The organism is Kitasatospora sp. NPDC088783 (assembly GCF_044750705.1).
GTDB classification, from domain to species: domain Bacteria; phylum Actinomycetota; class Actinomycetes; order Streptomycetales; family Streptomycetaceae; genus Kitasatospora; species Kitasatospora fiedleri.
On record NZ_JBIVKJ010000004.1, the window covers coordinates 1 to 57,671 of the forward strand.

The window sequence follows — 57,671 nt, forward strand, 5'->3', positions numbered from 1 at the left end:
CGACCCAGCATCGCTGGCCTCCACCATCACAGCAAGGGCATTACCTACCGCCGGAGATCGGGACGAAGGTGATCATTTGTCAGACACGTCCTAGGGGGCCTCCGCGGAGCGCAGGTCGGCGGAGCCGGTGTACCCGGGCAGGGTCAGCTCGCCGCTCTCCTGGACCTTCCAGCCCAGCCCGTAGGCGGTCACGTAGCCCAGATAGTTGCGGATGGTGGGGTCGGCGTCCACCGCGGCGCGCAGCGCCTCCGTCCGGCCCACCGCGCGGATCACGTACGGCGGCGAGTAGACCCGGCCCTGGAGCAGCAGGGTGTTGCCGACGCAGCGCACCGCGCTGGTGGAGATCAGCCGCTGGTCCATCACCTGGATGCCCTCCGCGCCGCCCCGCCACAGGGCGTTCACCACGGCCTGGATGTCCTGCTGGTGGATCACCAGGTCGTTGACGCCGGGCTCGGGGACGCCCGGGATGCGGGCGGTGGCGTTCGGCGGGGCGTCGTCCAGGGTGACGGTCAGCCCGGGTCCGCGCAGCGGGTCCAGCCCGGCGGCCCGCTGCAGTTCGGCCAGCCGGGCCGCGTCGTCCGGGCTCTGCCCCTGCTCCCGGGCCAGCCGGTCGGCCCGGTCCCGGTCGGCGGAGACCTGCTCCGACAGCTGCTGGTTCTGGGTGGAGCGCTGCTGTATGACGTCGCTGAGCTTCAGCAGCGAGTTGTCGGTGCGCAGGTCGGTGCCGTGCGCGGTCCGCGCGCTGACGTAGAACAGCAGCCCGGCGAGCGCGAAGACGGTGCAGGTCAGGGCACGTCCGACAATTCGCCCACGACGGGGGCCCGAAGCCGGGGAGGGCGAAGAAATCGTGGAATCAGGCACCGTACCCTTATCTCCTTACGACCCGGCGAGCCACTACGCTAACGGACGCCGGTGGCATGTGCGGAGGATCAACCGTACGGACCGGCCCGCCATTTGCCGCCCGCCCACGCTGACCCACCCGCGCGGTCACAGCGCATCGACAGGAGAGCCCCTCGTGCCGAAGTCTCGACTCCGCAAGAAGGCCGACTACACGCCGCCCCCGAGCACCGCGACGGCCGTGAAGATCAGTTCCGGCCGGAGCTGGGTGGCACCACTGATGCTGGTGTTCTTCCTGGTCGGCCTGGTCTGGATCGTCACGTACTACGTGACCAGCGGCAACTGGCCGATCAGCAGCTGGGGCAACTGGAACATCCTGGCCGGCTTCGGCTTCATCGCGGCGGGCTTCGGCGTCTCCACCCAGTGGAAGTGACGCCGGCTCCGCCCGCCCGGCGGATCCCGGCCTGATCCACCCGCACCGCCCCGGACAGCGCGCCGGGGCGGTCTCCGGGCTGTCCGCGCCCCGGACGGGCCGGGTCCCGCCGGGAGCGTCCGAACGTTTATCCACAGGGTTGTCCACACTGGGGAAAACTCCGCCCAGCCTGTGGATAACTCGCAACGCAGCAGCATAACGCGCGTAGAGCCGGGAAATCCAATCGGTGGGCCCGCCCCGGCGCCCACCGACTGTGCACAGCCTCACCCCGGCAGGCGCGCCGTCCCGACCAGCAGCATCAGCAGGATCGCCGCCACCGCCCCGGCCAGCGCCAGCCCCTGCACCAGGTTCCGGCGCTCCCGCGGGGCGGACATCATCCCGGCCCCGATGGCGACCCCGGCCACCAGGCCGCCGAGGTGGGCCCGCCAGTCGATGTTGTGCAGCGTGAAGGTGAGCACCAGGTTGACCACCAGCAGCGCGATCACCGGCTGCATCGGCACCCGGTTCGCCCGGAACAGCACCGCGGTCGCGCCCAGCAGGCCGAAGATCGCCCCGGAGGCGCCGACCGAGAACATGTCCGCCCCGTCCAGCAGGTAGCCGAACGCGTTGCCCGCCACCCCCGACAGCAGGTAGAGGGCGAGGAAGCGCCACCGGCCCAGCACCCGCTCCAACTGGGGGCCGAGCACCCAGAGCGAGAACATGTTCATCAGGATGTGCATCACCCCGGCGTGCACGAACATCCCGCTGACCAGCCGGTACCACTGGCCAGGGCCCTCGGCCACGCCGATCCGCGTCCCGAACGCGTCCGCCCCGCTGCCCATCCCCAGCCGGAACTGCCAGACCCGGTCGACGTACTCGGTGAGCAGGAACACCAGCAGGTTGACGCCGATCAGCACCTTGGTGACCAGCGCCCCGTCGCCGAGCGTCAGCAGCGCGCCGGCCGTGGTCCGGGGCTGCTGCCGGGTCTGCTGCCCGGCCTCGCCCCGCACGCAGTCCGGGCACTGGAAGCCCACCGAGGCGGGCACCATGCACTCCGGGCAGACCGGCTGCCCGCACCTGGCGCAGCTCACCCCCGTCTCCCGCTCGGGGTGCCGGCGGCACCGGGGCAACCCGCTCCCCCGGCCGTCCGCCGACGTCGGCCGCACGGGCTCCTCCGGATGCATCGCCGCTGTCCCTCCTCAACGAAACGGTCCCGGCGCCGCCCCCCGCCGTACGGAACGGGGCACCGCCGGGACCGCCCAGGCTACTGCGCGCACGGGCGCGCGGGGGCCGCCCCGCGGGGCGGCCGGGCGCGGATCAGCCGCGCGAGACGACGACCTGCTCGATCACCACGTCCTCGACCGGGCGGTCGTACGGCTTGGTGGTGGCGGTGGTGGCGATCGCGTCCACGACCTTCCGGCTGGCCTCGTCCACGACCTCGCCGAAGATGCTGTGCTTGCGGTTCAGCCAGCTGGTCGCGCCGACCGTGATGAAGAACTGCGAGCCGTTGGTGCCCGGGCCGGCGTTGGCCATCGCCAGCAGGTACGGGCGGTCGAACGAGAGGTCGGGGTGGAACTCGTCGCCGAACTTGTAGCCCGGGCCGCCGGTGCCGTTGCCCAGCGGGTCGCCGCCCTGGATCATGAAGCCCTCGATGACCCGGTGGAAGACCGTGCCGTCGTACAGCGGCTTGGCGGCCAGCTCGCCGGTCTCCGGGTTCTTCCACTCGCGGGTGCCCTCGGCCAGCTCCACGAAGTTGGCGACGGTCTTCGGCGCGTGGTTCGGGAAGAGCTTGACCACGATGTCACCGCGGTTGGTCTTCAGGGTGGCGGTGAGTTCCTCGGCCACGGCAGTACCTTCCTCTCTCTTGCCTGACTATCCGAGGAATCATCCCACGCGGCTCGCGGACGGCTCAGCCGGAGGTGCCCGGTGGGCAAGCCCGATGCATGATCTCCTAGCAGGTGGAAAGGTGCGTACCGGACGCCGGACACCCGCCGAGAAGGAGAAGCCCGTGAGCCGTACGGACACCGCGCGCGAGACCGCCGGACGGGCGAAGGACGCCGTGGCGCCCTACGCCGTTTCCGCCAAGGAGGCCGCGCTGCACTACGCGGAGGAGGCCAAGCAGCTGCTCGGCCCCAAGCTGGAGGCGTTCGGCCCCAAGGCCGCCGCCGCCGGAGCCCAGGCCAAGGTCGGAGCCGGCCAGGCCGCGCAGACCGCCCGGGTGCAGTACGCCAAGTACGTCGCACCGCACCTGGAGCACGCCTTCACCAGCCTCCCCCCGGAGACCCAGAAGGCCGCGCTCCGGGCCGCACACCGGGCCCAGGAGGCCGCTCTGGCCGCCAAGCTGTCGGCCGGTCAGGCCGCCGGACAGGCCCGGGCCACCGTGGTGCCCAAGGTCACCGAGACCTTCCAGGCCGCCAAGGAGAACATCACTCCGATCGCCCTGGAGGCGCAGACCCGCGGCGCCGCCGCGGTCACCGCCCTGCAGGGCCACGTCAGCTCCGCCGAGATCAGCAAGCTGGCCGCCAAGAACGCCAAGAAGCAGCGCCGCAACGGCTGGGCCACCGCCCTCGCGGTGGCCGGCACCCTGGCCATCGGCACCGGCGTGCTGGCCTGGCAGTGGTACCGCAAGCAGAACAACCCCGAGTGGCTGACCGAGCCCCCGGCCCCGGCCGCCGCGCCCACCCTCTCCCCCGTCCCCTCCGGCACGGCCGCCACCGACACCACGGCCGCCGCGGACTCCACGGCGCCCACCGCTCCCGGCAGCGCGGCCGGCGGCCCGGTGGGCGGCACGGTCGGCGGCGCGGTGCTCAACGGCTCCGTCCCGCTCGACGAGCCCGGCGCACCGGCCGACCCGGAGGTTGCCCCCCGGTCGGAGGACGAGCACGCCGACGACGACCACCCCAAGCCGCACGACCCGCGCAAGCCGCACTGACCCCGTCCCGGAAGCCCCCGGGCACGCGAACGGCCCCCGACCTGTTCACCAGGTCGGGGGCCGTTCGTCGACTGTGGAGCCTAGGGGAGTCGAACCCCTGACATCTGCCATGCAAAGACAGCGCTCTACCAACTGAGCTAAGGCCCCGAGCAACGGGGACAGCCTACCCGCTCCCGGGCGGCCGCCCGCGCGGGTTTCGGACCGGCCGCGGCCCGTGCTCCGCGGGCCGGCCCGAGAGAGACTTCGTCAGTCGGCGCTCAGCGGCCGGCGGGGACCGGGTCGGTCGCCTCGGTCCACAGGTCCTGCTCGGCACGGTCCGCCTGGACCTGACGGTAGACAAAGAAGCCGCCGAGGGCGACCAGGGCGACCAGGAGAAGCTTCTTCACCGCGGGACCTCGTCCTTCTTGCTTACTTGGATGTAGGAGCACGAACCAGCGGCCAGGGTGCAGACCGCCCTGGGGCCGATGATACACACCGGTAACCCCTTCAAGAGCGGCCCCCGCCACCGCCAACCGACCGATCCGCCACCGGCTTTGACCCACCGGCATCAGTACGATCGTCCGACCGCGAACGCTCGGCCCGGATCACCGCGACCCCGCCGTCCAGGTCCACCGTCGAACGCGGCGGAGCGGCATCGCCCTCCTCGTCCCGGAGCATCAGCGTGGTCCTCCGCTGCTCCAGCTCGGCCTGCTTACCGGCCGCGAACTGGGCGTGCAGCTGCTCGAACCCGGTCGCCGAGACCTGGCCCTCCCGCCCCGTCCCGCGCCAGGGCACCCAGCGGCTCCGGCGCGCCCGCAGCGCGAGCTGGTCCACGAAGGCCAGCGCCACCAGCGCGCAGACCAGGCCCGGCAGGCTCATCGCCCAGAAGAACCCCATGCCCCCGACAACGCGCCCGGGCGCGCCGCCGTTCCCGCCCGACGGCGCGCCCGCGCACTCCTGCGACCGGCTACCGGTTCCCCCGGCTACCGGCTACCGGCTACCGCTTGCGCCGCCGCAGCCGGGCCAGCTCGCGCCGGACCGCCCGCACGTCCGCGAACAGGACGTCCAGCCGGGTGTCCAGCCCGTCCAGGCGGGTCTCCTGCCGGGAGGTCCGCTCACCGAGCGCGGTGGTCAGCAGCCCCTGCGCGTCGAGCCGCCGCTCGATCGACCCGGCCGAGACCACCAGCCCCGGGACCACGGCCGGCAGGTCCTCCGCCGTGAACGCGAACTCCGGCTCCTCGGCGTGCCGCGGCGCCACCGGCTCGAACTCCCCCGGCCGGTGCGACTCGAACGGCTCCAGCCCGTCGATCCGCCGCCGCCGGTCCTCCACCGCCGGGTCCCGCCGCCCCGCCTCGTACTCGTCCCACCGCAGCTCGCTCCACCGCCGCCACGGCCGCGCCCGGAACGCGTGCACCACCGGCGGCACCACCACCGGCCGCGCCGCCGCCTCCACCGCGTCCAGCAGCCGCCCGCGCACCCGCCGGGCCACCTCGCTGTCGCGCAGCAGCATCGCGACGTTCAGGACGGCCCGCCGCGAGTAGAGGGCGACGCCGTTGCCGCCGCCCTGGGGACGGCCGTAGGGGCTGTCCACGGGCGGGGACCACCGGGGGGCCTGTGCGCGGGGGCTCTCCTCACCTCCTTCGGTACCGCTGACCTGCCAGAAGTACTTCTTGTAACTCTGGTCCTCGGGGTCGTCCACAGGCTTGAGCACGGTGAATCCGTTGCTCTCCAGCTCCTGCCGGTGGCGTCGAACCACCGCTCGGATGATGTTCTCGCCGACCTCGAAGTAGTCCGCCACCATCCGCGTGGTGACGTACAGCCCGTCGGGCAGCAGGACGAGGGCCTTGACCTCGTCGAGGACTTCGGTGCGCTCGCACAGGCCGCTTCGGAGCGTCCTGGATTCGAGCAGCGCGGCTTCCATGGACATGGGAGTGCCTCACAGGGTGAAAGAAGACACGACGGGGGAACCGCCCGATCGCCCGGGGCGGGCGGGGCCGGATCATCCGCCGGCCGGAGCAGAGGTCGCGTTACGTCCCACGTCACCCGATGGCCGGTTCTGTCGCCCGGCTATCCCCGACTTCACATCAGTTTCGAGTCAGCTCACCCTGTGTCGCCTCTGCGCACCGGGCCCAACGAGCCGGCGGGCGGGGGGTTACGGGGGTGGAACACGTCGAAGGCCCCGATCACCAGGTGATCGGGGCCTTCGCGCCGGTGGGCCTAACAGGACTTGAACCTGTGGCCTCTTCCTTATCAGGGAAGCGCTCTAACCGTCTGAGCTATAGGCCCTTGCCGCACTGAAAGATTAGCGGACCGACGGCCGATCTCCCAAATCCGTATCCCGGGCCTCCTCCGGACGGTGCTGCTCAGCGGGCTCGGCGGACTCGGCGAGCCACTCGGGGCGGGTCGGGGGGAGGCCGGAGCCGCCGACGGGGGTGGGGCGGACGGCGAGGACCTGGTTGACGCCGATGTGGTTCTGCTCGAAGGAGACGGCGGAGGCGGCCATGTAGAGGCGCCAGACCCGGGCCCGGCCGCGGCCGGCCAGGGCGACGGCCTCGGGCCAGTGCGCCTCCAGGTTGGCGACCCACTCGCGCAGGGTGCGGCCGTAGTGCTCGCGCAGGGCCTCGACGTCGCGGACCTCGAAGCCGGCCTGCTCCAGCCGGGAGACCGTGGTGCCGACCGGGGAGAGCTCGCCGTCGGGGAAGACGTAGCGGTCGATGAAGGGGGAGAGCCGGTACGCCTCGCCGGGCGGCAGCGGGCGGCGGGCGATCTGGTGGTTGAGCAGGCGTCCACCGGGGGCGAGCAGGCCGTACAGGTGGCGGGCGTAGACCAGGTACTGGGCGGAGCCGACGTGCTCGGCCATGCCGACGCTGGAGATGGCGTCGAAGGGGCCGTCGGGGATCTCCCGGTAGTCCTGGAGCCGGATCTCGATCCGGTCGGCGAGACCGGCCTCCGCGACCCGCTGCCGGGCCAGCGCGACCTGCTCGGTGGAGATGGAGACCCCGACCGCCTCGACGCCGTAGTGGCGGGCGGCGTGCAGGACCAGCGAGCCCCAGCCGCAGCCGACGTCCAGCAGGCGCGTGCCGGGGCGCAGGCCGAGCTTGCGGCAGATCAGGTCGAGCTTGGCGGTCTGGGCGTCCTCCAGGCTCTTGGCGGCGGGCTCCCAGTAGGCGCAGGAGTAGACCATGGTGGGACCGAGGACGAGCCGGTAGAAGTTGTTGCCGACGTCGTAGTGGTGGCTGATCGCGGCGCGGTCCCGGTGGCGGCTGTGCAGCCGGCCGCGGCGGCGCCCGACCTCCTCGGCCGGGGGTGCCGGGTTCGGCCCGAGGATGCCCTGCCGCAGGGCCGTGCCGAGCAGCCGGCGGCCGGGGGCGCCGAGGTACTGGCGCGGGCCGACCTGCGGGCGGGGGGCGTCCCGGTCCTCGGCGAAGGAGGAGACGGCGGCCAGCACCTCGTACAGGTCGGTGTCGGGGGCGACTTCGAGGTCCCCGGAGACGTAGGCGCGGGCCAGGCCGAGCTCGCCCGGGGACCAGAGCAGCCGGCGCAGGGCGCGGCGGTTGCGCAGGACGATGGTGGGGGCTCCGGACGGGCCGGCCTCGGAGCCGTCCCGGGCGCGGATCCGCAGCGGGATCGGACGGCCGATCAGTCCCTCCACCGCGTCGACCAGTTGCTGTGCGTGCTGCGCCATGACGGCCCCTCCGACCAGTCGTTCCCGTCCGGGACGCCCGGTGACCGCCGGAGGCGGCCGGGCGGCCCGCTGACCGTTCCCGTTCTTCCACCTGTCTCTGCACTGCGGGCCGGAACGCGGCCCCGGCACGCCGGGCGGTCACCCGATTGCACCGGGGACGACGAAGGGCCCCGGAGGCTTCAACAGCCTCCGGGGCCCCGGGAATTCCGCCCGGCTGACGCGGAATCAGTCTTCTTCGGCGAGGGTCAGTTCGATGCCGCCGGTGAAGCCCGCCGCCGAGTTGTAGATGAACGCGGCGAGGGTGGCCAGCGCGGTCATCAGGACGATGTCGACCAGCGCGATCAGCACGGTGAAGAGCATGACCTTGCCGAACCCGATGTAGTCCATCAGGTCGAAGGCGCCGGAGCTGTCGCCGCCGCTGCCGGTGACGTCCTTCAGGGTGCTGCTCAGCGAGGAGAAGACGCCGAGGCCGTCCAGGGTCATCCAGAGCACCGCGGCGGCCACGATGATGATCACGCCGAGGGCCAGCGAGAGCAGGAAGCTGACCTTCATCACCGACCACGGGTCGGCCTTGGTGACCCGCAGCCGGGCCTTGCGGGTCCGGCCGGTGCCGCCGCCGGACGGGCCGGGGCGGCGGGGCTGGCCGCCGCTCTGCCCGGGGGTGCCGGGGGTGCCGGGAGCGCCCGGGACGCGGGTGCCGCGCGGCGGGGTGGGCTGGCCCTTGGCGTAGGTGGTGGGCTGGGAGAAGCCGCCCGCGGGCGGCGCGCTCGGTGGGGGAGGCGGGGTCTGGCCCCCGTAGGACTGCTGGGCGGTTCCGCCCGGCCCGCCCGCCAGGCCGCCCGTGGCACCTCCAGCACCCGTGGCTCCGCTCACCGTGGTCCTCCCGAACCGTCCGCCAGGGCGATCGCACCGCCCTGGTCCGTGTTGTGCTCGTGCTCCGCGTACCCCGGTGGCCCGCGGTCAGACCGTGGTGCCCGCCCCGCCACCGGCGGGGCGGGCACCACGGTGCGCGTCCGTGCGTCAGCCCTGGGCGGGCGCGCCGTCCGCGTCCTGCTCGGTGGCCGCGGACTCCGCCTCGTCGACGGCCTCGTCCGCGCCCTCCTCCTCGTCCGCCTCCGCGTTGCGGGCCATGCCCACCACCGCGTCGCGCTTTCCGAGGTTGATCAGTTGGACGCCCATGGTGTCACGTCCGGTTTCACGCACCTCGGAAACCCTGGTCCGGATCACGCCGCCGGACAGCGTGATGGCCATGATCTCGTCGGTCTCCTCGACGACCAGGGCGCCGACCAGCGAGCCCCGGCCCTCGACGATCTTCGCCGCCTTGATACCGAAACCGCCGCGTCCCTGGACACGGTACTCGTCAACCGTGGTCCGCTTCGCGTACCCGCCGTCGGTGGCGGTGAAGACGAAGGTGCCGGGCCGCACCACGTTCATCGAGAGCAGTTCGTCGTCCTCGCGGAAGGACATGCCCTTCACCCCGGAGGTGGCCCGGCTCATCGGGCGCAGCGCCTCGTCGGTCGCCTTGAAGCGGATCGACTGGGCCTTCCGGGAGATCAGCAGCAGGTCGTCCTCGGCGGAGACCAGCTCGGCGCCGATCAGCTCGTCGTCCCGGCCCTCCTCGTCCTGGCGCAGGTTGATCGCGATCAGGCCGCCGGAGCGCGGGGAGTCGTAGTCCTTGAGCGGGGTCTTCTTGACCAGGCCGCCGCGGGTGGCGAGGACCAGGTACGGCTTGTCCTCGTAGGTGCGCACGGCCATCACCTGGGTGATGTGCTCCTCCGGCTGGAAGGCCAGCAGGTTGGCGACGTGCTGGCCGCGGGCGTCGCGGCCGGCGTCGGGCAGCTCGTAGCCCTTGGCGCGGTAGACCCGGCCCTTGTTGGTGAAGAACAGGATCCAGTTGTGGGTGGTGGTCACGAAGAAGTGGTCGACGAGGTCGTCCTGCTTCAGCTGCGCGCCGCGCACGCCCTTGCCGCCGCGCTTCTGCGAGCGGTAGAGGTCGGAGCGGGTGCGCTTGACGTAGCCGCCGCGGGTGATGGTGACCACGATGTCCTCCTCGGCGATGAGGTCCTCGATCGAGAGGTCGCCGTCGGAGGGGATCAGGGTGGAGCGCCGCTCGTCGCCGTACTTCTCGACGATCGCGGTGAGCTCCTCGGAGACGATCTCGCGCTGCCGGGAGGGCGAGGCGAGGATCGCGTTGTACTCGTTGATCTTGGCCTGGAGCTCGTCGTGCTCGCTGAGGATGCGGGCGCTCTCCAGGGCGGCGAGCCGGCGCAGCTGCATCTCCAGGATGGCGTTGGCCTGGAGCTCGTCGATGGCGAGCAGCCGCATCAGGCCGGTGCGGGCGGCCTCGGCGCTCTCCGAGGCGCGGATCAGCGCGATCACCGCGTCGATCTGGTCGAGCGCCTTGAGCAGGGCGCGCAGGATGTGCGCGCGCTCCTCGGCCTTGCGCAGCCGGAAGGTGGTCCGGCGGACGATGACCTCGATCTGGTGGGCGACCCAGTGCCGGATGAAGGCGTCCAGCGAGAGGGTGCGTGGCACGCCGTCGACCAGGGCCAGCATGTTGGCGCCGAAGTTGGTCTGCAGGTCGGTGTGCTTGTACAGGTTGTTGAGCACGACCTTGGCGACCGCGTCCCGCTTGAGCACGATGACCAGGCGCTGGCCGGTGCGCGAGGAGGACTCGTCGCGGACGTCGGCGATGCCGGCGATCCGGCCGTCCTTGACCAGGTCGGCGATCTTCAGCGCGAGGTTGTCCGGGTTGACCTGGAACGGCAGCTCGGTGATCACCAGGCACTGGCGGCCCTGGATCTCCTCGACCTCGACCACCGCGCGCATGGTGATCGAGCCGCGGCCGGTGCGGTAGGCCTCCTCGATGCCGCGGCGGCCGACGATCAGCGCGCCGGTCGGGAAGTCGGGGGCCTTGATCCGCTCGATCAGGGCCTCCAGCAGCTCCTCGTTGCTGGCCTCGGGGTGCTCCAGCGCCCAGAGCGCGCCGGAGGCGACCTCGCGCAGGTTGTGCGGCGGGATGTTGGTGGCCATGCCGACCGCGATGCCGGTGGCGCCGTTGACCAGCAGGTTGGGGATGCGCGAGGGCAGGACGGTCGGCTCCTGCTGCCGGCCGTCGTAGTTGGCGGCGAAGTCGACGGTCTCCTCGTCGATGTCGCGCATCATCTCCATCGCCAGCGGCATCATCTTGCACTCGGTGTAGCGCATCGCCGCGGCCGGGTCGTTGCCCGGGGAGCCGAAGTTGCCGTTGCCGTCGACCAGCGGCATCCGCATCGACCAGGTCTGGGCGAGGCGGACCAGGGTGTCGTAGATCGAGGTGTCGCCGTGCGGGTGGTAGTTGCCCATCACGTCGCCGACCACGCGGGCGCACTTGTAGTAGCCCTTCTCGGGCCGGTAGCCGCCGTCGTACATCGCGTAGAGCACCCGGCGGTGCACCGGCTTGAGGCCGTCGCGGACCTCGGGCAGGGCGCGCGAGACGATGACGCTCATCGCGTAGTCGAGGTAGGAGCGCTGCATCTCGGTCTCGAGCTCGATGAGCTCGACCCGGTTGCCGCTCTGGGCGGGGAGGAGGGTGCTGTCCGCGGGCTGCTCGCCGCCGTCCGGACGGTTGTCGTCGACCACTGGTGGTCAGTTTCCTTTCAACGATCCTGGGCGGACGTCAGACGTCCAGGAAGCGGACGTCCTTCGCGTTGCGCTGGATGAAGGAGCGGCGGGCCTCGACGTCCTCGCCCATCAGGACGGAGAACAGGTCGTCGGCGCGGGCGGCGTCCTCCAGGGTGACCTGGAGCAGCAGGCGGTGCGCGGCGTCCATGGTGGTGACGCGCAGCTCCTCGGCGTTCATCTCGCCGAGGCCCTTGAAGCGCTGGATCGCGTCGTCCTTCGGGAGCCGGCGGCCGGCCTCGACGCCGGCCGCGATCAGCGCGTCGCGCTCGCGGTCGGAGTAGGCGTACTCGAACTCGTCCCGGCCCCACTTGATCTTGTACAGCGGGGGCATCGCCAGGTAGACGTACCCGGACTCGACCAGCGGGCGCATGAAGCGGAACAGCAGGGTCAGCAGCAGGGTGCGGATGTGCTGTCCGTCGACGTCGGCGTCGGCCATCAGCACGATCTTGTGGTACCGCAGCTTCTCGGCGTCGTAGTCCTCCTGGATGCCGCAGCCGAAGGCCGAGATCAGCGCCTGGACCTCGGTGTTCTGCAGCACCTTGTCGATCCGGGCCTTCTCGACGTTCAGGATCTTGCCGCGGATCGGGAGGATCGCCTGGGTACGCGGGTCGCGGCCCTGCTTGGCGGAGCCGCCGGCCGAGTCGCCCTCGACGATGAAGATCTCGCACTCGGCCGGGTCCTTGGACTGGCAGTCCGAGAGCTTGCCGGGCAGCGAGGCCGACTCCAGCAGGCCCTTGCGCCGGGTCAGGTCGCGGGCCTTGCGGGCGGCGACCCGGGCGCTGGCGGCCTGGATCGACTTGCGGACGATGTCCGCCGCCTCGTTGGGGTTGCGGTCCAGCCAGTCGGCCAGGTGCTCGTTGACCACCTTCTGGACGAAGGTCTTGGCCTCGGTGTTGCCGAGCTTGTCCTTGGTCTGGCCCTCGAACTGCGGCTCGCCGAGCTTGACCGAGATGATCGCGGTCAGGCCCTCGCGGATGTCCTCGCCGGAGAGGTTGTCGTCCTTCTCGCGCAGCAGCTTCTTGTCGCGCGCGTACCGGTTCATCAGACCGGTGAGCGCGGACCGGAAGCCCTCCTCGTGGGTGCCGCCGCCGTGGGTGTGGATGGTGTTGGCGAACGAGTACACGCCCTCGGTGTAGGACGAGTTCCACTGCATGGCGATCTCGGCCGAGATCGTCTTGTCCTTGTCCTCGGCCTCGAAGTCGATCACCGAGGGGTGGACCGGCTCGCCCTTGCGGGAGTTGAGGTGGGCCACGAAGTCCGCGATGCCGCCGTCGTACCGGTAGGTGACGGAGAGCGGGTTGCCCTCCTCGTCCAGGTGCTCGGGGCGCTCGTCGGTCAGCACGATCGTCAGGCCCTTGTTGAGGAAGGCCATCTCCTGGAAGCGCCGGGAGAGCGTCTCGAAGGAGTAGACGGTCGTCTCGAAGATGTCCGGGTCGGCCCAGAAGGTGACCGTGGTGCCGGTCTCCGAGGTCTCCTCGTGCCGGACCAGCGGGGCGGTCGGGGCACCGGACTTGTACTCCTGCGTCCAGCGCGCGCCGTCGGTGCTGATGTCCACCGCAAGGCGGGTGGAGAGCGCGTTCACCACCGAGATGCCGACGCCGTGCAGACCGCCGGAGACCGCGTAGCCGCCGCCGCCGAACTTGCCGCCCGCGTGCAGCACGGTCAGCACGACCTCGACGGCGGGCTTGTCCTGGCCCGGCATGATGCCGACCGGGATGCCGCGGCCGTTGTCCACCACCCGCACGCCGCCGTCGGCCAGGATCGTGACGCCGATGGTGTCGGCGTGGCCCGCCAGCGCCTCGTCGACGGAGTTGTCGACGATCTCGTACACGAGGTGGTGCAGGCCGCGCTCACCGGTCGAGCCGATGTACATGCCCGGGCGCTTGCGGACGGCGTCGAGGCCCTCCAGCACCTGGATCGCGCTGGCGTCGTAGGCCTTCTGGTCGGACGGGTCTGGGGTCTGGCTGGGGTTGCCGGAATCGGCCACGAAGCGCCCTCTCTGGCACAGCGCGGGCCGCGCCCCTCCCCGCTTGCCCGGGCAGGTGTGCGACCACGGCGTTTCGACTCTGTTGCTCCACGCAACGGTGTTTACGCTTCAGTCTACCGGTACGACCGACAGAGAGGGGCGTTTGGCAGCCTCTGAGGGCAGATGTGCCGCCCTGAATCCCCTCGGGACGTGTCCCGATACTCGACAGGGGGGCTCAGAGCGCCTGGACGGGCCGCCAGCGATTCCGGAAGATCCCGGTCCGCCGCACCGGGGTCAGCCCCAGGTGTCACCCGGGCCCTTGCTGCCGGGCGCCCGCAACCGCCCGTAACCGCGCACCGGGGCATCCGGCCCCAGCACCTTGATCACCCGGACCGTGCCGTGCCCCAGCTCGTGATTCAGCCGGGCCACCAACTGCCGCGCCAGCAGCCGTAGTTGAGTCGCCCAGGCGGTGGAGTCGCACTGCACGGTGAGCACCGCCTCGGCCTCCGCGTACGACTTGGGCTCACAGTGCGCGGCGATGTCCGGCCCGACGATCTGCGACCAGCGGCCCATCACCCCGCCCACCGCGGCGGGCGCCTCCCAGCCCCGCTCGGTGATCAGCCGGTTCAGCGCGGCCCCCAGCGGCACCGGGTCCCGGCCGTCCGCGCGGGCACCGCTGCGCAGCCCGGTCCGCTTGGCCTCCCGCCGCTCGCGCACCTGCTCCCCGCGCTGCCGGGCCTGCTCCTTGGCGGCGCGCAGCGCCACCCGGGCCAGGTCCACCCCCGAAAGCTCCGGCCCCTCCGCCATCACGCTCCATCTCCAGGCTGTGGACGACTCCTCCGACGAGCCGCCCAGGGTACGTGGTTCCCGGGGCTCACGGGGTCAGCCGGTCCACTGTGCCGCCCGAGACGCCGTACCGGGCCCCGTTCAGCGCCTTCGGCACGTCCTCGGCCACCGCGGCGGTGACCAGCACCTGCTCGCCGCCGGCCACCAGCTCGGCCAGCCGGTCCCGGCGGCGGGCGTCCAGCTCGGCGAACACGTCGTCCAGCACCAGCACCGGCTCGCCGCCCTCGGCCCGCAGCAGCTCGTACGAGGCCAGCCGCAGCGCCAGCGCGTAGGACCAGGACTCGCCGTGGCTGGCGTAGCCCTTGGCGGGCAGCGGGCCCAGCCGCAGCAGCAGCTCGTCGCGGTGCGGGCCGACCAGGGTCAGGCCGCGCTCGATCTCCTGCCGGCGCATCCCGCGCAGGGCCTCCAGCAGCTGCTGCTCGGCCTGTTCGCGGCTGGTGGGCAGCTCGCCCTCGAAGGAGGAGCGGTACTCCAGCACGGTGTCGCCGGCGCCGGGGGCGAGCTGGCGGTACGCCTCGGCGACCAGCGGCTGCAGGGCGGCCACCAGTTGGATCCGGAAGGCGGTCAACTCGGCGCCGGACCGGGCCAGGTGGCCGTCCCAGACCTCCAGGGTGGCCAGGTCGGCGGCCTTGCCGCCGCCGGCCCGGCGGGCCGCCGCGGCGGTCCGCAGCAGGGCGTTGCGCTGCTTGAGCACCCGCTCGTAGTCGGAGCGCACCCCGGCCAGCCGGGGGGCCCGGGCGGTCAGCAGCTCGTCCAGGAAGCGCCGGCGCTCGGCCGGGTCGCCCTTCACCAGGGCGAGGTCCTCGGGGGCGAACAGCACGGTGCGCAGCACGCCCAGCACGTCGCGCGGGCGGACGCTGTCGGAGCGGTTCAGCCGGGCCCGGTTGGCCTTGCCGGCGGTGAGCTCCAGCTCGACCAGGGTGGAGCGGCCGCCCTGGGAGACCACGTTCGCCCGGATCACCGCCCGCTCGGCGCCGAGCCGGATCAGCGGGGCGTCGGTGGCCACCCGGTGGCTGCCCAGGGTCGCGACGTAGCCGACCGCCTCGACCAGGTTGGTCTTGCCCTGCCCGTTGGGGCCGACGAACGCGGTGACGCCCGGGTCGAGCGGGACCTCGACCCGGGCGTAGGAACGGAAGTCGGCGAGCGACAGGTGCGCGACGTGCATGACGGTGGACTGCGCTCGCCTTCTGTCCGGGGGTGCTTACTTGGACTCGACCGCGTGGCCGCCGAACTGGTTGCGCAGCGCGGCGATCATCTTCATCTGCGGGGAGTCGTCCTGCCGGGAGGCGAACCGGGCGAACAGCGAGGCGGTGATCGCGGGCAGCGGCACCGCGTGGTCGATCGCGGCCTCGACCGTCCAGCGGCCCTCGCCGGAGTCGGCGGCCCAGCCCTTGAGCTTGGCCAGGTGCTCGTCGTCGTCCAGCGCCCGGACCGCCAGGTCGAGCAGCCAGGAGCGGATGACGGTGCCCTCCTGCCAGCTGCGGAACACCTCGCGCACGTCGGTGACCTCGGGGGCGGCCTCCAGCAGCTCCCAGCCCTCGGCGAAGGCCTGCATCATCGCGTACTCGATGCCGTTGTGGACCATCTTGGCGAAGTGGCCGGCGCCGACCTTGCCGGCGTGCACCGAGCCGAAGTCGCCCTCGGGCTTGAGCGCGTCGAAGACCGACTGCACCTTGGCCACGTCGGCGGCCTCGCCGCCGTACATCAGCGCGTAGCCGTTCTCCAGGCCCCAGACGCCGCCGGAGACGCCGCAGTCGACGAAGCCGATGCCCTTCTCGGCCAGCAGCTCGGCGTGCTTGACGTCGTCGGTCCAGCGCGAGTTGCCGCCGTCGACCACCACGTCGCCGGGGGAGAGCAGGTCGGCCAGGCGCTCGACGGTCTCCTGGGTCGGGCCGCCGGCCGGGACCATCACCCACACCACGCGGGGCGCCTCCAGCTTGGCGACCAGCTGCTCGATGCTGTCGACGTCGGCGAGGTCCGGGTTGCGGTCGTAGCCGGTGACGGTGTGGCCGGCGCGGCGGATGCGCTCGCGCATGTTGCCGCCCATCTTGCCGAGACCGATGAGGCCGAGCTCCATGACAAGTCCTTCACTGTGGTGTCGTGCCTGATGGCGGCGCCGTTGCCGCACCCACTGAGCCTACGCCGACGGGGAGGGAGCGCCGGGCAGCCACAGGGGCGCGGGGGCGGTCGCCCCTCGCGCCCCTGGTGGACGGGTGGCCGGTCAGCCGGAGAGGCGGACCGGCATGATCAGGTACTGGTAGGCCTCGTCCGGCTCCGCGTCGACCGCGGCCTTGCCGGTGAGCAGGGCCGGCTTGGTCGGGGTGGTGAAGCTCAGCTGCGCGTAGCCGGCGTCGATCGCCTTGAGCCCCTCCTCCAGGTAGCCGGGGTTGAAGGCGATCGAGATGTCGTCGCCCTCCAGGTCGGCGTCGATCCGCTCGGTGGCCTGCGCGTCGTCGCCCGAGCCGGCCTCCAGGGTGAGCACGCCCTGCTCGAAGTTCAGCCGGACCGGGGTGTTGCGCTCGGCCACCAGCGAGACGCGCTTGAGCGCCTCCAGGAAGGGCTGGGTCTGCACCGCGGCGACCGCCGAGAACTCGGTCGGGAAGATCGACCGGAACTTGGGGAACTCGCCCTCCAGCAGGCGGGTGGTGGTGCGCCGGCCGGCGCCCTCGAAGCCGATCAGACCCTCGCCCGCGCCGCCGGCGGACAGCGCGATGGTGACCTGGTCGCCGCTGCCCAGCGACTTGGCGATGTCCTGCAGGGTCTTGGCGGGGACGAGCGCGACCGCGTTGATGTCGTCCTGCTCGGGCTTCCAGAGCAGCTCGCGGACGGCGAAGCGGTACCGGTCGGTGGCGGCCAGGGTGATCCCGCTGCCGTTGATCTCGACCCGGACGCCGGTGAGCACCGGCAGGGTGTCGTCGCGGCCGGCGGCGACCGCGGCCTGGCTGACCGCCGAGGCGAACACGTCGCCCGGGACGGTGCCGGTGGCGGTCGGCATCTGGGGCAGCGCCGGGTACTCGTCGACCGGCAGGGTCGGCAGCGTGAAGCGCGAGCTGCCGCAGACCACGCTGACCCGGGCGCCGTCGGTGGAGATCTCCACCGGGCGGTTCGGCAGGTTGCGCGAGATGTCGTTCAGCAGGCGACCGGAGACCAGGACGGTGCCGGCCTCCTCGACGTCCGCCTCCAGCTCGACCCGGGCGGAGACCTCGTAGTCGAAACCGGAGAGCGCCAGGGTGCCCTCCTGCGCGGTCAGCAGCAGGCCGGCCAGCACCGGCACCGGCGGCCGCGCGGGGAGGCTGCGGGCAGCCCAGGCCACCGCCTCCGCGAGGACATCACGCTCCACCCGGAACTTCACCGGTAACCGCCTCCTGGCTGCATCTCGCCGCACGGCCGGCCGGTACCGCCGGCCCGTGCTGTCGATCGTCTGATCCCGTTCGGCGACCGGTCGGGCGGATCAGCTCCGCCCCGTCCTGCTCCCGGTTGCCGAAGGACAGTCTGACGTACTCGGCTGACAGCCGGGGCAGATGGGCACAAGCGAGCCGAACAAATGTCGGGGCCCGGTTGTCCACAGATTCGGGCCACCCCCACTGTTGATCAAGTTCCGAGCTCTCTATGTGTAGCAGTAGTAGTAGGGCCTGTGGATACCGTGGATAACCCCGTTTTCGCAGGTCAGCGGCCAGATTTTGTCCACAGGTCCTGTGGATGGCGGCTGTGGACAACCAGGCCCTCCTGTGGACAGCGGAGAGTAATCCACAGGGCACGCTGAGTATCCACAGGTTATCCACAGCTGTTTCCACAGAAAACGGGAGAGTTATCCACCGGCCCGGATCAACATCACGTGACGCCTTTCACACGCAGGGGTGACGGACGCGTTGATGTTGCCGAACTGTGGACAGAGCTGTGGAAAACCTGGGGATAACTCGGCCATTCCTGTGGACAGCCGGTGGATAACTCCGTGGACCGGCTGACGCCCCCTCAGTTCTCCACAGGCTGTGGATAACTGTTGTGCACAAGCCCCCAGGGGGTTGACCTGCGCGGAAGAGCGTAGCCCGGTCGGGGCTGTGGAGGAACCTCGGGATAACCGGCCGCTGTGCACCCTGTGGACGGGGAAAACCCACCCGTTCCTGTGGACAACCGGGGGTGCGCACCCGAACCGTTCGATTTGCCGCGCAAACGTTCGCCGGTGCGAAGGGCCCGCGCAAGGGGCCGTTCCGGGTGTTTCTGCCCCGCCGGAAGCCCTTCCACACCCCCGTTCGGCCCAGGGCCGGCCCCGACCGAACGGATCCGGCCGGCCGGGCGGGCACCGCCGCGTTCGATCGGCCGCCCGCGGCCCGCCCCTACTACAGGGCCCCCGCCGCGGTCCGCCGAAGGGCGGCCCGGCCACCCGGACGAGTGCTCCCCGCCGCACGCGCACCACTCGTCCGGGTAACGCTCAGGTCGTCCGGGCAACGCTCCGGGCAGCCGAAAGGGGAGCCGGGCCGCCTCGGCCCGACTCCCCTTCGATACGTCAACTACCGCTCTGCTCAAGGCTTTTGAGCCTTCGAGCCGACCGCGGTCCGGTCGGTCCCCGCGGTGCCCCGGTTTTGTTAGCTAGCTCTTGATGCGGTTGGTCAACTCGGTGACCTGGTTGTAGATGGACCGGCGCTCGGCCATCAGCGAGCGGATCTTGCGGTCCGCGTGCATCACCGTGGTGTGGTCCCGGCCGCCGAACTGGGCACCGATCTTCGGCAGCGACAGGTCGGTCAGCTCCCGGCACAGGTACATCGCGATCTGCCGGGCGGTCACCAGCACCCGGCTGCGGGAGGAGCCGCACAGGTCCTCCACGCCCAGCCCGAAGTACGCGGCGGTCTGCTGCATGATCACCTGCGCGGTGATCTCCGGCCCCGCGTCCTCGTCCCCGCCCGGGATCAGGTCCTTCAGGACGATGCCGGCCAGCTCCAGGTCCACCGGGGCCCGGTTCAGGTTGGCGAAGGCGGTGACCCGGATCAGCGCGCCCTCCAGCTCCCGGATGTTCCGGGTGATCCGGGAGGCGATGAACTCCAGCACGTCGGCCGGGGCGTTCAGCTGCTCCTGGATCGCCTTCTTGCGCAGGATCGCGATCCGGGTCTCCAGCTCCGGCGGGGTGACGTCGGTGATCAGCCCCCACTCGAAGCGGTTGCGGAGCCGGTCCTCCAGGGTGATCAGCTGCTTGGGCGGCCGGTCCGACGAGAGGACGATCTGCTTGTTGGCGTTGTGCAGGGTGTTGAAGGTGTGGAAGAACTCCTCCTGCGTCGACTCCTTGCTGGCCAGGAACTGGATGTCGTCGACCAGCAGGATGTCGATGTCCCGGTAGCGCTTGCGGAACGCGTCCGCCTTGCCGTCCCGGATCGAGTTGATGAACTCGTTGGTGAACTCCTCCGAGCTCACGTACCGCACCCGGGTGCCCGGGAACAGGCTGCGCGAGTAGTGCCCGATGGCGTGCAGCAGGTGGGTCTTGCCGAGCCCGGACTCGCCGTAGACGAAGAGCGGGTTGTACGCCTTGGCGGGCGCCTCGGCGACCGCCACCGCCGCGGCGTGCGCGAAGCGGTTGGAGGCGCCGATCACGAAGGTGTCGAACAGGTACTTGGGGTTCAGCCGGGCGTTCGGCTCGTCCTTGCGCGGGCCGCCGGCCGGGGGAGCGCCGGGCGGGGCCGGGACGCCGGGGGTCCGTTCGACCTGGGCGTGCTGCTGCGCGGCGGGGCGGGCGCCGCGCCGGGAGCCGCCCTGGCGCGGCCGGTCCTCGTCCGGGGAGCCGAGCGCCCCGCCGAACAGGTCGCCCTGCGCCGAGTCCGGGCCCGGCCGGTGCGAGCGCCGCGGGGCCGGGTCGGGCCGCCGCTCGGGCAGCGGGGCCGGCTCCCCCCAGCCGCCGGCCTCCGCGCCGGGCTGGTGGTCGCGGTACGGGGCCTGCGCGGGCGTCCGGTAGGGCTCGGCCGCCGGGTAGCCGGGGGGCGGGTACGCCGAGCGCTGGTAGTCGTCCCCGCCCCGGCCCGGCCAGCTCCCGGGCGGCGGCCCGGGCTGCTGGTAGCCGGGCCCGCCGCCCGGGTAGGGCTGCTCGGTCCGGACCGGGTAGGGCTGCTCGGCGTGCGCCGAATAGGGCTGCTCGGCGTGCGCCGGGTACGACGGCTCGGGGCGCGGGTGCGGCCACTCCGGGACGGGCTCGTGGTCGAGGTCCGACTCCGGGTCGGGCTCGCCTGCCGGGGCGGCGGTGGCGTCCACCATCACCGCGATCCGGACCTGGCGGCCGAACTCCTGCGAGATGGCCTCGGTCAGCTGCGGCAGCAGCCGGCCCTCCAGCACCTGCTTGGCGAACTCGTTGGGCGCCGCGAGCAGGGCGGTGTCGTGCATCATCCACATCGGCTGGGTGCGCCGCACCCAGTTCTTGTCCTTCTCCACGACATCGCTGTCGCTGACCAGTCGCTCGACGACCCTCGACCACATCAGGACGAGATCGCTGTTGACATCAGCCACTGGTACACGCTTTCTCGTTCCCCGAGCAGGGGGAGCCAGGCAGGTCAGGACGGGAGGTCCGGGTGCCGCCTCACCGGGGCGGCCACGGGCGGAGAACAAAAGAGACAAGTCCTGCAACGGTAGTCAGCGCGCAGAGCTGATTCAAGTTTCTGTCCACAGGCTGTGGGTAACGGCGTGGCGGCCACCTGGTTTGACCCTCGGACCCGCTCCCGCGTACCGTAACCAGGTCGAGTTGTCGATGGCCGCTGCCGCATGTCCGCGGGTCCGCCCGCTTCCATGACGCGCGCAGCACGGGCGCCGTGGTGGTCCCAGCCCAGCAGATCTGGGTGTCGGGGTCCGGATTTCCCAGTGCAAGGGGAGATCGCGCGGACGCACGGTGACGGCCAAGCGATTCCCCGTCATCCTACGATTCACCCCAGGAGCCCCCGAGTGAGCAAGCGCACCTTCCAGCCGAACAACCGTCGTCGCGCCAAGACCCACGGCTTCCGGCTGCGTATGCGTACCCGCGCCGGCCGCGCCATCCTGGCGTCGCGTCGCGCCAAGGGCCGCAGCGCCCTGTCCGCCTGATCCGCGCAGAGGGTCTGCAGTGCTGCCCACCGAGAATCGGCTGCGGCGGCGCCAGGACTTCACGACCGCGGTGAAACGCGGTCGTCGCGCCGGTCGGCCCCTGCTGGTGGTCCACCTCCACAGAGAGGTGGCGCCCGACACGGGGGCCGACCGGAACAGCGACTTCCACCCGCACGTCGCCGAAGGGCCCCCTTCGGCGCGTGCGGGTTTCGTCGTGAGCAAGGCCGTGGGGCCGGCCGTGGTCCGCAACGCGGTCAAGCGTCGCCTGCGTCACTTGGTCCGAGAGCGCCTGTCCCGGTTCCCCGCAGGTAGCCTGATAGTGGTAAGGGCGCTGCCGGCTGCGGCGACGGCTCCCTACCAGGATCTCGAACACGACCTGGACGCGGCACTGCGCCGCCTGCTCAGGTCCGAACCGACCGGCAGTGCCCCGACGGGAACAGGGCGATGAAGTACCTGCTGATGGGCCTGATCAGGCTCTACCAGTGGACCATCAGTCCGCTGCTCGGTCCGGTGTGCCGTTATTACCCCTCGTGCTCGCGCTACGGGTACGAGGCGGTTCGCGTCCACGGCGCGATCAAGGGCGGTTGGCTGACCGTCTGGCGCATCCTGCGCTGCAATCCTTGGTCTCCCGGTGGGGTCGACCATGTTCCGCCGCGAAAGCACCCGGTGTGGCACCGCCGGCTGCGCAATCTGCTGAACCCCACGAGCGGGACCGCCGAGCCGGAGCCGGTGGCGAAGCCCGATGTCCAAGGAGTCTGACCGGTGATCCTCGGCTTTCTGAGTCCCCTCTACACAGCGGTGTCCTGGATCATCGTCCAGTTCCACTCGCTGTTCAGCCACGTCTTCGATCCGGACGGCGGCCTGGCGTGGGGCCTGTCCATCGTGATGATGGTGGTCGTCATCCGGATCTGCCTGATCCCGCTCTTCGTGAAGCAGATCAAGGCGACCCGGGCCATGCAGGCGATCCAGCCGAAGATGAAGGCCATCCAGGAGCGCTACAAGAACGACAAGCAGCGCCAGTCCGAAGAGATGATGAAGCTGTACAAGGAGGCGGGCACCAACCCGTTCTCCTCGTGCCTTCCGATCCTCGTGCAGGCGCCGTTCTTCACCGCCCTCTACGGCGTGCTCCACTCGATCGCCATCGACAAGACGATCGGCGTCATCAACACGCCGCTGCTGGAGAGCGCCCAGCGGGCGCGCATCTTCGGCGCCCCGCTGTCGGCCAAGTTCGTCGGCGCGGACAGCGTCCAGATCCAGATCGTCTGCGCGGTCATGATCGTGCTGATGTCGCTGTCCCAGTTCGTCACCCAGCGCCAGCTGATGACCAAGAACGTCGACCTGTCGGTCAAGACGCCGTTCATGCAGCAGCAGAAGATGCTGATGTACGTCTTCCCGGTGATGTTCGCCGTGATGGGCATCAACTTCCCGGTCGGTGTGCTGGTCTACTGGCTGACCACCAACGTCTGGTCGATGGGCCAGCAGCTGGTCGTGATCCGCAACAACCCGACGCCGGGCAGCAAGGCGTGGGACGAGCGCCAGGCCCGGCTGAAGAAGCAGGGCCGGATCAACCCGGACGGCTCGATCCAGAAGGCCGGCCTGGCGGCGATGCTCAAGGGCGGTTCCAAGGGCGGCGCGGCGGCCGACGCCCAGGCGGCGGTCGAGGAGAGCGTGCAGGTGCGCCGGCAGCAGCCGCGCAAGCAGAGCAAGGCGCAGCGGCAGGCGTCCGCGACCCACCAGGCGCAGACCGGGGAGCACCCGGACGCGCAGGACGCGCAGGACACGGCGGCTGACGAGGCGCGGGCCACCCCGGCCGGGGCCGCGTCGGCCGGGAAGTCCGGTACGAAGGCGGGCGGGCCGAAGCCGGGGGCCCAGCCGGGCCAGGGCCAGCGCCAGCAGCCGCGGCGCGGTGGCCAGGGCGGCCAGCGGCCGAAGAAGAAGTAGTCACCCACCCTCGTTCCCGGCCCCACCCGAGGGCCTCGTTTCCGAAGGAGTCCACCTGTGACGGATGGCACCACCTCCGCCGTCGACACCGCCCCGGCCGGTGAGAGCGTCCTCTCGCGTCTGGAGCACGAGGGTGACATCGCCGCCGACTACCTGGAGGGTCTGCTGGACATCGCGGACCTGGACGGCGACATCGACATGGACGTCGAGGGGGACCGGGCGCTGGTCTCCATCGTCGGCGAGGGCGACGACCGGACGCTGCAGCGGCTGGTGGGCCAGGACGGCGAGGTGCTGGAGGCGCTCCAGGAGCTGACCCGGCTGGCCGTGCACCGGGAGACCGGTGAGCGCAGCCGCCTGATGCTGGACGTCGCGGGCTTCCGGGCGCGCAAGCGGGCCGAGCTCGCGGAGCTGGGCGCGGAGGCCGCCGAGCGGGTCAAGGGCACCGGCGAGCAGGTCAAGCTGCGGCCGATGACCCCGTTCGAGCGCAAGGTGGTGCACGACGCGGTGGCCGCCGCGGGGCTGCGCAGCGAGTCGGAGGGCGAGGAGCCCCAGCGCTGCGTGGTCGTGCTGCCGGCCTGACGCCGGTGGTGTTGCCGTTCCGGCGTCCGACCCCGCCCGCCTCGCGCGGGCGGGGTCGTCGGCTCTGCGGCGGAGTGGTGTTTCACGTGGAACAGTGCTGGTAGGGCGGGTGGATTCGACGGTGAGCGGAGAGGCAGAGATGGACAGGGACGGCACGGAGTCCGAGGCGCCGCTGGAGGGGCCGGGTCAGGCACCGGAGGCGGCGGGACGGATCTTCGGCGATCGGCTGCCGCTGGCCGTGCGCTACACCGAGCTGCTGGCGACCGCAGGGGTGCAGCGCGGGCTGATCGGCCCGCGCGAGGTGCCCCGGCTGTGGGACCGGCACGTGCTCAACTGCGCGGTGCTGGCCGAGCTGCTGCCCGCCGGGGTCTCGCTGTGCGACGTCGGTTCGGGCGCCGGGCTGCCGGGCATCCCGGTGGCGCTGGCCCGGCCGGACGTGTCGGTGACCCTGCTGGAGCCGCTGCTGCGGCGCACCACCTTCCTGGAGGAGGTGGTGCGCGAGCTCGGTCTGGAGAACGTCACGGTGCTGCGCGGCCGGGCCGAGGAGACGATCGGCAAGCTGGCGGTGGACGTGGTGACCGCCCGCGCGGTCGCGCCGCTGGACCGGCTGGCCGGCTGGGGCATGCCGCTGCTGCGGCCCTACGGCCAGATGCTGGCGCTGAAGGGCGACACCGCCGAGCAGGAGCTGGCGGAGTCGCGGGCGGCGCTGGCCCGGCTCGGCGCGGTGAAGTGGTCGGTGATCGGGGTCGGCGAGGGCGTGCTGGTGACCCCGACCCGGGTGGTCCGGGTGGAGGCGGGGGAGAGCCCCGGCGGCGTCAAGGCGGCCACCCGGCGGGCCAGGGCGGCCCGGGCCGGACGCGGTGGCAAGGGTGGCGAGGGCGCCGGGCGGCGCGGCGGGAGCCGCGGGCGGCGCTGAGCCGGAGCGGATGACGCCGAGCCGGAGCGGGTGGCGGCGGGGTCGAGCCGGAGCGGGTGGCGGCGGGGTCGAGCCGGAGCGGGTGCGGCGGGTCCGTCGGGCCCGGCTGGCACTGGTGTTCGGGGCGGGTGGCCGAGGGGCCGCCCGCCCCGTTTCGGTTCGGGCGGGCTCGGAGTGTCGGCCCGGCGGATCATGACATTCCGGGCATCGTGTTTCACGTGAAACGTCGCTTCCTGCTCTCCGGCGTACTGGATCAAGACCGCAACCGGACCCGGGACAGTCATCCGGAGGTGACTGTCGCGGCCCCGGTTTCACGTGAAACACTGACCCCCATGCAGGAGTCGGAGATCGTCGATCAGGTGGATGACACCCCCGTCGCACGGGCCGCGTCCGCCGCCGTCCCGGTTGCCGGGCACACCGGGGAGGCGCTGCCCCGGCCCGCCGCGACCCGGGTGATGGTGGTCGCCAACCAGAAGGGCGGGGTGGGCAAGACCACCACCACCGTCAACCTGGCCGCCGGGCTGGCCATGCACGGGCTGCGGGTGCTGGTCATCGACCTCGACCCGCAGGGCAACGCCTCGACCGCGCTCGGCATCGACCACCACGCCGAGGTGCCGTCGATCTACGACGTGCTGGTCGAGGGCAAGCCGCTGGCCGACGTGGTGCAGCCGGTGGTCGACGTGGAGGGGCTGTTCTGCTGCCCGGCCACCATCGACCTGGCGGGCGCCGAGATCGAGCTGGTCTCGCTGGTCGCCCGGGAGAGCCGGCTGCAGCGTGCCATCGCCGCGTACGAGCAGCCGCTCGACTACGTCCTGATCGACTGCCCGCCCTCGCTGGGCCTGCTCACCGTCAACGCGATGGTGGCCGGCCAGGAGGTGCTGATCCCGATCCAGTGCGAGTACTACGCGCTGGAGGGCCTGGGCCAGCTGCTGCGCAACGTGGAGCTGGTGCGGGCGCACCTGAACCCGTCGCTGCACGTGTCGACCATCCTGCTCACCATGTACGACGCCCGGACCAGGCTGGCCGCGCAGGTCGCCGAGGAGGTGCGGGCGCACTTCGAGAAGGAGGTGCTGGCCACCGCGATCCCGCGGTCGGTGCGCATCTCCGAGGCCCCCAGCTACGGGCAGACCGTCCTGTCCTACGACCCCGGCTCCACCGGCGCGCTCTCCTACCTGGAGGCGGCCCGCGAGCTGGCGCTGCGGGCCGAGGTCGCCAAGCCGACGGTCGGTCGGCACCGGGCGAACGCGGCGGTCGTTCCGCCGCAGAGCGGCGGGGAGACGTCCGCGCCGACGGCACAGCACAGTTCGATGGAGGGCAACCGGTGAGTGGCACGCGCAGGGGTCTGGGCAGGGGTCTGGGGGCGCTGATCCCGGCGACCCAGCCGGCCGCCGGGGGAGCTCCGGCCGAGCCGGCCGAGGCCGCGCCCGTCGCGGCGGCGCCGGTGGTGCCGACCGACCGCGGCACGGTGGCGGCCAAGGCCGCCGCGGAGAGCCTGCGGGAGCTGGCCGGCGACCAGCGCCGCAGCGTCCTGGAGGCGGCGCTGGCCCCGGTGAACGGCGCCCGGTTCGCCGAGCTGCCGCTGGAGTCGATCAGCCCCAACCCGCGCCAGCCGCGCGAGGTGTTCGACGAGGAGAAGCTCGCCGAACTGGTCGCCTCGATCAAGGAGGTCGGCCTGCTCCAGCCCGTGGTGGTCCGTCAGACCGGACCGGAGCGCTACGAGCTGATCATGGGTGAGCGCCGCTGGCGGGCCTCCCGGATCGCCGGGCTGGACGTCATCCCGGCGATCGTCCGGGCCACCGAGGACGACAAGCTGCTGCTGGACGCGCTGCTGGAGAACCTGCACCGCGCCGAGCTGAACTCGCTGGAGGAGGCCGCCGCCTACGACCAGCTGCTGCGCGACTTCGCCTGCACCCACGACCAGTTGGCGAGCCGGGTCGGCAAGTCCCGTTCGCACGTCTCCAACACGCTGCGGCTGATGAAGCTGCCGGTCTCGGTACAGCTGAAGGTGGCGGCCGGGGTGATCACCGCGGGGCACGCCAAGGCGATCCTGATGGTGCCGGACGCCGAGCGGCAGGAGAAGCTGGCCGAGCGGGTGGTGGCCGAGGAGCTGTCGGTGCGCAGCACCGAGGAGGTGGCCCAGCTGCTGGCGGGCACCGAGCCGAAGCCGAAGAAGGCCCCGTCGCGCGGGGCCCAGCTGCCCTCCCCGGCCTTCGACGAGCTGGCCGGGCGGCTCTCGGACCGCTTCGAGACCCGGGTCAAGGTCGAGGTCGCGCAGCGCGACGGCAAGTTCGGCCGGGGCAAGGTGGTACTGGAGTTCGGTTCGGTCGAGGACCTGAACCGGATCCTGGACAGCCTGGCCCCCGGCGAGCAGGGCCTGTCGCTGTCCTGACCGGCGGTCCCGGACGGCGTTCCACGGGTGCATGTTTCACGTGAAACGTGCACCCGTTCCGTTGGGCGGAGCAGACTGGGGTCTGGACGGTTTCCGCCTGGAGGAGGAGGTGCGGGCGTGGGACGGAGGGTCGTTCCGCTGACGCTGGACAACCTCTCGGATCTGCCGAACACCTGCCGCTCCTGCGTCTTCTGGGAGCTCGACCCGGTCAGCGGGCGGGACGCGCAGGACGCCGGCAAGGGGGAGCTGGAGAAGGAGGGCTGGATCTCCGCGGTGCTGCTGGAGTGGGGCTCCTGCGGCCGGGTCGCCTACGTGGACGACCGCCCGGCCGGGTTCGTGCTCTACGCCCCGCCCGCCTACGTGCCGCGCGGGCAGTCCTTCCCGACCAGTCCGATCTCGCCGGACGCGGTGCAGCTGATGGTCGCCCGGGTGCTGCCGGACTTCCAGGGGCAGGGTCTGGGCCGGGTGCTGGTGCAGTCGGTGGCCAAGGACCTGGTCCGGCGCGGCTTCCGGGCGATCGAGGCGTTCGGCGCGCAGGGGCGGGAGGTGCCGAGCTGCGTGCTGCCCGCCGACCACCTGCTGGCGGTGGGCTTCAAGACCGTCCGGCCGCACCACCGGTACCCGCGGCTGCGCCTGGAGGCGCGCACCACGCTCTCCTGGAAGGGCGACGTGGAGGGCGCGCTGGAGCGGCTGCTCGGCGGGCGGCGGCCGGAACCGGTGCTCCGGCCGCTCTGAGGGAGCCGTTCTCCGCGCCGGGGCGCCCGCGCCCGGGCGACGGCCCGGGCGCTCAGGGCTTCCTGACGAAGCCCCGGACGGCCCCGGAGACGCCGAGGCGGCCCGGACGGGGTCTCCGTCCGGGCCGCCTCGGTGACGGTCGGGCCTACAGGTACTCGGCCAGCTCGCGCAGCAGCGCGGCCTTCGGACGGGCGCCGGTGATGGTCTTCACCAGCTCGCCGCCCTTGTACACGTTGAGCGTCGGGATGGAGATCACGTTGTACGCCGCGGCGGTCTCCTGGTTGGCGTCCACGTCGAGCTTGACGACGGTCAGCTTGTCGCCGTGCTCGGCCGCGATGTCCTCCAGAACCGGGGCGACCTGGCGGCACGGGCCGCACCAGGTGGCCCAGAAGTCGACGAGGACGGGCTTGTCGCTCTTGAGGACCTCGGCGTCGAAGGTGGCGTCGGTTACTTCCTTGGTGGCGCCGGCCACGGGAACTCCTTGGGGTCGGAGGAGAGGTGCGTCAGTGATAACAACGACGGGGGCGGATCTGTTTCTGCTCCCGCCCGGGCGTACCTGACCGGGCGTCAGACCGCGACGGCGGCGGCCGGGGCCTCGTCCGCGTCGGCCAGCGCGGCCAGGTAGCGCTCGGCGTCCAGCGCGGCGGAGCAGCCGGTGCCGGCCGCGGTGATGGCCTGGCGGTAGGTGTGGTCCACCACGTCGCCCGCGGCGAAGACGCCGGGGAGGTTGGTGCGGGTGGAGGGGGCGTCCACCGTGAGGTAGCCCTCGGCGTCCAAGTCCAGCTGGCCCTTGAACAGTTCGGTGCGCGGGTCGTGGCCGATGGCGATGAACAGGCCGGTGACGGCCAGCTCGCGCAAGTCCCCGGTGTTGGTGTCGCGCAGGGTCAGGCCGGAGAGCTTCGGGTCTCCGTGGATCTCCTCGACCGCGCTGTCCCAGGCGAAGGTGATCTTCGGGTCGGCGAAGGCGCGCTCCTGCATCGCCTTGGAGGCGCGCAGCGAGTTGCGCCGGTGGATGACCGTGACGCTGCGGGCGAAGCGGGACAGGAAGGTCGCCTCCTCCAGGGCGGTGTCGCCGCCGCCGACCACCGCGATGTCCTGGTCGCGGAAGAAGAAGCCGTCGCAGGTCGCGCACCAGGAGACGCCGCGGCCGGAGAGCTTGTCCTCGTTGGGCAGGCCGAGCTTGCGGTGCTGCGAGCCGGTGGCGACGATCACGGCGCGGGCGCGGTGCACGGTGCCCTCGGAGTCGGTGACGGTCTTGATCTCGCCCGTCAGGTCGACCGCGACGACGTCGTCCGGCACCAGCTCGGCGCCGAAGCGCTCGGCCTGGGCCCGCATGTTGTCCATCAGCTCGGGGCCCATGATGCCGTCGCGGTAGCCCGGGAAGTTCTCCACCTCGGTGGTGTTCATCAGCGCGCCGCCCGCGGTGACCGCGCCCTCGAACACCAGCGGCTGGAGGGAAGCACGCGCGGTGTACAGCGCAGCGGTGTATCCGGACGGGCCGGAACCGATGATGATCACGTTTCGGACGTCGCTCACTGCATCTCCTGGTCTGCCTGGCGTCCCGCTCGCGCGGGGGAGGGCGGTCTGCTCCGCCGCCCCGGACAACGACTCACCAGTCTCCCGCATTCCCAGGCCCGGCCGCACCAACCGCCCGTGCTCCGGGCGCGCGGGGACCGGCCGGGCGAGGAATCAGGGGGCGGGGACGGAGCTGTGCAGCAGGATCGTCGATCCGGGGCAGTCCGGGGTGGCCAGGTAGACGTCCAGCGGCCCGCCGCCGCCGGGCGGGCGGAACACCAGGGCCAGCACCGGCCGCCCCTGGTAGCGGCCCGGAGCGGTGGCGGCTGGCCGCTCGCCGGGGTGCCCGGCGGCCTCCAGCGCGCAGGACGGGGCCGCGGCCGGTCCGTCGGAGGTGGCCTGGCCGAGCTGGTGCGGTGCCTTGCCCTCCAGCAGCTGCCGGACCTGGGCGGGCAGCCGGTCGGCGGTGAACTCCGGACCGTCCTCCGCGCCGCCGCCCGGGGCGACCTGCTGGGGCGCGGCGGTGCCGGTGGTGCCGCTCGCCCCGGCGGTGTCGGTCGGGCGGGAGCCGTCGGCGAGGGCCGGGCTGTCGGCCGCGGTGGAACGGCCGGCGGCGGGGCGGCTGGCGGCGCTGTCCTGCCGGCCCGTGTCCTGGCCCAGCAGCGAGCCGCCCAGGCCGACGGCGAGCGCCGCCACCGCGACGGCCGCGGTGGCGAGCAGCAGCCGGGCGCCGCGACGGCGGCGGGCCGGGCGGCCGGGGCCGGTGGCGCCGGACGGGGAGCCGGTCGGGGCAGTGGTGCGGGGCGGGGCGGAAGCGGTGCGGACGGCGGGGGCGTCGGGGACGGCCGGTGCGGGCGGCCACGGGTGGCGCTCGGCGCGGGCGGCGGACTCGGCGGCCAGGGCGGCCGTCAGCCGGTCCGCGACGTCCGGCGGCAGGGCGGGGGCGGGGACGTCCGCCAGCAGCGCGGGGAGGCCGCACAGGGCCGCGAAGTCCTCGGCGCAGGACGGGCAGTGGGCCAGGTGCGCGTGCAGCGCGGCGGCCCGCTCGGGCGGCAGCAGTTCCTCGGCGAGGTCGGCGAGGGCGTCCAGATCGGGGTGCTCGGAAGGCGGGTGCGGCGTCATCGCGGGGTCGCATCTCCTTCCAGCGCGGGCGAGGGATCCGTGGATGGGACGGGGGAGGGCGGGTTCGGGTTCCCGTCGCGGGGGCCTGGCGGGGCGGTGCCGCCGCCGTCCGGGCCCGCCGGTGTTCCACGTGGAACACCGGCGGGACGCCGGTCCGGTCCGGTTCCACGTGGAACACCGGCGGACGCGGCGGCCGTTCCCCGTGGAACGGCGGCGGGGCGGGCGGCCGGTTCGGTTCCACGTGGAACGGTGCCCGGTCCGAGGTGGCGCAGCAGCGGCAGCAGCCGGGCCCGGCCGCGGGCGCAGCGGCTCTTCACGGTGCCGACCGGGACGCCGAGCACCTCGGCGGCCTCGGCCACCGGGTAGCCCTGCATGTCGACCAGCACCAGGGCGGCCCGCTGCTCGGCGGGCAGCTCGGCCAGCGCGTCGGCGACCTCGCGGCGGGTCTCGGCCCGCACCGCGTGGCTCTCCGCGCCCTCGGCAGCGCCCAGCGCGCGCTCCGCGGCGCCGTCCGGCCGCTGGTCGAGCGACTCGGCCCGGCGGACCGCGCCGCGGCGGACGCGGTCCAGGCAGGCGTTGACCACGATGCGGTGCAGCCAGGTGGTGACCGCCGAGCGGCCCTGGAACCCGGCGGCGGCGCGGAACGCGGAGACCAGGGCGTCCTGGAGCGCGTCGGCGGCCTCCTCGCGGTCGCCGAGGGTGCGCACCGCGACGGCCCACAGGCGGTCGCGGTGGCGGTGCACCAGCAGCCCGAAGGCGTCCGGGTCGCCCGCGGTGTGCCGGGCGAGCAGTTCGGCGTCGGTGGGCTCCTCGGCCATCCGCCCCCTCCTTGCGGTTCGGCCGTCCGCTTCGGCGGCCGTGGGTCACATCGTTGGGGATGCGCCGGAGCGGATCAAGGGGTGCGCGGTGTCCGGCGGCATCCGGGGGCGGCGGTTCGGGGCGGGGGTCAGCCGTTGACCTGGACCTCGGCCACCTTGCCGCGGAAGCCGCCACCGTCGTCGTTGGTCGGGACGTTGGTCAGCCAGAGCAGCAGGTACCGGGTGGTGACCGGCTTGGCGGGCTTCAGGGCGACCTTGCTGCCCGAACCGGAGGCGATCGAGGCGCCGAAGCTGCGGAAGCCCGCGTCGTCGGCGTTCGGGGCGCTGTTGGTGCCGCCGGGCGCGGCCTTCAGCTCCGCCTTGGTGTCGCCGATGAACTGGACGTCCACCGAGTCGACCTCGCGGGCCGAGCCGAGGTCGATCAGGATGCCGGTGCCGGGCCGGTAGGTGCCGCCGAACTGGTCGTTGTAGCGCTGGGTGGTCCAGGCGGTGGCCGGGTTGCCGTCGGTGGCGTTCGACAGTTCGCTGCTGTGCTCGTCCTTGGTGTCGCCGAACGCGTTGAACGGGGCGAGCGCGGAGATGGTGAGCTTCTCCCCGGCGGGGGCGGGGGACACGCCGGCCGGGACGGGCGCGGGGGTGCTGTGGCCGCCGGTGGCGGTGTCCTGGTGGTTGACGTACTGGGCCAGCTGCCAGGAGCCGACCGCCACCGCGGAGAGCGCGACCAGCGAGGCGGTCCACTTGAGCAGGCGGCGCAGCCCGCGGCGGCGCGGGTCGGGGGCCGCGGCGGCGGGGACGGGCCCGGGCGCCGGGACGGGCTCGGTGCGGGGGAGCGCCTGGGTCGGCGCGCTGCTCGCGTAGCGCGGCCGGGCGGCGGGCAGGGCGCGCAGCGCGGGCGGGACGGGCTGCTCGGGCTGCCGGATCTTCGGCATCAGGTCGATCGCCGCGGCCAGCTCGGCGGGGGTGGTGATCGGCTCCTTGTGGTGCGGGGGCTGCTCGCACAGGATGCGGGCGGCGAGCTCCGCGAGGCCCTTGTGGACGCCCGCCCGGACCTGGTCCGGCGGGACGCAGCCGAGGTCCTTGGGCAGGCCCTGGAGGTCGTAGCGGTCCTCCGGGTAGGGCCAGCGGTGGGTGAGCGCCGCGTACAGCAGCGCGCCGATCGCCCGGACATCGGTCAGTTCGGCGTCCTCCGCGGGCAGGCCGCGCAGCGCCGCGTCCACCGCGATGCCGTTGATCCGGTACTGGCCGCCGTCGGTGCGCAGCACGCACTTGGGGGTGAGCCGCAGGTGCGCCTGGCCGCGCCGGTGGGCGGCGGCGATCGCGTCGGTGACCTGGCGGACCATCTGGTACGCGTCGTACGGCTCCATCGGGCCGTCCGCCAGCAGCTCGCCGAGGTCCCGGGCGCCGGGCAGCCACTCGCGGATGACGTAGACCAGCTCGCCCTCCTGCACCGCGTCCAGCACCTGGACGAAGCGCGGGTCGCCGAGCAGGGCGGCGCTGCGGGCGGCGGTGAGCACCGACTTGGCACGGCGGTGGCCGGCCGCGAGCAGGTGGACGCCGACGGCGCGGCGGAGCTTCTCGTCGACGGCGCGCCAGCTGGTGAAGGTCTCCGACTCGGAGATGCACTCCTCCAGCCGGTAGCGGGCGCCGATCTTGTCGCCGCTGTGCCGCTGCGGGGCGGGCAGCACGGTGGGCAGGGTGGCGGTGTCGGCGTCCAGGGTCTCGGTGCTGGTGGCCGGGGCGGGCTCGGAGGGTTCGACCGGCGGCAGCGGGCGGCGCACGCCGCGGGCGCGGGAGGGGCGCTCCGGGCGGGCCCCCTGGGCGGTGAGCTCGGCGTCGATCTCCTGGGCGGAGAGCGGGGCGGTGGCCTCGGCGGGCGGGGCCGGTGCCGGCTCGGCGGCGGGGGCGGCAGAGGTGCCGGGAGCGGCAGGGACGCCGGGAGCGGCAGGGACGCCGGGAGCGGCAGGGGCATCGGGAGCGGGGGAGGCGCCGGGGGAGGCGGGGGCGCTCTTCGGGGCCGCTGCGCGCAGCGGGGTGGTCTTCGGGTCCGCCTTCGCGGTGCTCTTGCCGTTGCCGCGGTCGCCGCCCTTCGGTTCGGTCCGCGCGCCCGGCTTGGTGCCGCCCTTCGCCCCGGCCTTCGCGGAGCCGTTGGCGGCGGCCCGCACCGCGCCGTTCGGGGTGCTCCCGGCCGGACCCTCGGCGGCCGGGCCGCGGTCGGAGTCGTGGTCGGAGCCGTGTTCGGACCCGCGCTCGGAGCCGGCGTCGCGCTCCGCGGCCGCCGGTGCGGCCTCGGTCGCCGCCCCGTCCGCCTCGGACGTGTCGACGATCGCCTTGGTGCCGTCAGCCACCGTGGTCCTGCCTCCCCTTGTGTCGCCCCGGTCCATCCCAGGACGGTCGATGGCTCCGTACCGGAGCGGTCGGCCGTGCAGGGTCAATTGTGCCCACTACCGGACGTCGGGTACGACCTCTGAGAGTGGCGGGAGGTTGCCCGATTGCCCACTTCCGGCGGAACAGCAGACGAATGGGCCGGAACCGGGGGTGTGCCCCGACTCCGGCCCAGGCAAAGCGTACTGAGGTTCCGACGGTTCGTCCTCGTCCGGGTTGACGTCCAGTCAACCGGGGGAGCGGGGGCGGTTCAGCGGCCGAGCCGCCTGCGGACCATTCCGGTGAGGGCGCTCAGCTCCTCGACCCGCATCTTCCGGGCCAGCACCAGGAAGACCGCGAGCTGCGCGCCGCCCGCGACCAGCAGGGTCAGCACGTTGCCGATCCAGCCGTCCAGCACCTGCAGGGCGAGCAGTTCGACGGCCAGGCCGACGGCGGCGGCGGGCAGCGAGGCGATCGCCAGCCGGACGTAGGTCTTGGTGATCCGGGCGGTGTCCAGGTCACCGACCTTCGCCTTCAGCTTCGGCACCGCGACGAACACCCCGACCGCGTAGGCCAGGCCGTAGCCCAGCGCCATGCCGGTGACCGCCCACTGAGCGGGCAGCACCAGCCAGCACAGCACCGCGGTGGCGGCCTGGGTGAGCGCCACCCAGACGGTGTTGGAGAACGGCGTCCGGGTGTCCTCGTACGCGTAGAAGCCGCGCAGCAGCACGTACTGCACCGAGTACGGGATCAGGCCGAGGGCGAACGCGGAGAGCATGTAGCCGACCGCGGTGGTGCCGTGGGCGACCGCGCCGCCGTTGCCCAGGCCGTAGATCGAGGAGCCGATCACCGGGCCCAGCGACAGGAACAGGAACGCCGCCGGGACGATCGCCACCGCCGAGGTGCGCAGGCCGTACGAGAGGTCGTCACGGACGGCGCCGGAGTCCTGGTCGGCGGCGGCCCGGGAGAGCCGGGGGAGCACCACGCTCATCACCGAGACGGTGATGACGGCCATCGGCAGCTGCCAGATCAGCAGCGCGTTGGAGTAGGCGGCCAGGCCGACGCCGAGGTGGCCCTCCGCCTCGGCGGTCCGGCCCGAGGCGGTGGCCAGCTGGGTGACCACCAGGAAGCCCGCCTGGTTGGCCAGCACGAACAGGAAGGTCCACTTGGCCAGCCGGGCGGCCTTGCCCAGGCCGTGGCCGCGCCAGTCGAACCGGGGCCGGAACGAGAAGCCCGCCGCCCGCAGGTACGGGATCATCGCCAGCGCCTGCACCGCCAGGCCCAGCATGGTGCCGATGCCGAGCAGCCGGACGCCCTCGGGGGAGATCGACCGCGGGGTGACCTCGGTGTGCTGGAAGGTGCCGTACACCGCGATGTACATCACGAAGGTGAAGATCACCACGACGTTGTTCAGGACCGGCGTCCACATCATCGCGCCGAACCGGCCGCGCGCGTTGAGGATCTGGCCCATCACCACGTGCACGCCCATGAAGAAGATGGTCGGCAGGCAGTACCGGGCCAGCGCCACCGTGGTGTCGGCGCTCGCCGCGTCGCGCATCAGCGCGTGCGAGATCAGCTGCACCAGCACCGGCGCGGCCAGCACCGCCACGAACACCACGCCCGCCAGGCCGGTCACCACCAGGGTGAGCAGCCGGTTGGCGTAGGCGGTGCCGCCGTCCTCGTCGTTCTTCATGCTGCGCACCAGCTGCGGCACGAACACCGCGTTCAGCGCGCCGCCGCCGATCAGGATGTACAGCAGGGTGGGCAGGGTGTTGGCGGCGTTGTACGAGTCGCCCATCGAGGCGACGCCGATCGCGGCGGCGATCACCATGGTGCGCAGGAAGCCGGTGCCCCGGGAGACCAGGGTGCCGGCCGCCATCACGGCGCTGGAGTTCAGCAGCCCGGAGACCCGGCCCGCGCCGCCGTCGCCCGTGGTCGGGGCGGGCGCGGGCGGGGGCGGGGGCGCGGTGGTGGCGGCGGTCGGCGGTGCGGCGGCGGCGTTCGCCTCCAGCACGGCCGCGTCGGCCTGCATCACCGCCTCCTCCTCGGACAGCGGCGGGTCGAACTCGATCGGCGGCACGTACGGGTGCCGACCCGCCGTGCCGCCGTCCGGGCCGTCGTCCGCGCCCCTGGCCGGGTCCGGGCCGCCTTCCGTGCTGCCTTCCGGGGCGTCGTCCGGGTCCTCGGGCGGTTCGGCGCCGGCGGGGGTCTTCGAGAGCAGCGAGTCCACCCCGACGTACTCGCCCACCGGCTCGGGGGCGGGCTCGATCCGCCAGCGCGCACCGGACGGCTTCCCGCCCGCGCCCGCCCCGTCCGCGCCCGCCCCGCCCGGGGGCGCGGCCGGAGCTTCGGCCGGGGCGCCGTCGGCGGGTGCGGCCGGGGCGTCATCGGCGGGTGCCTCCGCGGGGGCCTCCGGGCCCGCCTCCGCTGCCAGCTCGGCGGCGATCGACGCCCAGCGCGGGGCCGGGGCGGTCAGCTGCCGGGTGGCCTCGGGGCCGCCGCCGCCCTGGCCGGGCACCGCGGCCGAGCCCTCCGGGGTGTCCGTCTCGTCGGGCCCGGCGCCCGGCAGGTCGATCGCGCCGTACGGGTCGGTGCTCCCGAAGGCCCCGGGTGCGTAGGGGTCGTGGGCGTAGGTGTTGGCGACGTACCAGTCGGCGGCCGGCTCCGCGGGGGCGGCGGCGCGGGAGCCGCCCGCCCGGTCCTGGGGTCGGCCTCCGCCCTGGTCCTTGGTTGCTCGCTCGCTCCGCTCGTTCATGCCACCAATCCACGTCAGAGAGGGGGGACGGCGCCCGGGGGGTGGGGCGGCCTAGTGATCCACCTTCTCATCACCGGCGACCCGATCGGTGTCACCGGCGGCGGACGAGGGGTCCGCGTCGGACGGCCGCCCGGCGTCCCGCGGCGCGCCCGCGGGGCCGTCGGCGGGGCCGTCCGCGGGACCCTCGGCCGGACGGTCCGGGTCCTCGTCGACCTCGCCGGCCGCCCGGCGCTTCTTGCGCTGGAGGTAGAACCGGACCCCGGCGAGGACCATCAGCACGGTGCCGCCGGCGATCACGTACGTCACGCCGCTGGCCACCGAGGTGACGTCGACGGTGAACTCGACCGCCTCGCCGTAGGGCCGGGCGTCCGGGCCGGTGGTCCACAGCTGCGCGGTCACCTGGACCGGGCCGTTGACCTGCGCCTCGGCCGGGAAGCGGAAGGTGCGGCTGGTGCCGGCGTCCATCACCACGGGCTGGATCGGGTAGTCGACCCGCAGTCGGTTCGGCTGCGCCGAGGTGATCTTCAGCTCCAGGTTGCCGACCGACTGGGTCAGCCCGTTGCGCACGCTGACCAGCAGCGTCGCGTTGTCGCCGGGCAGGGTCACCACGGTCTTCTTCGGGACCCGGACCGCGGACTTGAGGTTGTCCAGGTAGCTGCGGACCCCGTTCCGGAACTCGGTGCCGACCTTCGGCTGCTCACGCCACTCGGTGGACATCGCGCGCACCATCGCGGCGCTGAACGGACCGCGCACCCGCTCCGGCTCGGTGAGGATCATCATCAGCTGGTCCACGCCGTCCTGGAGCTGCATGGTGGCGGTCAGCTCGCCGGCGGTCAGCTCGCTGCCGGCCGCCTCGTCCGGGTACGACTGCGGGACGGACGCGTTCGCGGCCGGGTCGGGCTTCTGCTCGGCGACCTTCTGCAGGACCGTCGGCGCCACCCAGCCGCCGCCGACCGCGCCCAGCACCGCATCGTGCAGCGCCTGCGCGGCGTCGCCGGTCAGCGAGCGGGACGGCAGCACCAGCAGGCCGCGCGGGTGCTCCGGCTCCTGGAAGGCGATGGTCAAGGTCTCGGCGAGGAAGTGCTGCACGGCCGAGGCGCGGTCGCCGGCCGAGCCCAGGTCGGACTGGAAGAGCGAGGACAGCACGGAGTCGCCGACCACCGCGGTCTGCCCGTTGCCGATCGAGCGGGCCGCGTTCGGGGTGTAGTACAGCTTGTCGGAGTCCGGCAGCGACCTGCCGTCCACCAGCAGGACCCGGCCGCCGGCCGCCCCGGCCACCGCCGCGGTGCGCTGGTCCAGCAGGCCCTGGTACGGCCAGGCCACGTCGGAGGCGGCGTCCACCGACAGCCGGGCCTCGGCGGTGATCTGACCGGCCGTCACCGCCTTGCGCAGCGCGGTGTCCATCCCGGCCAGCCCGGCGCCGTTGTGCGCGATCGAGGCCAGGTCGGGGTCGGCGTACGGCAGCGACAGCACCTGGGTGTTCGGCTTGGCCAGCACCGTGCGCAGCTTCGCCAGCCAGGCCGCCGCCGCGTCCCGGCCGGTGCCCGGGACGGTGTTCTCCTCGCTCGCGGACTCGCCGGAGGTGCCCGGCCTCTGCACCCGGTACGGCTTGGTCATCGCGTACACGGTGTCCAGCAGGTCCGGGTCGATCGCCCAGGTCAGCCCGGTCAGCCCGGAGCCGAGGTCGACCAGCCGGTTCAGCCGTCCGTCGCCGGTCAGCTCGGCGGCCAGGGTGTCGTCGCGCAGCACTGGCGTCTGGTCGGCGTCCGCCATGGTCTGCGCGGCCAGCACCGGGGCGTGGGTGAGCGGCCAGACCACGGCCAGCTGCGAGGGCTGGGCGGACTCCTTGCCCTGGTAGGGCAGGAAGGTCCGGGCGATGCCCAGCGGGTGGGCCTTCTCGTCGCCGGTGCTGCCCCAGACGTCCACCGCCAGCTCGTACGTGCCGGTCTCCCCGACCTTCAGCGCGGAGACCGGCACCGACAGCGAGAAGTCCTCGCTCTTCCCGGGCTCCAGGTCCTGGAGCCCCTGGGCCGGGCTGTCCAGCGAGATGCCGTCCAGGGTGCTCGGGGTGGTCCGGGACGCCGCCATGGCGATCTCGCTGCGGGTCTTCATCGGCCGGGCCTGCGGCTGGCGCACCTTCACGGTCGGCGCCTTGAACTTCGACGTGCCGGAGTTGGTGAGCGTGCCGGTGACGACCACGGTCGAGTTCTCGGACGCGACCTGCTTCGACAGCGCGTCGATCCGCACCACCGCCGGGTACTCGGCCGCCGCGGCGGGCAGCAGGCCGGGGGCCGCCGCCGCCGGGGCGGCGCAGAGCGCTCCGACCAGTCCGCCCGCCAGCAGGGCGGCGGCGCCCCTGGCCAGCCGGCCCGTCCACCGTCCGCGACGCGCCGCCACTGCCGCGTTCCGCCCGGTCCGCTCGTCCACGCGCGTCCTCGCCGTTCCCGATCGTCTCGATCACTCCGCGCACCGCCGCGGCCGACCCGGCCGGGCGGTCCCCCACCGGGAGCGTCCACCGGCATGGTAACGACGCCGTCCGGGCCGCAGTGCTGCGGCCCGGGAGCTGCCGGACGGGCCGGGGGAGCGAAACGGGAGGGCGGCGGAGCAGGCCGGGCACGTACCCTTGTGAGCCGTGTCCACTGCCAATGCGTCCAGCGCCAATCATTCCAGCTCCGCCGACCGGGTCGCCCTGCCGGGGCTGACCGAGGCGCAGACCCTCGGCCTGCAGGAGTTGCTGCGGGTCTCCCCGGTCGCCGACGAGATCGCCCGCCGCTTCGAGGACGCCGGCCACCGGCTGTCGCTGGTCGGCGGGTCGGTCCGGGACGCCCTGCTCGGCCGGCTCGGCAACGACCTCGACTTCACCACCGACGCCCGCCCGCAGCAGATCCTCAAGCTGGTCAAGGGCTGGGCCGACGCGGTCTGGGACGTGGGCATCGCGTTCGGCACCGTCGGCGCCCGCAAGGACACCCCGGAGGGTTCGTTCCTGATCGAGATCACCACCTACCGCAGCGAGGCGTACGACCGCACCTCGCGCAAGCCCGAGGTCAGCTACGGCGACTCGATCGAGCAGGACCTGGTGCGCCGCGACTTCACCGTCAACGCGATGGCGGTCGACCTGCCCGGCCGGCGGTTCGTCGACCCGCACCGCGGCCTGGAGGACCTGGAGGCCCGGGTGCTGCGCACCCCCGCCACCCCCGAGGAGTCCTTCTCCGACGACCCGCTGCGGATGATGCGCGCCGCCCGGTTCGCCGCCCAGCTGGACTTCGACCCGGCGCCCGAGGTGGTCGCCGCGATGACCGCGATGGCCGAGCGGATCACCATTGTCTCCGCCGAGCGCGTCCAGGCCGAGCTGAACAAGCTGCTGCTGGCCGAGCACCCGGTCAAGGGCCTGCGCCTGCTGGTCGACACCGGCCTGGCCGACTTCGTGCTGCCCGAGCTGCCGGCGCTGCGCCTGGAGAGCGACGAGCACCACCGGCACAAGGACGTGTACGAACACTCGCTGACCGTGCTGGAGCAGGCCATCGCGCTGGAGACCGGGGGCCCCGACCTGGTGCTCCGGCTGGCCGCGCTGCTGCACGACATCGGCAAGCCGCGCACCCGCCGCTTCGAGTCCGACGGCCGGGTCTCCTTCCACCACCACGAGGTGGTCGGCGCCAAGATGACCCGCAAGCGGATGCGCGAGCTCAAGTACTCCAACGAGCTGGTCAACGAGGTGGCCAAGCTGGTCGAGCTGCACCTGCGCTTCCACGGCTACGGCGGCGGCGAGTGGACCGACTCCGCGGTCCGCCGCTACGTCACCGACGCCGGCCCGCTGCTGTCCCGGCTGCACAAGCTGACCCGCTCCGACTGCACCACCCGCAACAAGCGCAAGGCCGCCGCGCTGGCCCGCACCTACGACTCGCTGGAGGAGCGGATCGCCGCCCTCCAGGCCCAGGAGGAGCTGGACTCGATCCGGCCCGCGCTGGACGGCAACGAGATCATGGAACTGCTCGGCCTGCGCCCCGGCCCGGCGGTCGGCCGCGCCTACAAGCACCTGCTCGAACTGCGCCTGGAGCACGGCCCGATGGCGCACGAGGACGCGGTGGCCGCGCTGCGCGCCTGGTGGGCCGAGCAGCCGCAGGACTGAGCCCGATCGGTCAACCGCCCCTCCCCGGCGGGCGGTTGACCGTACAGGCACGGCGGCGTCCTGATCCCCCGGCTCCGGCGGCCGGCCCCCCGTCAGGGGCGGCGGGAGGAGCGGAAGTACAGCACCGCGCCGAGCGCGTACAGCGCCGCCAGGCCCAGCATCACCGTCGCCGAACGGCCGTTCAGCGGCAGGACCAGCGCGGTGACGGCGGCCGCGGCGACGAACGCCACGTTCACCAGGACGTCGTAGACGGCGAACACCCGGCCGCGGTACTCGTCCTCCACCGACTCCTGCACCAGGGTGTCGGCGCAGATCTTGGTGCTCTGGGTGGTCAGGCCGAGCAGCAGCGCCGCGGCCATCGCCGGGGCCTCCCGGAAGGGCAGGCCGAGCGCCGGGACGAGCACCGCGGAGCCGACCAGACAGGTCGTCACCCAGCCGTTCAGACCGAGCCTGCGGGTGCACCACGGGCTGACCACCGCGGCCAGGAACATGCCCGCCGCCGACATCGCGACCGCCCAGCCCAGGCTGGCCAGGCCGCCGGTCTCGTCCGAGGCGCTGTTGAAGGTGTACCGGGACAGCATCAGCACCACGACGGTCAGCACGCCGAAGCAGAACTTGGTCAGCGTCGCCGCGGCCAGCGCGCGCACCGCCGGACGGCAGTCCCGCACCAGGTGCCGCAGCCCGGCCAGCAGGTCGTACCAGGTGGCGGCCAGCGTCTCGCGCAGCGGGGGGAGCCCGTCCGACTGGTCGGGGCCCAGCCGGTCGACCGGGATGCGCTGCGCGGCCAGGGCGGCGGACAGGTACAGCAGCCCGGACAGCGTCACCGTCAGGGCGTCCGCGCGCGGGCCGGCCGGCACCACCAGGTGCACCAGGAAACCGGCGCCCGCGCCGGTGGCCGCCGCGACCGCGCCCAGGGTCGGCGACACCGCGTTGGCGGTGACCAGCCGCGCGGGGTCCACCACCCGGGGCAGCGAGGCCGAGAGGCCCGCCAGGATGAACCGGTTGATCGCCGTCACCACCAGCGCCGCCGAGATGAACGCCCACTTCGGCGCCCCGCCCAGCAGCAGGGCCGCCGTCGCCAGGCCGAGCACCGCGCGGATCAGGTTGCCCGTCAGCAGCACCTGCCGGCGCCGCCAGCGGTCCAGCAGCACCCCGGCGAACGGGCCCACCACCGAGAACGGCAGCAGCGTCGCCGCCGCGATCGCGGCGATGTCGGCGGGGGAGGACTGCTTCTCCGGCGAGAAGACCACCGAGGCGGCCAGCGCGGCCTGGAACGCCCCGTCCGAGAGCTGCGAGAGCAGCCGGACGGTCAGCAGTTGCCGGAAACCTCGGCCGCGCAGCAGCCCGAGCAGGGGGGCCTCCCGCGGGGGCCGTTCGGTGATCACCCGCCAAGGGTGCCACGAGGTCCGTCGGTTCCACGTGAAACATCCGTCGACAGTCCGGCGGCCGGACGCCCCCCTCGTGCTTCCGCACCACCGATGACCTGCGTGTCGCAGGCTCGTTGACCAGCCCGGGAGGGAAGAACCACCTCGGAACAACGGGAGGCTCCCCATGCGTGACGAGTTCGCCGCCCTTCTGCTCGGCCAGGTCGGCCGCCACGAGGGCCGAGACCCCGACGGCACCTGGAACAACCGACAGCGCTACAGCACCGAGACCCCCGGCCTGGAGTGGTCCGACGGCCAGCCCTGGTGCGCCACCTTCGAGGCCTGGGCCGCCCACCGGGCCGGCATGGACGGGCTCTGGCCGATGACCGCGTCCTGCCTCACCGCCGTCGCCTGGTGGCGCGACCACCACCGCTGGTCCGAGTACCCGGTCCTCGGCGGCCCCTTCTACCTCGGCCCCGGCGGCGGCAGCCACACCGGCGTCGTCGTCGCCTACGACGCCGACACCATCCGGACCGTGGAGGGCAACACCAACGACAGCGGCTCCACCGAGGGCGACGGCGTCTACCTCAAGTCCCGCCCGCGCCGCGGCCCCGGCTCGCCGTACGGCTACGGGGTCCCGGCCTTCCCGGAGGGGACCGTCTCCGCGGACCCGGCGCTCGGCGGCGTCCCGGCGGCCCGCATCTCGGCGCAGGCCACCACCCCGCCGTCCGGCCCGCCGCGCTGGTCCGGCCGGTACCTGAAGGTGCAGACGCCGATGCTGCACGGGGACGACGTCCTGACGTGGCAGCGTCGACTGGCCGACCGCGGCTGGTCGATCACCGCGGACGGCTGGTACGGGCCCGCCTCCGCCCAGGTCTGCCGGTCCTTCCAGCAGCGCCACGGGCTCGGCGTGGACGGCGTCGTCGGCCCGGCCACCTGGAACGCGGCCTGGTCCTGACCGACGCCGGAGGGCCGCCCCGCACGAAGCGGGACGGCCCTCCGGTCGGACCTGACGTCACGTCAGCCGATGCTCAGCGCTCGGCGCTCAGCGCTCGACCTCACCGCGGATGAACTTCTCGACGTTCTCCTTGGCCTCGTCGTCGAAGTACTGCACCGGCGGGGACTTCATGAAGTACGAGGACGCGGAGAGGATCGGGCCGCCGATGCCGCGGTCCTTGGCGATCTTCGCGGCGCGCACGGCGTCGATGATGACACCGGCCGAGTTCGGGGAGTCCCAGACCTCGAGCTTGTACTCGAGGTTCAGCGGGACGTCGCCGAACGCGCGGCCCTCGAGGCGGACGTACGCCCACTTGCGGTCGTCGAGCCACGCGACGTAGTCGGACGGGCCGATGTGGACGTTCTTGGCGCCCAGGTCACGGTCGCGGATCTGCGAGGTGACGGCCTGGGTCTTGGAGATCTTCTTGGACTCCAGGCGCTCGCGCTCGAGCATGTTCTTGAAGTCCATGTTGCCGCCGACGTTCAGCTGCATGGTGCGCTCGAGGACCACACCGCGGTCCTCGAAGAGCTTCGCCATCACGCGGTGCGTGATGGTGGCGCCGACCTGCGACTTGATGTCGTCGCCGACGATCGGGACACCGGCCTCGGTGAACTTGTCGGCCCACTCCTTGGTGCCGGCGATGAACACCGGGAGGGCGTTCACGAAGGCGACCTTGGCGTCGATGGCGCACTGGGCGTAGAACTTGGCGGCGTCCTCGGAGCCGACCGGCAGGTAGCAGACCAGGACGTCGACCTGGCGGTCCTTGAGGATCTGCACGACGTCGACCGGAGCCTCGTCGGACTCCTCGATGGTCTCGCGGTAGTACTTGCCCAGGCCGTCGAGGGTGTGGCCGCGCTGCACGGTGACGCCGGTCGGCGGCACGTCGCAGATCTTGATGGTGTTGTTCTCGCTGTTGCCGATGGCGTCGGCCAGGTCGAAGCCGACCTTCTTGGCGTCCACGTCGAACGCGGCGACGAAGTCGACGTCCTTGACGTGGTAGTCGCCGAACTGGACGTGCATCAGGCCGGGGACCTTACCGGCCGGGTCGGCGTCCTTGTAGTACTCGACACCCTGCACCAGCGAGGCGGCGCAGTTGCCCACGCCGACGATGGCTACGCGAACCGAACCCATTCCGGTTGCTCCCTGAATCTCATGAGGCCCGCCGTGCTGTGGCGGCGACCTCGTTCCACATCTGTTCTGACTGTCTGATCGGGCGCACGGGGCGCCCACGCCTCGCCGCGGGCGGCGGGGCCGGCGCGGTGGTGCAGCGCTCCGGTCAGGAGCGCCCCGGGCGGTCGTACGGTGGCCCGGGCGGGTCGGAGGACCCGTCGGCCGGACCACGGCCGTCCGAAGTGTGCGGGGACGCGGCACTGCGTCCGGTTCTGGTGGCCCGCTCGGTCTCGATCAGCTCGTTGAGCCACCGGACCTCGCGTTCCACGGACTCCAGGCCGTGGCGCTGGAGTTCGAGGGTGTAGTCGTCGAAACGCTCGCGGGTGCGGGAGACGGAGCTGCGCATCCGCTCCAGCCGCTCCTCCAGCCGGCTGCGGCGGCCTTCCAGCACGCGCATCCGGACCACCCGGTCGGTCTGGCCGAAGAACGCGAACCGGACACCGAAGTGCTCGTCCTCCCAGGCCTCCGGCCCGGTGTCGGCGAGCAGTTCCTCGAAGCGCTGCTTGCCCTCGGGGGAGAGCCGGTAGACGATCTTCGACCGCTTGCCGTTGAGCGCGGTGGCCGGGACGTACTCGACGTCCGGGTTGTCCTCCACCAGGAAGCCCTGGGCGACCAGGCTCTTCAGGCAGGGGTAGAGCGTTCCGTACGAGAAGGCCCGGAACGAGCCCAGCAGGACGTTGAGCCGCTTGCGCAGCTCGTACCCGTGCATGGGCGCGTCGTGGAGCAGGCCGAGGACGGCGAATTCGAGGACGCCGGAGCGTCGGCTCATGCCGCCTTCCTCCTTCCGTGAGGGTTCCTGCTCGCCGGATGCGGGCCCCGGTCCGGCAGTGTATGCCGAACCGATGTGTCGCGCCGATGTATCGGCTCGATATATCGGCAACAGTAACCCTGGGTCACGGAAGGAGCAAGAGGGGCACGCGTAACTGGGATCACAAGGCCGCTGGGCAACGGGCGTGTAATGAATCGCGGTCGGTTCGTCCGGGTTGGCTTCCAATGCCCGATTAGGTGGCTTTCGGAGCGCCGTACTCTTTCGCCTGTGCACCCTGACCGAGGAGCTGCGGAGAGATGAGCGAACACCGGCGCAGGTCGGCCAACCCCGGGGGCGAGCAACCGCCGCCGCGGCGGTCGGACTCCGAACGGCCGTACGCGTACGGCCACCCGGTCGAGGGCGCACCCGAGTACGGGCGGGGCGGCCCCGCGGGCGGTCCCGGACGGGCCGCGGCCCCGGGGCGGGCGGCCGGGCCGAACCGTTCCGGCGCCCCCGGGCGCCCCGGGCCCGGGCAGGTCCCCGGCCAGGGCGGTCGGCGCGCCGCGCGGGAGACCGCGGAGCAGCCCCGGCCGACCCGGGCGGAGATGCGCAAGCAGTCCCGCAAGGGCGGCGGCGGTGCCGGCAGCGCGGGCGGGCCGCCCGGTGGCCGCGGCGCCGGTCGGGGCGGTCGGCCGGGCAAGAAGCGGCTGATCGACTACCCGCGGTCCGGCAAGTCGGGCCTGCGGCGCTGGCTGCCGTCCTGGAAGCAGGTGCTGACCCTGTTCCTGGTCTTCTTCGGCGGCGGCGTGGCCGCGGTCGGCGCCGCGTACGCGCTGGTCCAGGTGCCGGACGAGAAGACCCCGCTGCAGATCCAGAGCAACATCTTCTACTGGGCCGACGGCACCGAGATGGCCCGCACCGGCAACGAGAACCAGCAGCTGGTCGAGCTCTCGCAGATCAGCCGCCCGGCCCAGGACGCGGTCATAGCGGCGGAGAACGACACCTTCCGCACCGACTCCGGCATCGACCCGAAGGGCATCGCCCGCGCCGTCTACAAGATGGCCACCGGCGGCGAGACCCAGGGCGGTTCGACCATCACCCAGCAGTACGTGAAGAACGTCTACCTGTCGCAGGACCAGACGCTCTCCCGCAAGGCCAAGGAATTCTTCATCACCCTGAAGGTCAACGGCGAGAAGAGCAAGGACCAGATCCTCACCGGCTACCTGAACACCAGCTGGTTCGGCCGCGGCGCGACCGGCATCCAGGCGGCCGCGCAGGCGTACTACGGCGTGGACGCCAGCAAGATCGACGTCTGCCAGGGCGCCATGCTGGCGGGCCTGCTGAAGGGCGCGGGCCTGTACGACCCGAGCCTGAGCGCGGCCAACCACGAGCGCATGGTGGAGCGCTGGAACTGGATCCTGGACCGGATGGTGACCACCAAGGCGCTGTCCGCGGACGACCGGGCCAAGTGCAAGGACTTCCCCGAGCCGATCGACGCGAAGACCGCCACCAAGACCACCGGCGAGGTCTCCTACCTGGTCGAGACCGCCAAGCAGTACGTCACCAACAAGGACCCGGACATCACCACGGCGGCCCTCGACCGCGGCGGCTACCAGATCCACACCACCTTCCAGAAGGACAAGGTCGACGCCCTGAAGAAGGCCGTGGACGACTTCGAGTCGGCCCGGCTGGACCCGGCCAACAAGGAGCTGGACCGCAACGTCCAGATCGGCGCGGCCTCGGTGGTGCCCGGTGACGGCGCGATCGTGGCCATCTACGGCGGCCCGGGCGTCGAGAACGGCCACTTCACCAACAACGCCGACGCGGCCGGCGTCCCGGTCGGCTCGACCTTCAAGCCGATCGTGCTGGCCACCGCGATGCAGGAGGGCGTCCTCACCAAGAACGGCCCGGACGGCAAGCCCGCCAAGATCAACCCGGACTCCCGCTACCTGGCCGACGACCTGGCGCAGATCTACCGCGCCGACGGCAGCAAGGCGATCGGCGACGACGGCCAGCCCTACCACCAGCGCAACAGCGACCCGGGCAAGAAGGGCTACGTGACGCTGCGGACGGCCATGCAGTGGTCGTACAACGTGCCGTTCGTCCAGCTCGGCCAGGACGTCGGCGGCGACAAGGTCCGGGCGATGGCGATCAAGTTCGGCCTGCACGACGACAAGACCCTGTCGCCGGCCAACACGCTGACCCTCCCGCTGGGCACCTCGACGCCGAGCGCGATCCGGATGGCCGCGGCCTACTCGGTCTTCCCGGCGCACGGCCAGCAGGCCGACCCGTACTCGGTGACCGGCGTGCAGTTCCGCGGCAAGGACCTGCCGAACTTCGACAAGCCGGTGCTGAAGACGGTGATCGAGCCGGCGGTCGCCGACAACATCACCGACGTGCTGCAGAACGTGGCGAAGAACGGCACCGGCAGCAAGACCGCGGAGCTGGGCTTCCCGGTGGCCGGCAAGACCGGCACCTCCGACAAGAGCAAGTCGGCCTGGTGGATCGGCTACACCCCGAGCCTGACCACCGCGGTCAGCATGTGGCGCGAGGACGTGGCCAAGCAGACCGGCCTGGAGTCGCTGGACGGCACCGGCGGCAAGAGCGAGATCCACGGTGGTGACTTCCCGACCGAGATCTTCACCCGCTACATGAAGATCATCGGCCCGGGCAACCCGCGGAGCTTCACCGCCCCGGCCCCCTGGGGCCAGGAGGTCGACTCCTCCGGCGCCCCGGCCACCGCCTCGGCCTCGGCCTCGCCCTCGACCTCCCCGTCGACGGAGACCAGCCCCACCGCCGAGGTGCCCACCGAGACCGCCGACCCGTCGCCGACCGAGAGCCAGCGCCCGACCGGCCGGCCGTCCGGCAAGCCCAGCTCCAGCGCGAGTTCCAGCCCGGACTGCCTGCTCGGCTTCTGCCCCAGCTCCTCGCCGAGCTCCGGAGCGGCCGGCGGCACCGGCACCGGCGGCAACGGCGGCAACGGCGGCAACGGAGCGGGCGGGACCGGCACCACCACCGGCACCACCAGCGGCCGCAACGGCGGCCCGGGCACCGGCACCGGCTGAGCCGCCCGCCGGAACCCCGGCACAAACACCGCAGAGGGGCACGGATCGCGAGGGCGATCCCGTGCCCCTCTTCGATTGCGCGGAACGGTGCGGCAGTATGTCGGCCATGACCTCCAGCCTTCGTGACGAGACCTCGCCGCCCGGCCCCGCGCAGGCCGACGGTCCGCTGCCCAACACCGTGGTGGTGCCCGCGGACGAGGACCCGGTCGCGGAGGCCGGCAGCGAGCTGTTCGGCGGCCCGCCCGGGCGGCGGGCGCTGCTGGGGGTGTCCTGGTGGACGCCGGCCAAGTTCCTCGCGCTGGCGGTGATCGCGGTCTACGTGCTGGGCCTGTTCCAGAAGGCCCCGTGCTACAACGACGGCTGGTTCCACGGCGCCACCACCCAGTACACGAAGGCCTGTTACAGCGACATCCCGCACCTGTTCTCCGGCCGCGGCTTCGCCGACGGGCTGCACCCGTACCTGGACCCGATCCCGCAGGGCTCGCCGGACATGCAGTACCTGGAGTACCCGGTGCTGACCGGCCTGTTCATGCAGGTCGCGGCCTGGCTGACCACCCACAGCGGCGACCTGATGAGCCGTGAGCAGTGGTTCTGGATGGTCAACGCCGGGATGCTGATGATCTGCGCCGTGGTCGCGGTGGTCGCCACCTCGCGCACCCAGCGCCGCCGCCCGTGGGACGCGCTGCTGTTCGCCCTGGCCCCGGCCCTGGCGCTGAACGCCACCATCAACTGGGACCTGCTGGCGGTGGCCCTGGCCGCGGTGGCGATGGCCTACTGGTCGGGCTCCCGGCCGGTCTGGGCGGGCGTCTTCATCGGCCTGGCGACCGCCGCCAAGCTCTACCCGGTGCTGCTGCTCGGCCCGCTGCTGGTGCTCTGCCTGCGGGCCGGCCGGTGGAAGGAGTTCGGCCAGGCGTTCGGCGGCGCGGCCGGGGCCTGGCTGGTGGTCAACCTGCCGATCATGCTGGCCAACTGGAAGGGCTGGCTGACCTTCTACAGCTTCAGCCAGACCCGCCGGGAGGACTACGGCTCGTTCTGGCTGATCCTGATGCAGGGCATCCGCAAGGGCCGGAACCTGGAGACCCTGAACACCTGGATCGCCGTCCTGCTGGTGCTGAGCTGCCTGGCGGTCGGCTGGCTGGCGATCAGCGCCCCGCGCCGCCCGCGCTTCGCCCAGCTGGCCTTCCTGGTGGTGGCGGCCTTCGTGCTGACCAACAAGGTGTACTCGCCGCAGTACGTGCTCTGGCTGATCCCGCTGGCGGTGCTGGCCCGGCCGCGCTGGCGCGACTTCCTGCTCTGGCAGGCCTGCGAGGTGCTGTACTTCCTCGGCGTCTGGTCGTTCCTGGCCTACAACGGCGACGGCAAGCACCACGGCATCGACCAGGAGTGGTACCACTTCGCCATCGCCCTGCACCTGGTCGGCACCCTGTACCTCTGCTACCTGGTGGTCCGCGACATCCTCCGCCCGGAGCACGACCCGGTCCGCTGGGACGGCAGCGACGACCCGTCGGGCGGCGTGCTGGACGGCGCCCCGGACCGGTTCGTGCTCGGCACCGCCCGCGGCCTGCGCGAGGAGGAGAGCTACGCCGCGTACGCGCCGCGCTCGGACTGGCTGAGCAAGGACCCGGAACCGGTCGTCGAGCTCGGCGCGGAGCCCCGGCCCGAGAGGTGACCCGGAAGGTGACCCGGGAGGCGGCCCGGTGAGTCCTCCGGGAGGCCGCCCGGCCCCGGAGCCCCGGAGCCCTGGAGCCCCGCCCGCCGTCACGGCGGGCGGGGCTCCGGCGTTCGGCCGGGCCCCGGGGGCGGCGGGCTCAGCGCTCGACCACCCGGTCGAAGTGGGTGGTGGTGTGCCGGACGGTCAGGGACAGCTCGTCGCCGATCGCGGGCGGCTTGAGCTCGCCGGGCAGGAACAGGATCGACACCTGCATGTGCGGCGGCTCGGCGAACCACAGCTGCTTGCCCTGCCAGGAGTACGGCGACAGCGTCCGGTTGACGGTGGCCAGACCGGCCCGGGCCAGCCCCTTGGCCCGGGGCAGCACCCCGTGCACGTACTTGGGGGCCTCCAGGCCGACGCCGTGCGCTGTGCCGCCGGTGGCGACCAGCAGGTGGCCGTCGGAGGGGGCCTTGTGCTGCCGGTAGCCGTAGCGCTCGCCGCGGGAGACCGGGGTGACGTCCAGGACGGTGGCCCGGGAGGAGAGCGCCTCCACCTCGCCGAGCCAGAGCCGGGTGCCGATCCGGGAGCGGAAAGCGGTGCCGGGGTGCCGCTCGGCCAGCCGCGGCCCGTCCGCGGCGGACAGGTGGCTGAGGTAGACGGTGTCGGCGGGCAGCCCGGCCCCGTCGATCGCCCGGACCAGGCCGGACACCTCGTCCACCGGGTCGCTGCCGTCCGGCCGGTCCAGCGGCAGGTGCAGCGCGAAGCCCTCCACCGCCAGGTGCCCCACCGGCAGCCGGGACAGCTCACCGGCCGCGACGCCGTGCCGCCGCATCGAGGTCATGCACTCGATCACCACCCTGGTCCCCCCGGGCAGCGCGGCCAGCGCCTCGGGGTGCGCGACGGTGCGCACCACCCGCCCGGCGGGCAGCTCGACCTCGGGCTCGCCCGCCCGGTAGGGGGTGAGCACCAGCAGGTCGCCGGGGAAGTCGCCGGCCACCGCCGCCGCCTCGTCCGTGGTGCCCACCGCCAGCGTCGGCACGCCCAGCCGGGCGGCCTCGGCGGCCAGCCGGGTGTTGCCGAAGCCGTAGCCGTTGCCCTTGGCGACCGGGACGAGCCCGTCGAACTCGGCCAGCAGGCCGCGCTGGTGCGCCCGCCAGCGGCCGGTGTCCACGTACATCGTCAGGGTCATCGCGTTCTCTCCGTGGTGTTCTTCGGGTGGCGCACCGGCGGGCGACCGGCGACCGGCGACCGGCAGGCGGCGGGTCGGCGGGCGGCGGTCCGCCGGCCCGGCCGTCCGGCTCAGCGGCGCGACATGTAGAGGTCGAGCGCCTTGTGCAGGAGCTTGTTGAGCGGGAAGTCCCACTCGCCGAGGTACTCCGCGGCCTGGCCGCCGGTGCCGACCTTGAACTGGATCAGCCCGAACAGCGGGTCGTCCTCGTCCAGGGTGTCGCTGATCCCGCGCAGGTCGTAGACGCTCGCGCCGAGCGCGTAGGAGTCCCGGATCATCCGCCACTGGATGGCGTTGGACGGCTTGACCTCGCGCTTGTGGTCGGCCGAGGCGCCGTAGGAGTACCAGACGTGCTCGCCGACCACCAGCATCGTGGTGGCGGCCAGCGGCTCGCCCTCGTGGTAGGCGAGGTAGAGCCGCATCCGGTTCGGGTCCTCGGCGGTGAGGGACTGCCACATCCGCTGGAAGTAGGAGAGCGGCCGGGGCGTGAAGTGGTCCCGCTCGGCGGTGACCACGTACAGCTTGTGGAAGACCGCGAGGTCCTCGTAGCCGCCCTGGACCACCTCGACGCCGCTCTTCTCGGCCTTCTTGATGTTGCGCCGCCACAGCTGGTTGAAGCCGCGCTGGACGTCGTCCAGCGAGCGGCCGCCCAGCGGCACCTGGAAGACGTACCGGGGCTGGACGTCGCCGAAGCCGGCGCCGCCGTCCTCGCCCTGCAGCCAGCCGGAGCGGCGCAGCCGTTCGGCGGCCTCCAGGGCGCGGGGCTCGGTGAAGTCCGGCTCGACGTCGCGCAGCCGCTTGGCCCGGTCGCCGGCGATCGCCTCCTTGATGGTGGGCGCCTCCCAGCGGCGCACCACCACCGGCGGGCCCATCTTCACCGAGAAGGCGCCCTGCGACTTCAGGTGCGCCAGCATCGGCTTGAGCCAGCGGTCGAGGTCCTGGTCGAACCAGTCGATCACCGGCCCCTCCGGCAGGTAGGCCAGGTACCGCTTCACCTTGGGCAGCTGGCGGTAGAGGACCAGCCCGGCGCCGACCAGCTCGCCGGAGGCGTCGAACCAGCCCAGGCTCTCCGCGCGCCACTCCGCCTTCACGTCCGCCCAGGAGGGCACCTGCATGTGGCTGGCCGAGGGCCGGCTCTGCACGAAGGCCAGGTGTTCCTCGCGTGTGATCGTCCGCAGCCGCAGGCTCATGCTCCGTGCTCCTCCTCGTCGGATCCCCCCATGGTGACCCTATCGTCCGAATGGTCCGATTCGACCGGGAACCGACCCGACATGATGATGCCCTCCCGGCGGCACCCGCTGATACAGGTACTACGCCGGGAGGGCATCGGAGGCCCAGTGGAGGGAGGCGGACTCAGCCCGCCCCGCGCCGGGGGGAGATCACCACACGCCCCCGAACAGGCCGCCGTGCGCCACGCCGAGGAAGAGGCCGAACGCCGCCGCGCCGGTGCCGATGACGACCGCGAAGCGCTCGGCGGTGGTCACCGAGAGGAACAGCCCGGCCAGTCCGGTGAGCACCCCGAACAGGCCGGTCCACGAGGTCAGGAGGTGCAGGTGGTGGAAGAACGAGGTGACGAAGGCGATCACCCCGAGCAGGACGGTCACGCCGACCAGGGCGTTCTCCCGCGGGTGCGGGTGTCCGTCGGTGTTGAGGGTGAACTGCGACCGGTGCTGCGGCCTGGGGACGGCCTGTGCCATGGGACCCACCTCCCGGGAGAGGGAACGTTCGTTCTGTCCAGATTGCGGCCGATGTGACCGAAGTGACAACCGCGGCGGCCAACTGTTTTGTCCGCCGGTCGGCTGACCCGGTAGGCTGGCCCCTCTGCACTGGTGTAGGGGCGTGTTCGCATGCCCGGATCCACCGGTGCCGACGCGCACAACCCTCCTGCCACGGAAATGCCGTGGCCGTTGAGTCCAAAGGAGGTGGGTTACACATGCGTCACTACGAGGTGATGGTCATCCTCGACCCCTCGGTCGAGGAACGCGCTGTCTCCCCCCTGATCGAGAGCTTCCTCAACGTCGTCCGCACCAGCGGCGGCAAGGTGGAGAAGGTCGACACCTGGGGCCGTCGTCGCCTGGCGTACGAGATCAACAAGCAGTCCGAGGGCATCTACTCGGTCATCGACCTCAAGGCCACGCCCGAGGTCGTCAAGGAGCTCGACCGCCAGTTCAGCCTGAGCGAGTCGGTTCTGCGGACCAAGGTCCTGCGCCCGGACACCCACTGAGCCCGCTTCCGGCGTCCGCGCCGGAGGGCTCACGTCCGGTGTTCCACGTGGAACACCGCTGACGAGCACCGCAGAACTCCTTTCCGAGAGGTCATCACCACATGGCAGGCGAGACCGTCATCACCCTCGTCGGCAACCTCGTCGACGACCCCGAGCTGCGCTTCACCCCGTCGGGTGCCGCGGTGGCCAAGTTCCGCATCGCGTCCACCCCGCGCACCTTCGACCGCCAGACCAACGAGTGGAAGGACGGCGAGAGCCTCTTCCTCACGTGCAACGTCTGGCGTCAGCCGGCGGAGAACGTGGCCGAGTCGCTGCAGCGCGGCATGCGCGTGATCGTGCAGGGCCGACTGCGCCAGCGGTCTTACGAGACCAAGGAAGGCGAGAAGCGGACGGTCTTCGAGGTCGAGGTCGATGAGGTCGGCCCGAGCCTGCGCTCGGCGACCGCCAAGGTCACCCGCGCCAACCGGACCGGCGGTCCGGGCGGTGGCGGCGGCGGCTTCGGCGGCGGCCAGCAGGGTGGCGGCGGCTTCGGCGGCGGCAACCAGGGCGGCGGCAGCTGGGGCGGAAACCCCGGCGGCGGCAGCCAGGGCGGCCCGTCCGACGACCCGTGGGCGTCCAGCGCCCCCGCGTCCAACCAGGGCGGCGGCGGCTGGGGTGGAAACTCCGGCGGCGGCTACTCGGAAGAACCCCCGTTCTAAGCGGTGCTCGGCGGGCCCCCCGCGGGCCCGCCGACGCTGACAGATCTCGTACCTAACGGAGCACACAATGGCGAAGCCGCCTGCTCGCAAGCCGAAGAAGAAGGTTTGCGTCTTCTGCAAGGACAAGGCCACGTACGTGGACTACAAGGACACGAACCTGCTGCGGAAGTTCATTTCCGACCGCGGCAAGATCCGTGCCCGCCGGGTCACCGGCAACTGCACCCAGCACCAGCGTGACGTCGCCACGGCCGTGAAGAACAGCCGTGAGATGGCCCTGCTGCCCTACACCTCCACCGCGCGCTAAGAGAGGGTGACCGAAGAATGAAGATCATCCTCACTCACGAGGTCCCCGGCCTCGGCAGCGCCGGCGAGATCGTCGAGGTCAAGGACGGCTACGCCCGTAACTTCCTGGTCCCGCGCGGCTTCGCCATCCGCTGGACCAAGGGCGGTCAGAAGGACGTCGACGCCATCCGTCGCGCCCGGAAGATCCACGCCATCCAGACCCTCGACGCCGCCAACGAGGTCAAGGCCAAGCTCGAGGGCCTGCAGGTCAAGCTGGCCGTTCGCTCCGGCGAGGCCGGCCGCCTGTTCGGCTCCGTGACCCAGGCCGACGTCGTGGAGGCCATCAAGGCCGCCAGCGGCCCGGCCGTGGACAAGCGCGCCGTCGCGATCGCCTCGCCGATCAAGACCGTGGGCACCCACAAGGTCTCGGTCAAGCTGCACGGTGACGTCCAGGCCAACCTCGACGTCAACGTCGTCGCCGCCTGAACGCAGTCGTAGCGGTGCCGTAGCGTCCGTGCCGCAGGGCACGCCGCGAGGCACCCGGAGGGCCGGACCCCGTTCCACGGGGTCCGGCCCTCCGGCCGTTCCGGGGCCGTTGCCGCGCCCGGTCCCCGGTGCCGTCCTCAGGCCCGGACCGCGCCGGTGACCATCCAGCGGCCGGTGCGCACCCGACCGGCCAGGAACGCGGCCCGGCTCAGCATGAACAGGTTCATCGCCCACCACAGCCCGGCCAGCCCCAGGCCCAGCGCCGGGACGGCCAGCGCCGCCGGGACGAACAGCAGCAGGGTGACCAGCATCGCCCGCGCCAGGTAGCGGCCGTCGCCCGCGCCCATCAGCACCCCGTCCAGGACGAACACCAGCCCGCCCACCGGCTGGGTCAGCGCGGCCAGCAGCAGGGCGGTGGACAGCTGCCCCTGCACCGCCGGGTCGGAGCTGAACAGCGGGACGTACAGCGGGCGGCCCAGCACCATCAGCAGCCCGAACAGCACGCCCGCGCCGAGGCCCCACTCGACCATCCGCCGGGTGGCGGCCCGGGTGCCCGGCAGGTCGCCGGCGCCCAGGTAGCGGCCGATGATCGCCTGCCCGGCGATCGCCACCGCGTCCAGCGCGAAGGCCACGAAGGACCAGACGGTCATGGTGATCTGGTGGGCGGCCACCTCGGCGTCGCCCAGGTGCGCGGCCACCGCGGTGGCCAGCACCAGCACCGCGCGCAGGCTCAGGGTCCGCACCAGCAGCGGGCCGCCCGCCCGGGCCGAGGCGCGGATGCCGGCGGCGTCCGGCCGCAGCGTCGCGCCCTCGCGGCGGGCGCCGCGGACCACCACCGCCACGTACACCGCGGCCATCGCGTTCTGCGCGATCACGGTGCCCCAGGCGGAGCCGGCCACCCCGAGGCCGGCGCCGTACACCAGGCCCAGGTTGAGCAGCAGGTTGGCGGTGAACCCGCCGATCGCCACCAGCAGCGGGGTGCGGGTGTCCTGGAAGCCGCGCAGCACGCCGGTGGCGGCCAGCACCAGCAGCATCGCGGGCACCCCGAGCGCGCTGATCCGCAGGTAGGTGACGGCGTGCGGTTCGGCGGTGGCGGAGGCGCCGAGCAGCCGGGCGGCCTGCGGGGCGAGCAGCAGGGTGAGCACCACCAGGCCGGCCGAGAGGACCAGCGCCAGCCAGATCCCGTCGATGCCCTGCTGGACGGCGGCCCGCCGGTCGCCCGCCCCGATCCGGCGGGCCACCGCGGCGGTGGTGGCGTACGCGAGGAAGGCGAACACGCCGACGACGGTGGTGAGCGCGGCCGAGGCGACGCCCAGGCCCGCCAGCTGGGCGGTGCCGAGGTGGCCGACGATCGCCGAGTCGGCCATCAGGAACAGCGGTTCGGCGACCAGGGCGCCGAAGGCGGGGACGGCCAGGGCGAGGATCTCCCGGTCGTGGCGGCGGCGGTCGGCGGCGGGCGGACTGGCCGTGGGCGGTCTGACGGGCATGGGCTCAGCCTACTCATCCACAGGTAATGGCTGTAAGTGTCCTGTGACACTTACTTCTCCTGTGGACGGACCCGGGTTCGAACGGTCCCTCGAACAGGACCCCGGCTCGGGCCCCGGGTGTGTGAAGAATTTCTCATGCACAGGCTGTGCGGAGAGTCACCGCAGGTCAGCGATGTCTCACCAGGGTGATCGTGTGGTTATCCACAGTGGTGTCCACAGGGTTGTGCACAGCTTTGGCGGAGTTACCCACAGCCTGCGGGCGGTTATCCACACCCCCTGTGGATAACCGCCTTTGAACAACCGCCCGACCCCCCGTACCGTGGCTCCGGACCAGACCCCGGTGGCCGCGCGACACCGCCCGCACACGGCCGGAACTGTCGGCTCGGTGGCGTAGGAAGGAACGCGCCCCACCGGACAGGCCCGCACCAACTCGCACCGCTCGCTGATCGGGGAACACGCGTGACCGGCCCCCAGTACGAAGACCACGACGCCCCGCCGCCGGAGGACGACTGGCAGCCGTCCGACGACGCCTTCCCGCTGGACGCCTTCCCCGACGTCCCGGGCGACCGCCTCCCGGTCTCCCGCCGCTCCGGCGCCCCGGCCGGCCGCGAGGGCTCCGGCGGCTCGGGCGGGTCCGGCGGCGGCTTCCAGCGGCGGGACGGCGGCAAGGGCGGCGACCGCTTCCCGGCCAAGGGCGAGCGCCGCGACCGGGACGGCGACCGCGAGGGCGGCTTCGGCGGCGAGGGCTTCGAACGCGTCCCCCCGCAGGACCTGGCGGCCGAACAGTCCGTGCTCGGCGGCATGCTCCTCTCCAAGGACGCCATCGCGGACGTCGTCGAGGTGCTCAAGCCCGCCGACTACTACCGCCCCGCCCACGAACTCATCCACGGCGCGATCCTCGACCTCTACGCCCGCGGCGAGCCCGCCGACCCGATCACCGTGGCCGGCGAACTCACCAAGCGCGGCGAGCTCACCCGCGTCGGCGGCCCCTCCTACCTGCACACCCTGGTCAACTCCGTCCCCACCGCGGCCAACGCCGAGTACTACGCCGAGATCGTCCACGAACGCGCCGTCCTGCGCCGCCTGGTCGAGGCCGGCACCCGCATCGCCGGCATGGGCTACGCCGCCGAGGGCGACGTCGACGACATCGTCAACGCCGCCCAGGCCGAGATCTACGCCGTCACCGAACAGCGCACCAACGAGGACTACGCCCCCCTCGCCGACATCATGGAAGGCGCCCTCGACGAGATCGAGGCCATCGGCTCCCGCTCCGGCCAGATGTCCGGCGTCCCCACCGGATTCGCCGACTTCGACCAGCTCACCAACGGCCTCCACCCCGGCCAGATGATCGTCATCGCGGCCCGCCCGGCCATGGGCAAGGCGCTCGCCCTGGACACCCCGCTGCCCACTCCGGACGGCTGGACCACCATGGGCGAGGTCGCCGTCGGAGACCTGCTGCTCGACGCCGACGGACGGCCCACCCGGGTGGTCGCCGCCACCGAGGTGATGCTCGACCGGCCCTGCTTCGAGGTGTGCTTCGACGACGGCACCAGCGTGATCGCCGACGCCGACCACCAGTGGCTGACCGACACCCGCGCGGTGCGCCGCTCCGGCGGGAACGGACGGGTCGTCACCACCAAGGAG

General features: G+C 72.6%; 49 protein-coding genes and 2 tRNA genes (1 of these 51 running past the window's edge). 20 read left to right on the forward strand and 31 right to left on the reverse strand.

Annotation, left to right across the window (positions count from 1 at the left end):
* Positions 1 to 90: 90 nt before the first annotated feature.
* A complete protein-coding gene (locus ACIP60_RS12380) occupies positions 91 to 861 on the reverse strand; it encodes a DUF881 domain-containing protein (protein ID WP_199528208.1) in 771 nt (256 codons plus the stop codon).
* A gap of 154 nt (positions 862 to 1,015) precedes the next feature.
* Here ACIP60_RS12380 and crgA point away from each other — a divergent pair, with 154 nt between their 5' ends.
* Positions 1,016 to 1,270, forward strand: coding sequence for a cell division protein CrgA (gene crgA, locus ACIP60_RS12385; protein WP_100837211.1), 255 nt, complete (start codon positions 1,016 to 1,018; stop codon positions 1,268 to 1,270).
* A gap of 263 nt (positions 1,271 to 1,533) precedes the next feature.
* Here crgA and ACIP60_RS12390 read toward each other — a convergent pair whose 3' ends face one another.
* Positions 1,534 to 2,340 carry a rhomboid family intramembrane serine protease gene (locus ACIP60_RS12390; protein WP_400682729.1) on the reverse strand — a complete coding sequence of 269 codons (807 nt, stop codon included), beginning with the start codon at positions 2,338 to 2,340 and terminating at the stop codon, positions 1,534 to 1,536.
* Positions 2,341 to 2,566: 226 nt separating this feature from the next.
* Complete coding sequence (locus tag ACIP60_RS12395; RefSeq protein WP_400682731.1) at positions 2,567 to 3,094, reverse strand: peptidylprolyl isomerase; 528 nt, start codon at positions 3,092 to 3,094, stop codon at positions 2,567 to 2,569.
* Between the two features lie 163 nt (positions 3,095 to 3,257).
* On the opposite strand from ACIP60_RS12395, the gene ACIP60_RS12400 reads away from it, so the two are divergent.
* On the forward strand, positions 3,258 to 4,181 hold the full coding sequence (locus ACIP60_RS12400) for a DUF5324 family protein (RefSeq protein ID WP_400682733.1): 924 nt from the start codon (positions 3,258 to 3,260) through the stop codon (positions 4,179 to 4,181).
* Positions 4,182 to 4,255: 74 nt separating this feature from the next.
* Here ACIP60_RS12400 and ACIP60_RS12405 read toward each other — a convergent pair.
* From ACIP60_RS12405 to dnaA, 14 genes are all read right to left on the reverse strand, one after another.
* Positions 4,256 to 4,328, reverse strand: a tRNA-Ala gene (locus tag ACIP60_RS12405).
* Positions 4,329 to 4,438: 110 nt separating this feature from the next.
* Positions 4,439 to 4,567 carry a DLW-39 family protein gene (locus ACIP60_RS12410; RefSeq protein WP_014137031.1) on the reverse strand — a complete coding sequence of 43 codons (129 nt, stop codon included), beginning with the start codon at positions 4,565 to 4,567 and terminating at the stop codon, positions 4,439 to 4,441.
* 100 nt (positions 4,568 to 4,667) lie between these two features.
* Positions 4,668 to 5,057, reverse strand: coding sequence for a DUF6191 domain-containing protein (locus tag ACIP60_RS12415; RefSeq protein WP_400682736.1), 390 nt, complete (start codon positions 5,055 to 5,057; stop codon positions 4,668 to 4,670).
* A gap of 100 nt (positions 5,058 to 5,157) precedes the next feature.
* Entirely contained in the window at positions 5,158 to 6,087 is a 930-nt protein-coding gene (locus ACIP60_RS12420; protein ID WP_400682739.1) for a hypothetical protein, read from the reverse strand.
* Positions 6,088 to 6,372: 285 nt separating this feature from the next.
* A tRNA-Ile gene (locus ACIP60_RS12425) sits at positions 6,373 to 6,446 on the reverse strand.
* A 16-nt stretch (positions 6,447 to 6,462) separates the two neighbouring features.
* Positions 6,463 to 7,845, reverse strand: a complete 1,383-nt coding sequence (locus tag ACIP60_RS12430) for a class I SAM-dependent methyltransferase (protein ID WP_400682742.1) — start codon at positions 7,843 to 7,845, stop codon at positions 6,463 to 6,465.
* A 225-nt stretch (positions 7,846 to 8,070) separates the two neighbouring features.
* Positions 8,071 to 8,718 carry a DUF3566 domain-containing protein gene (locus ACIP60_RS12435; RefSeq protein ID WP_111555391.1) on the reverse strand — a complete coding sequence of 216 codons (648 nt, stop codon included), beginning with the start codon at positions 8,716 to 8,718 and terminating at the stop codon, positions 8,071 to 8,073.
* 147 nt (positions 8,719 to 8,865) lie between these two features.
* Complete coding sequence (gene gyrA / locus ACIP60_RS12440; RefSeq protein WP_400682746.1) at positions 8,866 to 11,466, reverse strand: DNA gyrase subunit A; 2,601 nt, start codon at positions 11,464 to 11,466, stop codon at positions 8,866 to 8,868.
* A gap of 37 nt (positions 11,467 to 11,503) precedes the next feature.
* Positions 11,504 to 13,495, reverse strand: a complete 1,992-nt coding sequence (gene gyrB / locus ACIP60_RS12445) for a DNA topoisomerase (ATP-hydrolyzing) subunit B (RefSeq protein WP_282206368.1) — start codon at positions 13,493 to 13,495, stop codon at positions 11,504 to 11,506.
* A 273-nt stretch (positions 13,496 to 13,768) separates the two neighbouring features.
* Positions 13,769 to 14,281 (reverse strand): DUF721 domain-containing protein, encoded by a 513-nt coding sequence (locus tag ACIP60_RS12450; protein WP_111555394.1) that lies wholly within the window; start codon positions 14,279 to 14,281, stop codon positions 13,769 to 13,771.
* Positions 14,282 to 14,348: 67 nt separating this feature from the next.
* Positions 14,349 to 15,485, reverse strand: coding sequence for a DNA replication/repair protein RecF (gene recF / locus ACIP60_RS12455; protein WP_400682750.1), 1,137 nt, complete (start codon positions 15,483 to 15,485; stop codon positions 14,349 to 14,351).
* A gap of 36 nt (positions 15,486 to 15,521) precedes the next feature.
* Complete coding sequence (gene gnd / locus ACIP60_RS12460) at positions 15,522 to 16,397, reverse strand: phosphogluconate dehydrogenase (NAD(+)-dependent, decarboxylating) (RefSeq protein WP_400682753.1); 876 nt, start codon at positions 16,395 to 16,397, stop codon at positions 15,522 to 15,524.
* A 144-nt stretch (positions 16,398 to 16,541) separates the two neighbouring features.
* Complete coding sequence (gene dnaN / locus ACIP60_RS12465; RefSeq protein ID WP_100837223.1) at positions 16,542 to 17,672, reverse strand: DNA polymerase III subunit beta; 1,131 nt, start codon at positions 17,670 to 17,672, stop codon at positions 16,542 to 16,544.
* A 1,235-nt stretch (positions 17,673 to 18,907) separates the two neighbouring features.
* A complete protein-coding gene (gene dnaA / locus ACIP60_RS12470) occupies positions 18,908 to 20,803 on the reverse strand; it encodes a chromosomal replication initiator protein DnaA (RefSeq protein WP_400682756.1) in 1,896 nt (631 codons plus the stop codon).
* Between the two features lie 429 nt (positions 20,804 to 21,232).
* Between dnaA and rpmH the strand changes: the two genes are divergently transcribed.
* The 9 genes from rpmH (at position 21,233) to ACIP60_RS12515 (ending at position 27,930) form a co-directional block, all read left to right on the forward strand.
* Complete coding sequence (gene rpmH, locus ACIP60_RS12475) at positions 21,233 to 21,370, forward strand: 50S ribosomal protein L34 (protein ID WP_043915359.1); 138 nt, start codon at positions 21,233 to 21,235, stop codon at positions 21,368 to 21,370.
* A gap of 19 nt (positions 21,371 to 21,389) precedes the next feature.
* Positions 21,390 to 21,818 (forward strand): ribonuclease P protein component, encoded by a 429-nt coding sequence (gene rnpA, locus ACIP60_RS12480; protein WP_400682761.1) that lies wholly within the window; start codon positions 21,390 to 21,392, stop codon positions 21,816 to 21,818.
* The gene (gene yidD / locus ACIP60_RS12485; protein WP_100837226.1) at positions 21,815 to 22,129 is read left to right on the forward strand and encodes a membrane protein insertion efficiency factor YidD; all 315 of its coding nucleotides are present in this window, start codon (positions 21,815 to 21,817) and stop codon (positions 22,127 to 22,129) included. The genes rnpA and yidD overlap by 4 nt, the downstream gene beginning before the upstream one ends.
* A gap of 3 nt (positions 22,130 to 22,132) precedes the next feature.
* Complete coding sequence (yidC, locus tag ACIP60_RS12490; protein ID WP_400682765.1) at positions 22,133 to 23,311, forward strand: membrane protein insertase YidC; 1,179 nt, start codon at positions 22,133 to 22,135, stop codon at positions 23,309 to 23,311.
* Positions 23,312 to 23,368: 57 nt separating this feature from the next.
* On the forward strand, positions 23,369 to 23,890 hold the full coding sequence (locus tag ACIP60_RS12495; protein ID WP_400682767.1) for a protein jag: 522 nt from the start codon (positions 23,369 to 23,371) through the stop codon (positions 23,888 to 23,890).
* Between the two features lie 139 nt (positions 23,891 to 24,029).
* On the forward strand, positions 24,030 to 24,806 hold the full coding sequence (gene rsmG, locus ACIP60_RS12500) for a 16S rRNA (guanine(527)-N(7))-methyltransferase RsmG (RefSeq protein WP_400684125.1): 777 nt from the start codon (positions 24,030 to 24,032) through the stop codon (positions 24,804 to 24,806).
* 332 nt (positions 24,807 to 25,138) lie between these two features.
* Complete coding sequence (locus ACIP60_RS12505; RefSeq protein WP_100837229.1) at positions 25,139 to 26,131, forward strand: ParA family protein; 993 nt, start codon at positions 25,139 to 25,141, stop codon at positions 26,129 to 26,131.
* A complete protein-coding gene (locus ACIP60_RS12510) occupies positions 26,128 to 27,195 on the forward strand; it encodes a ParB/RepB/Spo0J family partition protein (RefSeq protein WP_400682770.1) in 1,068 nt (355 codons plus the stop codon). Before ACIP60_RS12505 ends, ACIP60_RS12510 begins: the two co-directional genes overlap by 4 nt.
* 117 nt (positions 27,196 to 27,312) lie before the next feature.
* Complete coding sequence (locus ACIP60_RS12515; protein WP_400682773.1) at positions 27,313 to 27,930, forward strand: GNAT family N-acetyltransferase; 618 nt, start codon at positions 27,313 to 27,315, stop codon at positions 27,928 to 27,930.
* A gap of 145 nt (positions 27,931 to 28,075) precedes the next feature.
* Here the strand turns inward: ACIP60_RS12515 and trxA are convergent, their stop codons facing one another.
* The 7 genes from trxA to ACIP60_RS12550 form a co-directional block, all read right to left on the reverse strand.
* Positions 28,076 to 28,402 carry a thioredoxin gene (gene trxA, locus ACIP60_RS12520; RefSeq protein WP_014137010.1) on the reverse strand — a complete coding sequence of 109 codons (327 nt, stop codon included), beginning with the start codon at positions 28,400 to 28,402 and terminating at the stop codon, positions 28,076 to 28,078.
* Between the two features lie 95 nt (positions 28,403 to 28,497).
* Positions 28,498 to 29,466, reverse strand: coding sequence for a thioredoxin-disulfide reductase (gene trxB, locus ACIP60_RS12525; RefSeq protein ID WP_400682776.1), 969 nt, complete (start codon positions 29,464 to 29,466; stop codon positions 28,498 to 28,500).
* Between the two features lie 153 nt (positions 29,467 to 29,619).
* Positions 29,620 to 30,567 (reverse strand): hypothetical protein, encoded by a 948-nt coding sequence (locus tag ACIP60_RS12530; protein WP_400682778.1) that lies wholly within the window; start codon positions 30,565 to 30,567, stop codon positions 29,620 to 29,622.
* A complete protein-coding gene (sigM, locus tag ACIP60_RS12535; RefSeq protein WP_400682780.1) occupies positions 30,564 to 31,385 on the reverse strand; it encodes an RNA polymerase sigma factor SigM in 822 nt (273 codons plus the stop codon). The genes ACIP60_RS12530 and sigM overlap by 4 nt, the downstream gene beginning before the upstream one ends.
* A 128-nt stretch (positions 31,386 to 31,513) precedes the next feature.
* Entirely contained in the window at positions 31,514 to 33,730 is a 2,217-nt protein-coding gene (locus ACIP60_RS12540; protein WP_400682782.1) for a protein kinase family protein, read from the reverse strand.
* A gap of 287 nt (positions 33,731 to 34,017) precedes the next feature.
* Positions 34,018 to 36,501, reverse strand: coding sequence for a murein biosynthesis integral membrane protein MurJ (murJ, locus tag ACIP60_RS12545; RefSeq protein WP_400682784.1), 2,484 nt, complete (start codon positions 36,499 to 36,501; stop codon positions 34,018 to 34,020).
* A 51-nt stretch (positions 36,502 to 36,552) separates the two neighbouring features.
* The gene (locus ACIP60_RS12550) at positions 36,553 to 38,928 is read right to left on the reverse strand and encodes a DUF6049 family protein (protein ID WP_400682787.1); all 2,376 of its coding nucleotides are present in this window, start codon (positions 38,926 to 38,928) and stop codon (positions 36,553 to 36,555) included.
* Positions 38,929 to 39,190: 262 nt separating this feature from the next.
* Between ACIP60_RS12550 and ACIP60_RS12555 the strand changes: the two genes are divergently transcribed.
* A complete protein-coding gene (locus tag ACIP60_RS12555; protein ID WP_400684127.1) occupies positions 39,191 to 40,627 on the forward strand; it encodes a CCA tRNA nucleotidyltransferase in 1,437 nt (478 codons plus the stop codon).
* 92 nt (positions 40,628 to 40,719) lie between these two features.
* Here ACIP60_RS12555 and ACIP60_RS12560 read toward each other — a convergent pair whose 3' ends face one another.
* Positions 40,720 to 42,012: an MFS transporter gene (locus ACIP60_RS12560; protein ID WP_400682790.1), complete on the reverse strand. Its 1,293-nt coding sequence runs from the start codon at positions 42,010 to 42,012 to the stop codon at positions 40,720 to 40,722.
* 166 nt (positions 42,013 to 42,178) lie between these two features.
* On the opposite strand from ACIP60_RS12560, the gene ACIP60_RS12565 reads away from it, so the two are divergent.
* Positions 42,179 to 42,949, forward strand: coding sequence for a peptidoglycan-binding protein (locus ACIP60_RS12565; RefSeq protein ID WP_400682793.1), 771 nt, complete (start codon positions 42,179 to 42,181; stop codon positions 42,947 to 42,949).
* A gap of 87 nt (positions 42,950 to 43,036) precedes the next feature.
* Here ACIP60_RS12565 and ACIP60_RS12570 read toward each other — a convergent pair whose 3' ends face one another.
* Both ACIP60_RS12570 and ACIP60_RS12575 read right to left on the reverse strand, forming a co-directional pair.
* Positions 43,037 to 44,119 (reverse strand): inositol-3-phosphate synthase, encoded by a 1,083-nt coding sequence (locus ACIP60_RS12570; RefSeq protein ID WP_100837238.1) that lies wholly within the window; start codon positions 44,117 to 44,119, stop codon positions 43,037 to 43,039.
* Positions 44,120 to 44,264: 145 nt separating this feature from the next.
* The gene (locus ACIP60_RS12575; protein WP_400682796.1) at positions 44,265 to 44,927 is read right to left on the reverse strand and encodes a helix-turn-helix transcriptional regulator; all 663 of its coding nucleotides are present in this window, start codon (positions 44,925 to 44,927) and stop codon (positions 44,265 to 44,267) included.
* A gap of 296 nt (positions 44,928 to 45,223) precedes the next feature.
* Here ACIP60_RS12575 and ACIP60_RS12580 point away from each other — a divergent pair, with 296 nt between their 5' ends.
* Positions 45,224 to 47,971 carry a transglycosylase domain-containing protein gene (locus ACIP60_RS12580; protein ID WP_400682799.1) on the forward strand — a complete coding sequence of 916 codons (2,748 nt, stop codon included), beginning with the start codon at positions 45,224 to 45,226 and terminating at the stop codon, positions 47,969 to 47,971.
* 106 nt (positions 47,972 to 48,077) lie between these two features.
* The gene (locus ACIP60_RS12585; protein WP_400682801.1) at positions 48,078 to 49,640 is read left to right on the forward strand and encodes a glycosyltransferase family 87 protein; all 1,563 of its coding nucleotides are present in this window, start codon (positions 48,078 to 48,080) and stop codon (positions 49,638 to 49,640) included.
* Between the two features lie 139 nt (positions 49,641 to 49,779).
* Here the strand turns inward: ACIP60_RS12585 and ACIP60_RS12590 are convergent, their stop codons facing one another.
* The 3 genes from ACIP60_RS12590 to ACIP60_RS12600 form a co-directional block, all read right to left on the reverse strand.
* The gene (locus ACIP60_RS12590; protein ID WP_400682803.1) at positions 49,780 to 50,811 is read right to left on the reverse strand and encodes an alanine racemase; all 1,032 of its coding nucleotides are present in this window, start codon (positions 50,809 to 50,811) and stop codon (positions 49,780 to 49,782) included.
* Between the two features lie 110 nt (positions 50,812 to 50,921).
* Positions 50,922 to 52,040 carry a lipid II:glycine glycyltransferase FemX gene (locus tag ACIP60_RS12595; protein WP_400682806.1) on the reverse strand — a complete coding sequence of 373 codons (1,119 nt, stop codon included), beginning with the start codon at positions 52,038 to 52,040 and terminating at the stop codon, positions 50,922 to 50,924.
* A 189-nt stretch (positions 52,041 to 52,229) separates the two neighbouring features.
* On the reverse strand, positions 52,230 to 52,547 hold the full coding sequence (locus ACIP60_RS12600; protein ID WP_100837242.1) for a hypothetical protein: 318 nt from the start codon (positions 52,545 to 52,547) through the stop codon (positions 52,230 to 52,232).
* 236 nt (positions 52,548 to 52,783) lie between these two features.
* On the opposite strand from ACIP60_RS12600, the gene rpsF reads away from it, so the two are divergent.
* The 4 genes from rpsF to rplI all read left to right on the forward strand — a co-directional run bounded on the left by rpsF (position 52,784) and on the right by rplI (position 54,540).
* Positions 52,784 to 53,074, forward strand: a complete 291-nt coding sequence (gene rpsF / locus ACIP60_RS12605) for a 30S ribosomal protein S6 (RefSeq protein WP_030457607.1) — start codon at positions 52,784 to 52,786, stop codon at positions 53,072 to 53,074.
* A gap of 101 nt (positions 53,075 to 53,175) precedes the next feature.
* Positions 53,176 to 53,772: a single-stranded DNA-binding protein gene (locus ACIP60_RS12610; RefSeq protein WP_400682809.1), complete on the forward strand. Its 597-nt coding sequence runs from the start codon at positions 53,176 to 53,178 to the stop codon at positions 53,770 to 53,772.
* Between the two features lie 67 nt (positions 53,773 to 53,839).
* Positions 53,840 to 54,076, forward strand: coding sequence for a 30S ribosomal protein S18 (gene rpsR / locus ACIP60_RS12615; protein ID WP_033214207.1), 237 nt, complete (start codon positions 53,840 to 53,842; stop codon positions 54,074 to 54,076).
* Positions 54,077 to 54,093: 17 nt separating this feature from the next.
* Positions 54,094 to 54,540, forward strand: a complete 447-nt coding sequence (gene rplI / locus ACIP60_RS12620; RefSeq protein WP_400682813.1) for a 50S ribosomal protein L9 — start codon at positions 54,094 to 54,096, stop codon at positions 54,538 to 54,540.
* A 137-nt stretch (positions 54,541 to 54,677) separates the two neighbouring features.
* Here rplI and ACIP60_RS12625 read toward each other — a convergent pair whose 3' ends face one another.
* Positions 54,678 to 56,027, reverse strand: a complete 1,350-nt coding sequence (locus tag ACIP60_RS12625; protein WP_400682816.1) for an MATE family efflux transporter — start codon at positions 56,025 to 56,027, stop codon at positions 54,678 to 54,680.
* A 459-nt stretch (positions 56,028 to 56,486) separates the two neighbouring features.
* Here ACIP60_RS12625 and dnaB point away from each other — a divergent pair, with 459 nt between their 5' ends.
* Positions 56,487 to 57,671 carry the start of a replicative DNA helicase gene (dnaB, locus tag ACIP60_RS12630; RefSeq protein WP_400682819.1) on the forward strand. Its footprint extends 1,647 nt past the window's final position, so 1,185 of the gene's 2,832 nt are visible here — the first part of the coding sequence; its start codon is at positions 56,487 to 56,489; its stop codon lies off the right edge, out of view.

Coding starts and splice junctions, on each gene's coding strand:
- recF (WP_400682750.1), bottom strand. CDS start 15,485: ATGCACGTCGCGCACCTGTCGCTCGCCGACTTCCGTTCCTACGCCCGG.
- sigM (WP_400682780.1), bottom strand. CDS start 31,385: ATGGCCGAGGAGCCCACCGACGCCGAACTGCTCGCCCGGCACACCGCG.
- ACIP60_RS12415 (WP_400682736.1), bottom strand. CDS start 5,057: ATGGGGTTCTTCTGGGCGATGAGCCTGCCGGGCCTGGTCTGCGCGCTG.
- ACIP60_RS12450 (WP_111555394.1), bottom strand. CDS start 14,281: ATGGCGGAGGGGCCGGAGCTTTCGGGGGTGGACCTGGCCCGGGTGGCG.
- yidD (WP_100837226.1), top strand. CDS start 21,815: ATGAAGTACCTGCTGATGGGCCTGATCAGGCTCTACCAGTGGACCATC.
- ACIP60_RS12570 (WP_100837238.1), bottom strand. CDS start 44,119: ATGGGTTCGGTTCGCGTAGCCATCGTCGGCGTGGGCAACTGCGCCGCC.
- ACIP60_RS12580 (WP_400682799.1), top strand. CDS start 45,224: ATGAGCGAACACCGGCGCAGGTCGGCCAACCCCGGGGGCGAGCAACCG.
- murJ (WP_400682784.1), bottom strand. CDS start 36,501: ATGAACGAGCGGAGCGAGCGAGCAACCAAGGACCAGGGCGGAGGCCGA.
- rpsR (WP_033214207.1), top strand. CDS start 53,840: ATGGCGAAGCCGCCTGCTCGCAAGCCGAAGAAGAAGGTTTGCGTCTTC.
- rsmG (WP_400684125.1), top strand. CDS start 24,030: ATGGACAGGGACGGCACGGAGTCCGAGGCGCCGCTGGAGGGGCCGGGT.
- ACIP60_RS12610 (WP_400682809.1), top strand. CDS start 53,176: ATGGCAGGCGAGACCGTCATCACCCTCGTCGGCAACCTCGTCGACGAC.
- ACIP60_RS12505 (WP_100837229.1), top strand. CDS start 25,139: ATGCAGGAGTCGGAGATCGTCGATCAGGTGGATGACACCCCCGTCGCA.
- ACIP60_RS12625 (WP_400682816.1), bottom strand. CDS start 56,027: ATGCCCGTCAGACCGCCCACGGCCAGTCCGCCCGCCGCCGACCGCCGC.
- rplI (WP_400682813.1), top strand. CDS start 54,094: ATGAAGATCATCCTCACTCACGAGGTCCCCGGCCTCGGCAGCGCCGGC.
- ACIP60_RS12595 (WP_400682806.1), bottom strand. CDS start 52,040: ATGAGCCTGCGGCTGCGGACGATCACACGCGAGGAACACCTGGCCTTC.
- ACIP60_RS12575 (WP_400682796.1), bottom strand. CDS start 44,927: ATGAGCCGACGCTCCGGCGTCCTCGAATTCGCCGTCCTCGGCCTGCTC.
- ACIP60_RS12600 (WP_100837242.1), bottom strand. CDS start 52,547: ATGGCACAGGCCGTCCCCAGGCCGCAGCACCGGTCGCAGTTCACCCTC.
- ACIP60_RS12585 (WP_400682801.1), top strand. CDS start 48,078: ATGACCTCCAGCCTTCGTGACGAGACCTCGCCGCCCGGCCCCGCGCAG.
- ACIP60_RS12565 (WP_400682793.1), top strand. CDS start 42,179: ATGCGTGACGAGTTCGCCGCCCTTCTGCTCGGCCAGGTCGGCCGCCAC.
- ACIP60_RS12430 (WP_400682742.1), bottom strand. CDS start 7,845: ATGGCGCAGCACGCACAGCAACTGGTCGACGCGGTGGAGGGACTGATC.
- gnd (WP_400682753.1), bottom strand. CDS start 16,397: ATGGAGCTCGGCCTCATCGGTCTCGGCAAGATGGGCGGCAACATGCGC.
- ACIP60_RS12530 (WP_400682778.1), bottom strand. CDS start 30,567: ATGACGCCGCACCCGCCTTCCGAGCACCCCGATCTGGACGCCCTCGCC.
- rpsF (WP_030457607.1), top strand. CDS start 52,784: ATGCGTCACTACGAGGTGATGGTCATCCTCGACCCCTCGGTCGAGGAA.
- ACIP60_RS12420 (WP_400682739.1), bottom strand. CDS start 6,087: ATGTCCATGGAAGCCGCGCTGCTCGAATCCAGGACGCTCCGAAGCGGC.
- ACIP60_RS12590 (WP_400682803.1), bottom strand. CDS start 50,811: ATGACCCTGACGATGTACGTGGACACCGGCCGCTGGCGGGCGCACCAG.